Raw genomic sequence first — 56,927 nt, 5'->3', positions numbered from 1 at the left:
GCCTGGATTCGCGAACGTACGGAGAATCAGCGGGGGCGGGGGCAGGTGCGGTGAAGATCAGCCCGCGGCGGATGACGCTGTCCGTGTACCGGGTTTCAGCGGCCGGTGTGCGCACCCCGCTCCGTACAGTCGTCGTGCGGACCGACGATCCGGTCCAGCTCGTCGACGACATGCCGGGCCGCTACCCGCCCTGCGAGTGTCCGGCGTGCCGGCCCACGGGCGGAAAGTCGGTGACGGCGTAGGACGGACGGCTGCCCCGGGTGCGCCCGGAGTATCCGGAAGCGCACCCCGGGGCGGCTCGAAGGCTCACCGCCGCGCCCCGCTCAACACCGCCCCCGCACTGGCCACCACGACCAGGCCGATGGCCAGCAACTCCACCCACCCCAACGCCTGGCCCAGCACCAGGAACCCGGCCGTGGCGGCCGCCGCCGGCTCCAGGCTCATCATCACCGCGAAGCCCGACGCCGGCAGCTTCCGCAGCGCCAGCAGCTCCAGGGTGTACGGCAGCACCGACGACATCAGCGCCACGGCCGCCCCCAGGCCCACCGTCACCGGGTTCAGCAGCGCGCCGCCCGCGCTGGCCACCCCGAGCGGCAGGCTCAGCACCGCAGCGACCGTCATCGCCAGCGCCAAGCCGTCCGCCTGCGGGAACCGCTGCCCGGTCCGCGCCGACAGCAGGATGTACGCGGCCCACAGCCCACCGGCCGCCAGCGCGCACCCGGCGCCGACCAGGTTCAGCCCGTCGAAACCCGCCCGCCCCAGCAGCACCACGCCGCCCAGCGCCAGCGTCGCCCACAGCACGCTCAGCAACCGCCGCGACGTCGCCACCGACAGGATCAGCGGGCCCAGGAATTCCAGGGTGACCGCGGCGCCCAGCGGAATCCGGTCGATCGCCTGGTAGAAGAGCGAGTTCATGCCGGCGAGCGCGACGCCGAAGGCGACGATCGTCGCCCAGTCGCCCCGCCCGTAGCCCCGCACCTTCGGCCGGCACGCGACCAGCAGCACCAGCGCCGCCACCACCAGCCGCAGCGTGACCACGCCCAGCGCCCCGGCCCGCGGGAACAGCAGCACCGCCACCGACGACCCGAACTGCAACGAGACGATCCCGCCGATGACCAGCCCCACCGACACCAGCCGGCTGCGGGCCCGCGCCGCGCCCGGCCCGGCCTCGCCGCGCGCCGCGGCCGCCGCCTCGGCCGACAGCACCTCCGGCGAGGGCGGCACGGGCCGGGGTATCCCACCGCCCGACGCCTCGACGGCGGAGCCGGCGGGCGAGGCGGGGGCCGGGCGGGCGCCGTCGGAACCGGCAGAACCAGCGGAACCAGCGGAACCAGCGGACGAAGGGGAGCCGCCGAAGTCGCCGGAGCCGGCGGGCGACGCGGGAGAAGCATTCACCCTCCCACGCTACGACCCGCGTTCGCGCACGTGAAATGCGATTTCGCCAGTTGTTATGCTCCGCACGCATGAGCATCGAGCTGCGTCATTTCCGCTGCTTCCTCGCCGTCGCCGACACCCTCAGCGTGACCCGCGCCGCCGAACGCCTCCACCTCACCCAACCCGCCGCCTCCCGCACCCTGCGCCAGCTGGAGGACGCGCTCGGCGTCCGCCTCGTCGACCGCTCCACCCACCACGTGGCGCTCACCCCGGACGGCGTCGCCTTCCGCGACCAGGCAGCCCTCGCGGTCGCCGCCTTCGACCGCGCCCTGACCTACGGGCACCACGCCGGCTGGCCGCTCCGCCTGGGCCACGCCTGGTCGGCGGCCGGGGCGGACACCACCACGCTGCTGCGCCGCTGGCACGAGGAGCACCCGGACACCCCGCTCCAGCTCCTGCGCATCGACGACCGCACGGCCGGCCTCGCCCGCGGCGACGTCGACGCGGCCCTCCTGCGGGGCGAGGTGCGCGCCCCCGGCCTGGTCACCGAGCAGCTGACGACCGAGCCCCGGGTGGCCGGCCTGCCCGCCGACGACCCGCTGGCCGACCGCCCCGCCCTCTCCCTCGCCGACCTCGCGCCGCGCACCCTCGCCGTGAACACGGTCTCCGGAACCACCACCCTCGACCTCTGGCCGCCCGAGGCCCGCCCCTCCTCGACGCTCACCATCGGCAACACCGACGACTGGATCGCCGCCATCACCGGCGCCCGCGCGGTCGGCGTCACCACCTCCGCCACCGCCGGCATGCACCCCCACCCGGCGATGGCCTACGTCCCCCTGACCGACGCCCCGCCCGTCCCCGTCGTCATCGCCTGGCGCGACGCCCCGGGCCACCCCCGCATCCCGGACCTGGTGGCGTTGGCCCGGGAGGTGCTGGGCTAGGCGGGGCCGAGCGGCGTTCGCGAACGGAACGGCTCTCCAACTCCCCACCCCACAGAGCCATTTAGCAGCGCAACCCAAATCGGCTTCACCATTCCGTCACTGCTTGTACACTCCTTCCACCCGGGCACCTTCACCCTCCGTGCGCCCCCTCGGGGGCACTGCCCCCAGCGGGCCCGCGTGAGCCGTGCACTCCTGCACCCACCCCGTGAACCGCCCGGTCCTGTCGCTGCTTCCTGTGGGGGGAACCTTGACTTCCGCTGCACCCGTCCGCATCGGCGGGGCGCGCTCCCGGCGCGCCCGCCACCTCGCGGCCTGCACCACGCTCGTCCTCTGCGCCGGCACCCTGCTGTCCGCGCCGGCGTCGGCCGAGGACCGACCGACCGCACCGAACCGGCAGACCACGGCGCACCGCCCGGTCGACGACCGGCAACCGACCCTGCTGCGCCCGCCACGCACCGGGGAGCGGCGGGGCGTCGCGGGCGAGGGGAGGGCGGTGGCCACCGCCAAGGCCCCGCCGCGCTTCGACCTCAACGGGGACGGAGCGAGCGAAGTCCTCTACCGGGCGCAGGACGGTGGAGTGCGCGTCGTCCTGTCCGACGGGTCAGCGGTCGGCGGGTTCAACCTCGGCGGCTCCGCGGGCGAAATGTTCAAGGACATCGTCCCCGTCGGCGACCAAGACGGCAACGGGACCATGGAGATCCTCTCCCTGTCGTCCGACGGAACCCTCGCCATCCGCAGCAGCTACGCCACGTCCGACGCGACGGAGCCGCACTGGTCGGGGAAGGGGTGGAACGAGTACAACAAGATCCTGGCCCCCGGCGACCTGACCGGCGACCACACAACCGATCTGCTGGCCCGGGCGCCCTCCGGCGAGCTGTACCTCTACCGGTCCAACGGCCGTCTGTTCGCCCCGTTCGCCGCCCGCGTCAAGGTCGGCGGCGGTTGGCAGGTCTACGACCAGATCGTCGGCGTGAACGACGCGAACGGCGACGGGTACGGGGACCTCTACGCACGCACCCCGGGCGGCGACCTCTACTTCTACGCGGGCACCGGCGACGCCTCGGTCCCGTTCAAGGCCCGGGTCAAAGTCGGCTACGGCTTCGGGATCTACAACCAGCTCCTCAGCGTCGACGATTACGACGGCGACGGATACGGGGACCTCCTCGCACGCAGCACGGCGGGCGAGTTGTTCCTCTACCGCTCCGACGGCGCCGGGCAACTGCTCGCTCGCGGCCGGCTGGGGTCGGGCTGGGGGGTGGCGTCACTCTTCGCCGGTGCGGGCAGCAACCCGTACCTGGGCAAGTCCGAACTGCTGGGACTCGACACCCGCGGCTCCCTCTTCTACTACCACGCGCTGAACAACGGAATGCTGAGTGTCCGTCAACCACTGAGCAGGGAAGGGGAATTCACCGGGGCACAGCTCTTCTTCGCCTCCTCACTGGACAGGAACGGCCGGGGTGACGTCTTCCAGATCTATGACGGCGGCCTGTACAACTACGAGCACCCCTCAGGCACCGGCCCCGCCTTCCTGGGCTCCGGCTGGGACGTCTACTCGACCGTGTTCGGCCCCGGCGACCTCGACGGCGACGGCAAGGGCGACCTGCTGGCGCGCGACCGTGCGGGCGTCCTCTACCTCTACCCGGGCGACGGCACCGGCTACCGGGTCGGCGGCCGGATCAGGATCGGTGCCGGTTGGAACGCCTACGACGCGCTGGTCGGCGCGGGTGACTTCACGGGCGACGGCCGGTCGGACATCGTCGCCCGGACTCCCGGCGGCGCGCTCTACCTCTACGCGGGCACCGGCGTGGCCGGCGCCCCGTTCAAGGCGCCGGTGAACCTCGGCGGCGGCTGGAACGCGTACGTCCGGCTGGCCGCCCCGGGTGACATCGACGGGGACGGCCGCGCGGACCTGCTCGCCGTCGACTCCCGCGGCGACCTCTACCGCTACCTCGCCGACGGCACCGGCCGGTTCACGCCCCGGGTGAAGATCGGCAACGGCTGGAACACCTACCGCGGCCTGTTCTGATTCCGCTCCGCGTCTCCTCCCGCGTCCAGCGCCTCCGCCAGGACCTCCGCCAGGTGGCGGCCCGGGCGTTCGCCGAGTTGGCTGAGTTGGGTGCGGCAGGAGAAGCCGTCGGCGAGGATCTCGGCGTCCGGGGCGGCCTCCCGCACGGCGGGCAGGAGTTGGTCCTCGGCGCAGGCGACGGAGACGTCGTAGTGGCCGCGCTCGAAGCCGAAGTTGCCGGCCAGTCCGCAGCAGCCGCCGCTCAACGCGCCAATCAGTCCGGCGCGTTCGCGCAGTCGGCGGTCGGCGGCGTCGCCGAGGACCGCGTGCTGGTGGCAGTGGGTCTGGCCGGCGACCGCGCGGTCGAGGCGGGGCGGGGTCCAGTCGGGGGCCAGTTCTTCCAGCGTCTCGGCGAAGGTGCGGACGGACCCGGCGAGCCGGGCGGCCCGGGGGTCGTCGGCGAGCAGTTCCGGCAGGTCGGTGCGGAGCGCCGCGGCGCAGCTCGGTTCCAGGACGACCAGGGGGCGGCCGGACTGCACGAGGGGGTCGAGGACCTCCACGGTGCGGCGCATGACGGCCCGGGCCCGGGTGAGTTGGCCGGTGGAGACGTAGGTCAGGCCACAGCAGAGGCCGGGGCGGGGCAGCGGGCGCACCGGGCGGTCCGCCAGGGGGGCGGTGGGCGGAAGCAGGGGGCGGAGGCCGGCGGCCTCCAGGACGCGGACGGCGGCGCGCCCCACCTCCGGGGAGAGGTGGTCGGTGAAGGTGTCGGGCCACAGGACGACGGTCCGGCCGCCCGTGGGCGCGGCGTGCCGGCGCCACCACCAGCGGCGGAACGTCTCGCGTGCCAGCTCGGGGATCTCCCGCTCGGGGGCGATCCCGGCGAGCCGCTTGGCGACGCCGGCGAGCGGGGTGCGGGCGAGGGCGTTGAGGGCCGGCGCCACGGGGGCGGCGGCGTGCAGCCACTGGGGCAGCCGGCCCATCGCGTAGTGGGCGGCGGGGCGGAGCCGGCCCGCGTAGTGGTGGTGCAGGAACTCCGCCTTGTAGGTGGCCATGTCGACGCCCACCGGGCAGTCGCTGCGGCAGCCCTTGCAGGACAGGCAGAGGTCGAGAGCGTCGCGCACCTCCGGGGAGCGCCAGCCGTCGGTGATCACCTCGCCGGCCAGCATCTCGTGCAGCAGTCGGGCGCGCCCGCGGGTGGAGTGCTGCTCGTCGCCGGTGGCGCGGTACGACGGGCACATCACGTCCGTGGCACCCGAACCCAGCTTCTCCGTACGGCACTTGGCGACGCCGACGCAGCGGCGGACGGCGGCGGTGAAGTCCCCGTCGTCGTGCGGGTAGCCGAACTCCACCGGGACCGGGCCGGGCGGCAGCGGGGCGAAGCGCAGGTTGGCGTCTAGGGGGGCGGGGCGGACCAGCATGCCGGGGTTGAGGCCCGCGGCCGGGTCCCACAGGTCCTTGAACCGGCCGAAGACGCCGACCAGTTCGTCGCCGTACATCGCCGGGAGCAGTTCGGCGCGGGCCTGCCCGTCGCCGTGCTCTCCGGAGAGGGAGCCGCCGTGTGCCACCACCAGGGCGGCCAGGTCGGTGGAGAACTCCCGGAAGCGGCGGATGCCGGGCGGGGTGAGCAGGTCGAAGTCGATCCGGACGTGGATGCAGCCGTCGCCGAAGTGGCCGTAGGGGGTGCCGCGCAGCCCGTGCTGGGCGAGCAGGGACCGGAAGTCCCTGAGATAGGGGCCCAGTTGGGCGGGTGGGACGGCGCAGTCCTCCCAGCCGGGCCACGCCTCACTGCCGTCGGGCATGCGGGTCGCCGTGCCGGAGGCGTCCTCGCGGATCCGCCACAGGGCGCGCTGGCCGGCCGGGTCGGTGACGAGGGCGTGGCCGGTCGCGCCGTCCGCCCGCGCCGCGCGGCACAGCGCCTCGGCCCGGGCGGCGGCCTCCGCGGGGCTCGCCCCGCCCGTCTCGACGAACAGCCAGGCGCCGCCGTCGGGCAGGCCGTTGGCGCCCTTGCCGACCAGGTCGGCTGCCATGCCCTCGACGGTCAGCGGCCCGTGCGGGAGGAGGGTGTGCGCGGCCTCGGCGGCGGCGCCCTCGTCGGGGTAGGCCAGGATCGCCAGCGCGCGGGCCGCGGGCGTCGCCACGAGCCGGACGGTGGCCTCGGTGAGCACACCGAGGGTGCCCTCGCTGCCGGTGAGGGCCCGGGCCAGGTCGGTGCCGGCCTCGGGCAGCAGGGCGTCCAGGGCGTAGCCGGAGATCCGGCGCGGCAGTCCGGTCGGGTAGCCGGTGCGCAACAGCGCCAACTCGCGCTCCACCAGCGCCTGGACGCCGTCGCGCAGGCGCGGCGGGAGGCCGGTGGGGCGGCCTTCGGCGTCGGTGCCGCGGCCGGCCCGGACCGCCTCCCCGCCGTAGGTGAGCAGTTCCAGGGCGTGGATGTTGTCGGCGGTGGTGCCCCAGGCCACCGAGTGCGAGCCGCAGGAGTTGTTGCCGATCATGCCGCCGAGGGTGCAGCGGCTGTGGGTGGAGGGGTCGGGGCCGAAGGTCAGGCCGTGCGGGGCGGCCGCGGCCCGCAGGTCGTCGAGGACGACGCCCGGCTGGACCACGGCGGTGCCGGCCTCGGGGTCCAGTGCGACGATCCGCCGCAGGTGGCGGGTGAAGTCCAGGACGACGCCGGTGCCGGTGGCCTGGCCGGCGATGCTGGTGCCGCCGCCGCGCGGCACCACCGGGACGCCGTGCTCGCGGCAGACCCGCAGCGCCGCGGCGACGTCCTCGGCGTCCCGGGGCGCGACCACCGCGTCCGGGACCCGCCGGTAGTTGGACGCGTCCATCGTCATCAGGGCCCGGTCTGCGGCGGTGGCCGAGACCTCGCCCCGCACCGCCCCGGCCAGGTCGCGGGCCAGCTCCCGGCGGGCGGCGGCCGCCCGCTCGGTCGCCCGCCCCCCGGTGCCCGGTCCGCCGCCGTTCCGCTTGTCCGTCTCCGTGCGCTCAGCCATGCCTCCAGATTGCCCACGGAGGGCGGGGGCGGATCAAGAGCTGCGGACGAAGTCGACCAGAGTGTCGCGCCCAGCATGGAACGCATGAGCGACGGCGCCTCCGCGGCACCCCGCACGACACCGACGCTGTCCGCCGCGTTGGTCGGGTCCGGTCCGGACGGCGGACGCGCGGCAGGCCAACGGACGGCAGGCGTACGGGGACTCACGCCGTGCAGGGGGCTCAGCCCGCGTACGGGTGGAAGCGGAAGACGTTCTCCGGGTCGTGCGCGGCCCTCAGCTCCGCCAGTCGGGCCCGGGTCGCGCTCCCGTGGGTGCTGCCGGCCACCGCCGCCGCGTCCGTCCGTCCCCGGTGCTCGCCGAGGAGGAAGTTGACGCTCCGTCCGATCCGCCAGGGCTCGACCGCCGCCAGCGCCGCCGCGTGCACCTCCCGTACGGTCGCCAGGTCGCCCGCGGGGTCGGCGTCGCCCAGCGGCGACAGCACCCGCAGCGCGAACCGCGCGGCGCGGTGGCCCACCGCGCCGGCGCCCGCACCACCGTTGGGGCCGGTCGCCAGCGCCCCGCCCGGCGGTGGACCTGGACGAGTTGCAAAGGGCCGTCTTCACCGACCGGCGGCTGCGGATCCGCTACCGGCACGGCGGCGAGACGCGGCTGCGCACCTACACCGTCGCCCCCTACGGCCTGGTCGCCAAGGCCGGGACCTGGTACCTGGCCGCCGACCGGCGCGGCCGACCGCAGCTGTTCCGGGCCGACCGGGTGGCGTCGGCGGCCGTCACCGACGCCCCGGTGCGGCGGCGGGCGGGCGTGGAGCTGGCGGAGGTCTGGGCGCAGTTGCGGCGGCAGGTGGAGGAGCGGCCGGCGCCGGTGCGGGTGACCGCCCGGATCCGCCGGGAGCGGCTGGACCTGGCGGTGCGGATCCTGGGCGGCGCGCTGACCGCTCCCCCGCGGTTCGTGGAGCCGACGGAGGCGGAGCAGCGCACGGACGGGCCGGGCGAGGCGAACGGGACGAATGGGACGAATGGGGCCGACGCGACGGGCAAGTCGGGCGGGACGGACAGGGCGACGGGCGGCTGGGCGGTGCTGGAGCTCGGCTACCCGGTGCTGTCCGCCGTCCGCCAGCTGCTCCAGTTCGGCGACTCCCTGGAGGTGCTGGACCCCCCGGAGGCCCGCCGGGTGCTGGCCGACGCCGCGGCGGCGCTCACCACCCTCTACGCGGCGGACCGCACCCCGCACCGGGCCGAGTGATCGCGCAGCTCAGGGGCGCGTGGGACAGGGCATCCGCAACCTGTGAGGCGCCTGTGACGACCCGTGTCCACACTCCGACCGCCCGTCATCTCACCGGCTGGACGCTCCGCCCGACCCCCGCTTGACCCTCTAGGCTTCCTCCGTGGCTGATATCCAGATCCCCGCTGACATCAAGCCCGCCGACGGACGCTTCGGCGCGGGCCCCTCCAAGGTGCGTACGGAGGCGCTCGACGCGCTGGCCGCCACCGGCACCTCACTGCTCGGCACCTCCCACCGCCAGGCCCCGGTCAAGAACCTGGTCGGCTCGGTGCGGCAGGGCGTGCGCGACCTCTTCCAGCTCCCCGAGGGCTACGAGGTCGTCCTCGGCAACGGCGGTTCCACCGCGTTCTGGGACGTCGCGACGCACGGCCTGATCGAGAACAAGTCGCAGCACCTGTCGTTCGGCGAGTTCTCCTCGAAGTTCGCCAAGGCCGCCAAGCTGGCTCCGTGGCTGGCCGAGCCCACCGTCATCTCCGCCGACCCGGGCACCCACCCGGAGCCGGTCGCCGAGGCGGGCGTGGACGTCTACGCCTTCACCCACAACGAGACCTCGACCGGTGTCGCGGCCCCGATCCGGCGGGTGGCCGGCGCCGACGACGGCGCCCTGGTGCTGGTCGACGCGACCTCCGGCGCCGGCGGCCTCCCGGTGGACATCGCCCAGACCGACGTCTACTACTTCGCGCCCCAGAAGTCCTTCGCCTCCGACGGCGGGCTCTGGCTCGGCGTCTTCTCCCCGGCCGCCCTGGAGCGCGCCCGCGCCGTGCACGCCTCCGGCCGGCACGTCCCGGAGTTCTTCTCGCTGCCCACCGCGATCGACAACTCCCTGAAGAACCAGACGTACAACACCCCGTCCCTCGCCACCCTCTTCCTGCTCAACGAGCAGCTGGAGTGGATCAACGGCCAGGGCGGTCTGGACTGGGCGGTCGGCCGCACCGCCGCCTCCTCGCAGGCCCTCTACGGCTGGGCCGAGGACTCCAAGTACGCCACCCCGTTCGTCACCGACCCGGCGAAGCGCTCGCAGGTCATCGGCACGATCGACTTCAACGACGACGTCGACGCGGCGGCGATCGCCAAGGCGCTGCGCGCCAACGGCATCGTCGACACCGAGCCCTACCGCAAGCTCGGCCGCAACCAGCTGCGGATCGCGATGTTCCCGGCGATCGACCCGGCGGACGTCGAGGCGCTGACCGCCTGCATCGAGTACGTGGTCGGCCAGCTCTGACGGCACCCGCGCACCGACGCGGACGGGCCCCGGCACGGCGCACCGCGCCCCGCCGGGGCCCGTCCGCGTGCCGGGGTGCCGCCCGGGTCGGCTAGGACCGCGCGAACGAAGGGCGGGAAGAGCAGGGTCAGGGTGACCCGCCGTGCCGCCGGAGCTGCACCTCCTCGTCCGGATCGTGCTCCGCCTCGTCGTCGTGCACCGGGCCCCCGTGAACATCCGCATCCCTCCTGCTGCCAACGTAACTCCCCCCACTGACAACGCCGTTGGTTGGCGGGCCGGCGGCCATCGGGGAGCGGGAGGTCAGCGGCTCGGACGCCGGGAGCGGCGCACCGCCCGCGCCCCGTCCGAGTCCCCCGGCGGTCGTCGCCGACCGCGCGCCCCACGGCGGCGAACGCGCCCCCGAACGGACGCACCACGACCGGCCGCCACACCGGACGCACCGCGACGAGACGTGACGAAACGGTCCGAATGTGCCTCCATGGAGGGATGCGGACCCCTCCCAGCCCCGGCCTCGCCCCCTTCGAGCGCCAGGGAACGATCCTGCTGACCACCTACAAGAGGGACGGCACCGGCGTCGGCACCCCGGTCAACCTCGCGGTGGACGGCGACCACGCCTACTTCCGCACCTTCGGCAGCGCCTGGAAGGTCAAGCGGATGCGCAACTTCCCCGAGGTGGAGTTCTGCGCCTCGACCTGGCGCGGCAAGCCCACCGGGCCCACCGTCCGCGCCCGGGTCCGGCTGCTGGACCCGGCCACCCGCGAGTACCGGCGCGCCGAGCGGTCGTTGACCCGCAAGTACCCGCTGATCCACGGGCTGGTGGCACCGCTCGTGCACCGGCTGCGGCGGGAGCCCACGCTCCACTACGAGCTGCGGCTGATCGAGGACGGCCCCCAGCCGTAGCGGGGACGGCCCGGACCGGGCCGTCCGCGACCGCTACCGGCGCCCCCGCCGCAGCAGGCTCCGGACCCCCAGCACCAGCGCCGTCGCCCCCGCCAGCACCAGCGCCCCCTTGCCGTAGCTGGGCGCCCCGCCGGACGACGCCCCCGGCCGGCCGTCCGCAGCGCCGTCGCCCGACGTCCCGCCGTCCGCCGCGTCGTCGTCCCGCCGCGCCGCGTCCGGGAGCTGGTCCCCGCTGAGCGCCACCGGCTCGACCTGGCTGTCGCGCCCCTCCGACCCGTACATCAGCGTGCGGCCGTCGGGGGTGAAGGTGACCGACTCGCCCTGCCGTTGGAGCGGCACGGCCACCGGGCCGAGGGACTCGGGGCGGCCGTCGCGCCAGCGGTACGCCTGCGCCCCGAAGTAGCCGCGCAGCACCAACCGGCTGCCGTCCGGGGAGAACGCGCCGTCGGTCACCCACAGGTCGATCGGGGCGACCTTGCGGAAGGTGTTGCTCCCGGAGGCGGACAGCCGGGCCGGGCCCTCGTAGAGCGCGGCCCCGCCGCCCTGCTTCTTGCTCGCGAGGTAGACCCGGCCGGTCTTCGGGTGCACCATCAACGCCTCGGCGTCCCGCGGCCCGTCGGCGTAGCGGACGGTGAACTGCTCGGCGGTGACGGTGGTGTCGCGCAGTTGCGCGGGCTCGGGGAAGCGGTAGATCCAGACGTGGTCCCAGCTCCCCCCGAGGTTGTCGCCGATGTCGCCGACGTAGATCCGCCCGTCCGGGCCGACCGATATCGCCTCGACGTCGCGCGGCGCCCCGATGCCGCGCAGGGTGACGGTGGCGACCGTGCGGCCGGTGGCCGCGTCGACGGCGTAGACGTAGGGGCCGTCGTCGCTGTCGTTGTGGGTCCAGTAGACGCCGGGGTGGGCGCGGCTGGCGGCCAGGCCGCTGGACTCGGTGATCCGGGGGTCGGTGAGCGTGAAGGCGTCCGGCTCCGCGGCGGCGGCCGGCCCGCCGGCCGCCGCCAGCAGGGCGAGCGCCCCGGCCGCCACCCCCGTCGCGTACGGGAGCGGACGGCGGGGGCTCCTGGGGCGACGCGCGGCGGCACACATGGGGCACAGCCTGCCACGGCGCCGGCCTGCCCGGGGCCGCGTGGCCAGCGTCACGTACCCGCAAGTAGCGCCGTCGGTCATCATGGCCGGATGAGGATCATGTGCGTCGGGGACTCCATGACGATCGGCAGCTCCGGCGACCACACGTGGCGCTACCGGATGTGGCAGCACCTCAACGCGACGTACCCCGGCCCGTACCGCATCGTGGGCCCGCGCCGCACGCTCCACGACCCGGCCACCGGCGAGGCGGACTCCTACGCCTACACCGACCCGGCGTTCCCCGAGAAGGCCCGCAACCACCTCGCCGGCTGGGGCGAGGGCTGGCTGCACATGGCGCCGCTGATCGAGGACGCGGTGCGGGAGCACCGGGCCGACACCCTGCTGGTCTCGCTGGGCCTGATCGACCTCGGCTTCTACAGCGACCCGGAGCAGACCGCGCAGAACGTGCGGCTCTTCGTGGACCGGGCGCGGGCCGCCCGGCCGCACGTCCGGGCGGTGGTGATGCCGGTGATACCCAACGTGCGGGCGCTGGTGGACCCGGACTTCGACGCCCAGTGCACGCGCTTCAACGAACTGCTGGCGAAGGCGGTGGCCGACCTGTCCACCCCCGGCTCGCCCCTGCTGCTGGCCTCCGTACCGGAGCGCTGGGACGTCGATCGGTCCACCTACGACGGCACCCACCCGTCGGAGCTGGGCGAGCACCAGATGGCCGGCGCGTTCGCCGACGCGATGCACCAGGCGTGGGACGTCGGCGGCCCCTACACCGCCTGACCCCTTGCTTCGAGCGGACTCCAGGGGCTTGGCTGGACAACCATGAAGTACACGCAGCTGGGACGCACCGGACTCAAGGTCAGCCGCATCGTCCTCGGGACGATGAACTTCGGGCCGCAGACCGACGAGGCGGACAGCCACCACATCATGGACGCCGCGCTGGACGCGGGCGTCAACTTCTTCGACACCGCCAACGCCTACGGCTGGGGCGCGAACAAGGGCCGCACCGAGGAGATCATCGGCTCGTGGTTCGCCCGCGGCGGCGACCGGCGGGACAAGACCGTGCTGGCCACCAAGGCGTACGCCAACATGGGCCCGGACGGCGAGCCGGTCTGGCCCAACCACGACAAGCTCTCCGCGCTCAACATCCGGCGGTCGGTGGACGCCAGCCTGGCGCGCCTGGGCACCGACCACATCGACCTGTTCCAGTTCCACCACGTCGACCGGGCCACGCCCTGGGACGAGATCTGGCAGGCCGTCGACGTCCTGGTCCAGCAGGGCAAGATCCTCTACGTCGGCTCCTCCAACCACGCCGGCTGGCACCTCGCCCGGGCGAACGAGACCGCCGCCCGCCGGGGCTCGTTGGGCCTGGTCAGCGAGCAGTGCCTGTACAACCTCGCGGAGCGGCGCGCCGAGATGGAGGTCATCCCGGCGGCCCGCGAGTACGGCATGGGCGTGATCCCCTGGTCACCGCTGCACGGCGGACTGCTGGGCGGGGTGCTGCGCAAGGAACAGGAAGGCACCGGCGCGGCCCGCTCGACCTCCGGCCGCTCCGCCGACTCCCTGGCCAACTCGACGATCCGGGCGCAGATCCAGTCCTACGAGGACCTGGTCGACGCGCACGGCCTGGCGCCGGGCGAGGTGGCACTGGCGTGGCTGCTCAGCCGGCCGGGGGTGACCGGCCCGATCGTCGGTCCGCGCACCGCCGACCAGCTCGCCTCGGCGCTGCGCGCGGTGGAGCTGGAGCTGTCCGCGGAGCTGCTGGCGGGCCTGGACGAGGTCTTCCCGGGGCCGGGGCCGTCCCCGGAGGCGTTCGCCTGGTGAGCCGGCCGCCCGGCCACCCGGGCTGCCGACGGCGCGCCGCGGCGGGGTCAGCGCAGCGCCGCCGCCACGATGACGACGATCAGCAGCACGGCGAGCAGACCGGACATGATCCGGTTACGGGTCTTGGGATCCACCCTTTGAGCCTAACCGGGGCGGAACCGCGCCCTGCGCCGACCCGGTCCGTTCGCCGTCCGGGCCGCTCCCGGCTCAGCCGCCCAGCGGCCAGCGCGCCACCGGCTCGTAGTGCGGCTGACTGCCGGGGACGCCGGGCGCCGGCGGGTGGCTGCGCATCAAAGCGATCTCCTCGACCCTCCAGACGCCGCTCGCGAAGTCGGCCAGGGCCGCGGTGTACGGGACGAGGTCGAGGCGGCCGGAGCGGTTCCGGGCGAGGGTGAGGTGCGGGGTGTACGGGCGGTGCTCGCCCATCCGCAGGCCCGCCCGGCGGCCGGCCGCCTCGGCCGCGTCCGCGAGGTGGCGCATGGCGGGCCGGTCGCCGTCCGCGCCGGCCCACACCACCCGGTCCCCGAACCGGCCGCCGCCGGCGATCCGCAGCTCGTAGGGGGCGTGCCGGCGGGCTGCGCGGCCGAGGCGTTCGTGCAGTTCGTCGAGGACGTCCGCGGGCACCTCGCCGTAGAAGGCGAGGGTGAAGTGCCAGCCGTCGTGGCCGGTCCAGCGCAGCCGTTCGGCGTCCGGCAACTGCTTCAACCGGCCCACCTCCGCGGCCAGTTGGCCGAGGGAGTGGGCCGGCGGCAGCACGGCGGCGAAGAGTCTCATGGGGTCAGTGTTGCCCCGCGTGGGCCGCCGTGCCCGCCGAACGGCTACGCCGCCGGCGCCAGCTCCTTCTCCGTCGCCTCGCCGGACGCCCCGGCGGCGCCCCGACGCGGGACGAACGCCACATGCGGGTGTCCGCGCCGCAGGTCGACCTTGAGGCGGAGCCCGCCGGAGCGGGCCAGGACCAGGCCGACCAGGGCCGCGGCCGCCACGGAGATCGCCCCGCCGGCGAGGAAGCCGATCCGCGGGCCGTAGGTGTCGGTGACCCAGCCGAGCAGCGGCGCGCCCAGCGGTGTGCCGCCCATGAAGACCATCATGAACAGGCTCATCACCCGGCCGCGCATCGCCGGGTCGGTGGCCATCTGGACGCTGGAGTTGGCCGTGACGTTGATCGTCAGGCCGACCATGCCGATCGGGGCGAGCAGCGCCGCGAAGACCCAGAACCCGGGCGACAGGGCAGCGACGCACTCCAGCAGGCCGAAGACCAGCGCCGCCCCGACGAGCATCCGCAGCCGGGATCCGGACCGGCGGGCCGCGAGCAGCGCACCGATCAGCGAGCCGGCCGCCATCAGGCCGTTGAACAGCGCGTACGTGCCGGCCCCGGCGTGGAAGACCTTGTAGGTGAAGGCGGTCAGCCAGATCGGGAAGTTGAACCCGAAGGTCCCGATGAAGCCGACCAGGACGATGGGCCAGATCAGTTCGGGGTGCTGACGGACGTAGGCCAGGCCCTCCCGCAGCTGCCCCTTGCTCCGCGGGACCCGGTCCACCTTGTGGAGTTCGGCGGTCCGCATCATCAACAGACCGGTGAGCGGGGCGAGGAACGACAGGCCGTTGAAGAGGAACGCCCAGCCGCTGCCGAAGGCGGTGATCAGGACGCCGGCGACGGCCGGGCCGATCAGCCGGGCGGACTGGAAGTTGGCGGAGTTCAGGCTGACCGCGTTGCGCAGGTCGCGCTGGCCGACCATTTCGGAGACGAACGCCTGCCGGGCCGGGTTGTCGACGACCGTCACCAGGCCGAGGAGGAAGGCGCCCGCGTAGACGTGCCAGACCTGGACCTGGCCGCTGAGCGTGAGGCCGGCCAGCGCCAGGCCGGTCAGGCCCATCGCGGACTGGGTGCACAGCAGCAGCTTGCGCTTGGCGAAGCGGTCGGTGAGGACACCGCCGTAGAGGCCGAAGAGCAGCATCGGCAGGAACTGCAGCGCGGTGGTGATGCCGACCGCACCGGACGAGCCGGTGAGGCTGAGCACCAGCCAGTCCTGGGCGATGCGCTGCATCCAGGTGCCGGTGTTGGAGACCACCTGACCGGTGGCGAAGAGACGGTAGTTGCGGATGCGGAGGGAGCTGAACATGCCCGTGCGCGGTGTGGCGGCGGGGCCGGGGGTCGTGCCGGCCGTGGCAGTCCCGTCGGGGGTCGGGGCTGCGGCGTCACCGGGGGCCTCGGTGGGGCCCGGGGTGGTCGCGTTCGCGTCGTCGGTAACCGTGTCGTGGTGGGAGTTCGGTGCGGGGGCGGAGTGTGCTCCGGGTCCCGTACTCAAAGTGGGTTCGCCTCCTCGGGTCAGGGGTCTACAGCTGTGCGAGCTTCTCCAGGACGGGAGCGGCGTCCCGCACCTTGGCCCACTCGTCGTCGTCCAGCCCGGCGGCCAGTTCGGCGAGCCAGGCGTTGCGCTTGCGGCGGCTCTCTTCGAGCATCGCCTCGGCCTGTTCGGTCTGGGTGACCACTTTCTGGCGGCGGTCGTCGGGGTGTGCCTCCAGCCGGACCAGCCCCTTGGCCTCCAGCATCGCGACGATGCGGGTCATCGACGGGGGCTGCACGTGCTCCTTGCGGGCCAGCTCGCCGGGCGTGGCCCGGCCGCACCGGGCGAGGGTGCCGAGCACCGACATCTCGGTGGGGCTGAGCGACTCGTCGACGCGCTGGTGCTTCAGGCGGCGCGAGAGGCGCATCACGGCGGACCGCAGGGAATTCACGGCGTCAGCGTCGACGCCGTTGGACAGTTCCGGCATGGTCTTTAGCATAGCTCATTAGCCTTTCTAAGGAAAGCGGGGTGCCGGGGCCTGCGGCGGAGCACCGTGGGATCACCCATATGAGTGAGGACGTCGCGGAAAGCGACACACCTGACCGCACCGTGCGGGGACCGTGTCGGTATGGGATCGAGAGTGCTCAGCCTGCGCGTCGACGGGGAGCTGCTGGAGCGCCTTGGGCAGCATGCCGCAAAACGCGGAATGAGCGTCCAGGACTACGTGGTCCGGACGCTCATCCGCGAGGACTTCGATGAACGGTTGTCGAGCTCGGTCGACGCGACCGAGCGGCTGCACTGCTGGGGACCGGCGCCCCGCCCGTCGTGACGGGGCCCACCGGAGCACCGCCTACCTGACCCCGAGCACCTGCTCGATCGGGTTGAGCAGGAAGTAGACGAGGAAGCAGACCCCGACCGCGTTCAGCAGCCACGGGACCTCCTTGAAGCGGCCGGTCGCCGTCCGCAGCAGGATGAAGGCGAGCACGCCGATGCCGATGCCGTTGGTGATGCTGTAGGTGAACGGCATCGAGATCACCGTCAGGAACGCCGGGATCGCGACGGTGAAGTCGCTCCAGTCGATGTCCCGGACGTTCGAGGCCATGATCAGGAAGCCGACGACCAGCAGGGCGGGCGTGGCGGCCTGCGAGGGGACGACGGTGGCCAGCGGCGTGAAGATCAGCGACAGCAGGAACAGCCCACCGGTGACCAGGTTGGCCAGGCCGGTGCGGGCGCCCTCGCCGACGCCCGCGGTGGACTCCACGAAGCAGGTGTTGGCGGAGGCCGAACCGAAGCCGCCGGCGGCGACCGCGATGCCGTCCACCATCAGGATCCGCCCCATGTTGGGCAGGTTGCCGGTCTCGTTGTCCAGCAGCTCGGCCTCCTCGCCGACGCCGATGATGGTGCCCATCGCGTCGAAGAAGCCGGACAGCAGGACGGTGAAGACGAACAGGCAGCCGGTCAGCACGCCGACTTCCTTGAAGCCGCCGAAGAGACTGATCTGTCCGATGAGTCCGAAGTCGGGCGCGCCGACGATCCGGTCCGGGACGTTCGGGACGGCCAGCCCCCAGGACGCGTCCGGAATGGTCGCCACCGCGTTGATGACGATCGCGACGACGGCCATGGTGACCATCCCGATCAGGATCGCGCCCTTGGTCTTGCGGACCGTCAGCACGAACATCAGCGCCAGGCCGAGCACGAACACCAGCACCGGCCAGCCCTTGAGCTGACCGCCCTGGCCGAGACTGAGCGGCACGGTGGTGTGCGCGGCGTCCGGGTTGCGGCTGACGAAGCCCGCGTCGACCAGGCCGACCAGCGAGATGAACAGGCCGATGCCGATCGCGATGGCCCGCCGCAGCCCGTTGGGGATGGCGTCCATCACCCGCTGCCGCAGCCCGGAGGCGACCAGGATCATCAGCACCAGACCGGCGAGCACCACCATGCCCATCGCGTCCGGCCAGCTCATCTTGGGCGCGAGCTGGAGCGAGACCACCGCGTTGATGCCCAGGCCGGCCGCGATGGCGATCGGGACGTTGCCCATCACGCCCATCAGGACGGTGCCCAGACCGGCCATCAGGGCGGTGGCGGTGACCAGCTGCCCGTTGTCGAGGTGGTGGCCGTATTTGTCGACGCCGGCGCCGAGGATGATCGGGTTCAGCACGATGATGTAGGCCATCGCGAAGAACGTGGCGAGTCCGCCGCGCAGTTCGCGGCTGACGGTCGAGCCCCGCTCGGAGATCTTGAAGAAGCGGTCGAGTCCGTTCCTGGGCGGCTGGGGGCCAGGACTCTTCAGGGCGTCGACCGGCGTGGGGGTCGAGGGCGACATGCAGGACCTCAGTCGTACGGGCCGGAGCGGGCGCGAGGGCCCGAGGGCCGGACCACGCACGGACGGCGGGACAGCAACCAATGAACTGGAACAGTGTGGAGGGATCAGATTGGAGGAATCAACGATCCGAACCAGTCAGTTCCGGAAAGGTTCAGTATGAATAAACAATTCGTTGATCGCTATCTCCGCGCGTAGACCCGTGAACCGTTCCTCGCCCGCCGCCGTAAAGGGCCCGGACCGTCGCCCCGGCCGGCCCCGTAAGCTGAGCCCCATGTGGAAGAAGTCCGAACTGCGCGCGGCCCCGGCGCCCCTCGAAGGTCCCGTCGTCGGCACGATCACCGGCGGCACCGTCATCTGGTTCGTGCTCTTCCTCGCCCAGCTGCCCTTCTACGGCTGGTACGCCGACCACGGCCACGCCTGGTTCGTGTGGACCTGCCTGGCCGGCGGCGGGCTCGGCCTGCTGGGCGTCTGGTACGTGCGCAAGCGGGACGCCGCGATCAAGCGGGACGCCGCGGCCCGGCAGACGGCGACCGCCGCCGCGGACGGCGCCTGAGCGCGGACCGCCCCGCAGCCCCCTCCCCCTCCCGGCGCCCGCCCCTCGGGCCGCCGCCCCCCGTCACCGGACGCCGTCCGCGCGCCCAGGGTTGCCGCGTAACCGGACAGAACCCCGCACAGTACTTCTGTCGACCGCCAGCGGGTGAGACCGGCATTCCACCCGTAACGTCGAGGGCATGACGGACCCGGCGCAGACCGAAGTCGAGGAACCGGAGCCCGGCGACGGCCGGCCCGCCGGCGGAAACGGCCGGGAGGTGGCCCGGCGCGGGCTGACCACCGCCGAGGTCGCCGAACGCGTGGCCCGGGGCGAGGTCAACGACGTCCCGGTGCGGTCCTCGCGCTCCACGGCGGACATCGTCCGCAGCAACGTCTTCACCCGGTTCAACGCCATCATCGGCGTGCTCTTCGTGATCATCCTGATCGTCGGGCCGATCCAGGACGGCCTGTTCGGCTTCGTCATCCTCGCCAACACCGGCATCGGCATCTTCCAGGAGCTGCGCGCCAAGAAGACCCTGGACAGCCTGGCCCTGATCGGCGAGACCCGGCCGACCGTCCGCCGCGACGGGGCCGCGGTCCAGGTCCCCACCTCCGAGGTGGTCCTCGACGACGTCCTCGAACTCGGCCCCGGCGACAAGGCCATCGTCGACGGCGAGGTGCTGGAGAGCGACGGCCTGGAGATCGACGAGTCGCTGCTGACCGGCGAGGCGGACCCGGTCGTGAAGAAGCCCGGCGACCCGGTGATGTCCGGCAGTTTCGTGGTCGCCGGCAACGGCGCGTTCACCGCGACCAAGGTGGGCCGGGCCGCCTACGCGGCGCAGCTCGCCGAGGAGGCCAGCCGGTTCACCCTGGTCCACTCCGAACTGCGCACCGGCATCAGCCAGATCCTCAAGTACGTGACCTGGATGATGGTCCCGACCGCGCTGGGGCTGATCCTCAGCCACCTGCTGACGCTGGGCCTGCCGGCCGACGCCGCGATCCGGCGGATGGTCGCCGGGATCGTGCCGATGATCCCCGAGGGACTGGTGCTGCTGACGTCGGTCGCGTTCGCCATCGGCGTCGTCCGGCTCGGCCGGAAGCAGTGCCTGGTGCAGGAGCTGCCGGCCATCGAGGGGCTGGCCCGGGTCGACGTGGTCTGCCTGGACAAGACCGGCACCCTCACCGAGGGCGGCATGGACGTCACCGCACTGCGCCCGCTGGCCGACCAGGACCCGGCCCGCGTCCGGCAGGTGCTCGGCGCCTTCGGCGCCTCCGACCCGCGCCCCAACGCCTCCCTGGCGGCCGTCGTCGACGCCTACCCGGCCCCCGACTCCTGGCGGTGCACCGGCACCCTGCCGTTCTCCTCCGCCCGCAAGTACAGCGGCGCGGCCTTCGACGAGCCCGACGGATCGGCCTCCGCCTGGCTGCTCGGCGCACCGGACGTGCTGCTGCCCGACGACGACCCGCTGCTGCCGGAGATCGACCGGCTCAACGCCGAGGGCCTGCGGGTGCTGCTGCTGGCCCGCGCCGCCCGGCCGCTGGACCACCCCGACGTCGCGCGCGAGGGGCAGCCGGCCGCGCTGGTCGTCCTGGAGCAGCGGCTGCGCCCGGACGCCCCCGACACCCTGCGCTACTTCGCCGAGCAGGGCGTCCAGGCCAAGGTGATCTCCGGTGACAACGCGGTGTCGGTGGGCGCGGTCGCCGGCAAGCTGGGGCTGGCCGGCGCGGACTCCCCCGTGGACGCCCGGCGGCTGCCGCACGACGACCCCGAGGCGCTGGCCCGGGCCCTGGAGGACGGCGCCGTCTTCGGCCGGGTCACGCCCCAGCAGAAGCGGGACATGGTCGGTGCGCTCCAGGCCCGCGGCCACCACGTCGCGATGACCGGCGACGGCGTCAACGACGTGCTGGCCCTCAAGGACGCCGACATCGGCGTCGCCATGGGCTCCGGCTCCGAGGCGACCCGGGCGGTGGCCCAGATCGTGCTGCTCAACAACAGCTTCGCGACGCTGCCGTCGGTGGTGGCCGAGGGCCGCCGGGTGATCGGCAACATCACCCGGGTCGCCACCCTCTTCCTCACCAAGACCGTCTACTCGGTGCTGCTGGCCGTCCTGGTGGCCTGCTGCCAGATCCCGTACCCGTACCTGCCCCGGCACCTGACGCTGCTGTCCACGCTGACCATCGGCGTGCCCGCCTTCTTCCTGGCGCTGGCGCCCAACAAGGAACGTGCGCGCCCCCACTTCGTACGGCGGGTGATGCGCTACGCCGTGCCCTCCGGCGTGATCACCGGTCTCGCGGCGTTCGCCACCTATCTGCTGGCCCGCGTCTACTACACCGGCCCGGACGCCTTGAGCGCGCAGACCAGCGCCGCGACCCTGACGCTCTTCCTCACCGCCCTGTACGTCCTGGCGATCATCGCCCGCCCGTACACCTGGTGGCGGATCGGGCTGGTCCTGCTCATGGGGTTGGGCTTCCTGGTCGTGCTGGTGACGCCGTGGCTCCAACGCTTCTTCGACCTGCGGCTGGTGGGGACGACGATGCCGTGGACGGCGGTGGCCATCGCGGCGGTGGCGGCGGTGCTGCTGGAGCTGGCCTGGCGGTGGGTGGGGCGCCGGTTCCCGGCGTGAGCGGCACCGGTCGGACCGACCCGGCCGGTGGGCGGCGCCCCGGCGCGGCGCGCGGATCGTCGTGGACCGGGTCCCGCTCCACCCCGCCCCTTCTCCTGACGGCTCCTGCCCGTTCTCCCGGCGTCGTCGAACCGTAGCGTCGGCGGTCTTGATAACGGCCCGCTCCAGCAACGATCTTGGGAGGGACGGACGGCCCGCGCTCGCCGCGGCCCCGTACCGCATCCCGACCGAGGAGAGCAGTGCCCGTGAACCGAGAAGCACCGGACATCCTGTCGCCGGAGTTCGCCGCGGATCCGTATTCCGCCTACCGCGTGCTGCGTGACGACTTCCCCCTGCTGCATCACGAGGCCACCCAGAGCTACGTCATCTCGCGGCACGAGGACATCGAACGGGCCTTCAAGGACCCGGTGTTCACCACGGACAACTACGACTGGCAGCTGGAGCCGGTGCACGGCCGGACCATCTTGCAGATGAGCGGCCGGGAGCACGCGGTGCGGCGGGCCCTGGTCGCCCCGGCCTTCCGCGGCAACACCCTGGAGCAGTCCTTCCTGCCCGTGATCGAGCGCAACGCGCGGGAGTTGATCGACGCGTTCCGCGGGACCGGCAGCGCGGACCTGGTGGCCGACTTCGCCACCCGCTTCCCGGTCAACGTCATCGCCGACATGCTGGGGCTGGACCGGGCCGACCACGACCGCTTCCACCGCTGGTACACCGCGATCATCGGTTTCCTCGGCAACCTCGCCCAGGACCCCGACGTCACCGAGGCCGGGCTGCGCACCCGGGACGAATTCGCCGCCTACCTGCTGCCGATCATCCGCGAACGCCGCACCGCCCCAGGCGACGACCTGCTCTCCACGCTCTGCGCCGCGGAGATCGACGGCACCCGGATGAGCGACGAGGACATCAAGGCGTTCTGCAGCCTGTTACTGACGGCCGGCGGCGAGACCACCGACAAGGCCATCTCCAGCCTGGTGCACAACCTGCTGCGTCACCCGGAGCAGTTGGCCGCGGTCCGCGCGGACCACGCGCTGATCCCGCGGGCGTTCGCGGAGACGCTGCGCCACACCCCACCGGTGCACATGATCATGCGGCAGGCCGCCGAGGACGTCACCATCGGCGGCGGCCTGGTACCCAAGGGCGCCACCCTCACCTGCCTGATCGGGGCGGCCGGCCGCGACGAACGGCGCTACGCCGACCCGGACGTGTTCGACATCCACCGCACCGACCTGTCCGCCACCACGGCGTTCTCGGCCGCCGCGGACCATCTCGCGTTCGCGCTCGGGCGGCACTTCTGCGTCGGCGCGCTGCTGGCCAAGGCCGAAGTGGAGGTGGGCGTGGGTCAGTTGCTGGACGCCCTGCCGGACCTGACGCTGGCACCGGGCGCGCACCCCCGGGAGCAGGGGGTCTACACCCGTGGCCTGACCGCGCTGCCGGTGCGGTTCACCCCGGCCGGTTAGCGGCGTGCGTGCGGCGGGTCACGTTTCACGTGAAACGTGACCCGCCGCACGGGAGTTGCCGACGCCTCACACGAACCCGGCCGCACCACAGCGGAGTTGGGGACCGTCAGCTGCGCGGTGCGGGTGCCGTCCCCATCGCGGGAATCGGGGTGTAGGCGGGCGTGAACTCCACCGGCAGGCTGACCAGTCCGCGCATCCACAGCGACGGGTGCCACACCAGGTCCTCGGTCGGCACCGCCAGCATCACGTCCGGCAGCCGGTCGAGCAGCACCTCCACCGCGGCCTTGGCGATCACCTCGGCGATCTCCGGGGCGGGGTAGGGGCAGGAGTGCTCGCCGTGGCTGAAGGACATGTGGGCCTGGTTGCCGTCGGAGCCGGCGTCGCTGAAGTCCGGCCGCACCTGTGGGTCGGTGTTGGCGGCGGCCAGGCCGAGGATCACCAGGTCCCCGGCGCGGATCCGGCGCCCGCCGAGCTGGGTGTCGCGGACCGCCCAGCGCCCGATGAAGTTCTGCGTCGGGGTGTCGTGCCAGAGCACCTCGTTGAGCGCCTGGCCGACGCTGCGCCGGCCGCCGGAGAGGCTGAGCGCGAACCGGTCGTCGGTCAGCATCAGCCGCAGGGTGTTGCCGATCCAGTTGGCGGTCGGCTGCTGGGCGGCGGCCATCACCACCAGCAGGTCGATCACCACCTCCCCCTCGGCCAACCCGGCCGGATGCGCGAGCAGTCGGGACGGCACGTCGGCGCCGGGCGCGGACCGCTTGGCCTTGACCAGGCGCTGCATCCGCTCGGCGACCCGCTGGTGCGCGGCGATCGCGCCCTCGTCCTCGTTGAGCGACGCGGCGATGTCGGCGGCGAGTTCGGGCACCTCGGTGTGCGGGAAGCCGAACAGCTCCGCGATGACCAGCAGCGGCAGCCGGGCGGCGTAGCGGGCCATCAGGTCCGCCTCGCCGGAGCCGGCGAACGCGTCGATCAGCCCGTCCGCCAGCCGCTCGCAGATCTGCCGCAGCTCGAACTGGTCGATCGCGGTGAGCGCGTCGCTGATCGCCCCCGCCCGGCGGCGGTGCTCGGGGCCCTCGGCGAACATCACCGACGGCTGGTGGCCGACGAACGGCAGCAGCGGCCAGTCCGCGGGGATCTGGTCCCAGGCGTGCCAGCGGCGGGAGTCCCGGGCGAACAGCTCCGGGTTGCTGGTGACCTGGTGCAGCTCGCGGTAGCCGAGCACGAACCAGCCCGGGACGTCGCCGTCCAGGAGGATCGGCGCGACCGTCCCGTGCCGGGCGCGCATCTCGCGGTAGAGCCGCGCCGGGTCGCCGCTGAGGCCGGCGCCGTAGAGCGGCACGGCGTCCGTGCCGGAGGCGCCGGCGCTCAGCGGGCAGCCGCCGGTGGTGGAGTGCTGCGGGTCGTTCACGGTGCGGTCTCCGCGGTTTCCTGAACGGGTACGGCGTCCTGGGTGGACAGGGCGTAGAGGTGGTCGACCAGCGCGATCAGCACGGCCTTGCTGGACTCCCGGTCGCGGGCGTCGCAGGCGATCAGCGGCACGTCCTCGGAGAGGTCCAGCGCGTCGCGGATCTGCTGGAGGGTGTGCCGGTCCCCGCCGAAGTCGTTGTGCGCGACGATGAACGGCATCCCGTGCGCCTCCAGCCGGTCGATGGCGTACCAGGAGTCGTCCAGCCGGCGGGTGTCGACGAGCACCACCGCGCCCAGCGTGCCGGAGAACAGCCGGTCCCACAGGAACCAGAAGCGTTCCTGCCCGGGCGCACCGAACAGGTACAGCACCGCACTGTCGTTGACGGTGATCCGGCCGAAGTCGAAGGCGACGGTGGTGGTCGTCTTGCCCTCGACGCCACGCGGGTCGTCGACGCCGACCCCCGCCCGGGTCATCGTCTCCTCGGTGTTCAGCGGTCGGATCTCGCTCACCGAGCGGACGATGGTGGTCTTGCCGACGCCGAAGCCACCGACGATGACGATCTTCAGGCCGTTGTCGGCGGTGGCGCGCAGCGGCACACGGTCGGCGTCGGTCGCTCCGTCCGGGTGCGCGGGCTCAGAGGCGGTGGAGTGCATCGAGCACCTCCTTCAGCAGGTCGGCATCGGGTAGTTGGGCGGTGGCGGGGACCCGCGGGTGGCGGGCGGTGACCTGGCCGCGGTCCAGCAGGTCGGACAGCAGGATCCGGACCACGCTGACCGGCATCCGCAGCTCCGCCGAGATCTCGACCACGGCCGTCGGGCGGCGGCACGTGGTCAGGATCCGGGCGTGCTCGGACTGCATGCCCGCGCTCGGGTCGGACTCGCTGACGATGAGGGTGACCAGGTCGAGCGCGTGGTCGTCGGCGGACCGGCTGCGGCCGCCGGTGACGGTGTAGAGCCGGTCCGGATCGTCGTCAGGACCGAGCCGCTTCATGCCGTCGGCCCGCCCTCGCCGCGCGGAGCGGCCTGGAGGTACTCGCCGATCTGCTCCACCAGTTCGTTCATGTTGAAGCCGATCAGGCCGACGTCGGCGTCCTCGACGGCGATCAGGGCCAGGTGGGCGCCGTTGCCGGCCTCGACGATGAACAGCAGTCCGCCGTGGAACTCCGTCATCGCCTGCCGCACGCCGCCGGTGCCGTCCCCGAACTCCACGGACGCGCCGTGCGACAGGCTCTGGATCCCGGAGGCGATCGCGGCGAGCTGGTCGGCCTGGTCGACGGTCAGGTCCTTGGAGTGGCAGAGCTTGAGCCCGTCCCGCGACAGGACCAGGGCGTGCCGGGCCCCCGGGGTCTTCTGGAGGAGGTTCTCCAGCATCCAGTCGAGGCTGTGGTCAGTGGTGTTCATCGGGTCTCGTCCTCCGGGCGTGCTGGCGAGGGGGCTGGGGGTGACGCGGGCGTGCCGCTCGTTCGGGGGCCGTCGGCACCGTCCGGGGCGGGATTGCCCTGGACGGCCTGACGGAAGGCGCGGAACCGGGCCGCCGACTCCGCACGGGAACGCGCGGGCCGCGCGTCGTCGCGCACCGGTTCCGTCCCCATGGGGGCGGCGGCCAGGGTCTGGCCACGACGGCGCTTGGGGAGCCCGCTCTCGCCGAACTCGGGCGCCGGGGCGGCGTCCGCTCCGGTCCCGCCGCCGCTGCGGGCGGTGCGTCGCGGCAGCGGCGCCGGGGCGTCGGCCGGCGTCCCGGACCGGTCCGCCGCCCCGGGCGTCTCCCGGGGCGTCTGCCGCGGCTGCGGACGGGCCGCGGGCAGTTCCTCGGGCGCGGCTTCGGGGGTGCGTCGGGGGGCCGGTACGACGGGCCGCGGCGCGCCCGCGATCGGGGCGGCGACCGGCTGTTCGGCCGCAGACCGGGTCTCGGTGACCAGCTGCTGCGGGATGAGGACGACCACGCCCGTGCCGCCGCGCGCCGACGGCCGGAAGGAGACGTTCAGCCCGTGCTTGCGGGCCAGGCAGCCGACCACGGCGAGCCCCAGTCGCGTCCCGGACAGCGACATCAGGTCCAGGGTGTCCGCGGACACCGTCTCCTGGGCGCGCTGCAACGCGGCCTCGCCCATCACCAGCCCGCTGTCCTCGACGCTCACCACCACGCCGGCCTGCGCCTCCTCGACGTAGACGTGGACCGGCGAGGACGGCGGGGAGAACGAGGCGGCGTTGTCCATGATCTCGGCGAGCGCGTGCATGATGCCCTCGGCCGCGTGGCCGGCGATCGCGATGTCGCTGCTGCTGTGCAGCTGGATCCGGCGGTAGGCGCTGATCCGCCCCATGGCGCCGCGCAGGATGCTCTCCATGGCGATCGGCTTGTTCCACCGGCGTCCGGAGCGGGCACCGGTCAGCACCGCGATGCTGTCCGCCAGCCGCCCGGCCTGCGCCGTCGTGTGGTCCAGCTTCAGCAGGTCGCCCAGCACCTCCTCGCCGTGCCGGTTCTCCATCTCGCGCAGGTCGGCGAGCATCCCGGTGGCGAGCGCCTGCACCCGGCCGGCGGCGTTGGCGCACGCGGACATCGCCGCGGCCCGCATCCGTTCGCCGCGCCCGACCTCCTCGGCCAGCGTGCGCACGATCCGCTGGTGTGCGGCGATCGCCGGCAGGTCGGTGCGGCCCAGCGCGGTGTCCACCGAGGCCCCGTCGCGCAGCTGCGCGACCAGTGCCGGCATCGTGACGTTCGCCAGCCGCTCGGCCTCGGTCTTGATGGTGCCGATCCGCTCCCGGTAGTGCCGGGCCAGCCGTTCCTGGTAGACCGCGGTCGCCACGGCGGCGCTCAGCAGCACCGCGCAGGTCCCCCCGGACCAGGCGAGCGGCGTGCGCACGGACTCCGGGACGAGCAGGACCGCCCCGAGGCACAGCGCGCCGGTCACCACGAGGACGACCGCCAGCGTGCGCAGTGCGGCGCCCAGCGGCGTGGGCGCTGCCCCGGGGCGGGAGGGTATCCGTGCTGGCATCAAACAGGTCCTCGTGAGCGGCGGGACGGCGGGCGGGACGGATGGGCGATCGGCAGGAACGGGGCCCGGGAATCGGGATGCCGATCCGCGGCGGGCACCGACCCATGACGGGTCTCGGTGTGCGACGAGAGAATGATCGAAGATCGCCCTGGCACTCTAGCCTGTTGGCGGCGTCCGGCAAGTTCCGCATCGAGGTCCGTTCTTGACGGCCCGTGCGCCCCGTGGACCCCGCCGTTCCGAAAATCGCGCGGGTCCTGGGGCGGGACGCCGCAAGGACCGGAAACCAGGCCGCGACCCGCCGGAAGAACGACGGCGGCCGCCGGACCCGTACGTCCGCCGACCGCCGTCGAATCCGCTTCCGGTCACGCCCCGCGGCGCACCGCGCTCAGTCGAACCACCGGGCCCGGGCCAGCTCCTCGACCCGCTCCGGGTCCTCCAGCAGCGCCGCGACCTCGAACCGGCGCGGCCACTGCCCGCTGGCCCAGGCCAGACCGGCCGCCACGCCCTCCAGGGTCGCGGCGTGCAGGGTGCCGTCCGGGGCCCACCGCCAGTCCAGTTCCAGGTCCCCGTCGGGGCCCTCGACCAGCAGTTCCTCGTGCTCGACGTACGCCTCGGGGGTGGCCGGGCCGAGCAGGGCGCGGACCGCCTCCGGTACGTCGTGCGTCGCCCCGTCGGAGCGGACCTCCGCGACGACCGCCTCGCTCAGCCGCCGCACCTGGAAGAGTTCGGCCAACTCCGTGGCGCGGGCCGGCCGCACCGGCAGCAGCGCGCGGTCGCCGGCCAGCGGCATCAGGTCCGGCGCGTCGGCGACCAGCGCGTCGGCGGCGTCCACCACCCGCACCGTCCCGTCGACGACCGCCCGCAGATCCTCGGGCAGCGTCACCTGGTCCGGGTCGAGGTCGGCCAACAGGCCGTACAGGGAGTGCAGTTGCCCGGCGCCCGCCCGGAGGTCCGGGTCGGCGAGCCGGCCCAGCAGTTCGGCCGCGCCGCCCGGTTCGTCGAGCAGCGCACCGACCGAGGTGCGGACCCCGAGGGCACGCAGCACCTGGGCGTCGACCTGCCCCGCGTCGGCCGCCTCGTACAGTCCGGCCAGCAGCGGATCGCCGCCGGCGGCGCGCAGTCCGGCCGGCCGTCGGCCGTCCAGCACCGGGTGGCCGCGCAGCCACCAGGCGGTGTACGGCCGCACCGACTCCGTGGTGCCGTCGGGCAGCAGCACCCGCACCGGCGCGGTCAGGGCGTCCCGCAGCGGCGGCTGGGAGAGCATCTCCAGGACCCGCGGCCAGGCGTCGTCGGCGACCAGGTCGAGGTCGCGGACCGCGACCAGTTCGGTGACGACCGGGGGGACCGGCGTCTCCGGCAGCGTGTCGAGGACGTCCTCGCACCACACGTCGACGGCGTCCAGCAGTCCGGCGTCGTCGGGCTCGGGGAACTCACTGTCCCGCGGCTCCAGTTCGTCCGGGTCGAGCACCACGTCGGTGGCCCGGACCAGCGCGAAGGTGGCCAGCACCCCCACCGCGGTGAGCGGCTGCTCACCCCACCGCTCCGCCAACTCCGCCTCACATGCGGCGAGTTCGCCTTCCCTGATGACCTGCTCGAAGTCACTCCCGGGGAAGACCAGTTCGCCCGCCGGCGCCAGTTCGCCGTCCTCGTCCGGCAGGGCCAGCGCGGCCAGCCACGGCTCGTCCCCGGGCGCCAGGTTGGCGTCCCGGACCAGCCCGAGGACCGCCTCGGCCAGCTCCTCCGCCCCCAGCGGCACCCCGGCGCCCGGCGCCAACTCGTCCTCGAAGACGTCGTAGGCGTCCTCGTCGGCGTCCAACGAGTGCGCGACCGCCGCCCGCACCTGAGGGGTCGTCAGTACGGCGCGGGGTGCGGCGGGAGTGGCCCCGAGCTTCTCCAGGAGCGGGTGGACCGCGTCCGGGTGGGCGACCTTGAGCCCCAGCCGGGCCAGGGTGCGGTGCCGGTCGGCGGCCTCGCCCTCGACGTCCGGGCCGCCGTCGGGCAGCGGCAGCAGCACCTGGCGCGGCCCGATGGCGGTCCGCCCGGCGCCCGCCAGCGGCACCGGCAGCCCGCTGAGCCGGTCCGGGTCGGTGCCGGCCAGCGCGTCGTAGAGCCGCCACCACCACTGCGGCGACCGGTCCACGCCGGCCAGCCGGTCGATCATCTCGGTGAGCGGCACCCGGGCCACGCCCAGCGCCCGCAGCTCCGGGCGCCGTTCGAGGCCGGCCGGCAGCAGGCTGGGGAAGAGTTCCGCCAGCACCCCGACGGTCGCCGCACCGGCGCCCTCCACCAACTCCGCGTCCACCGGCCGCAGCACGTACCGCTCTGCGTCCTCGGCGTCCTCGTCCCCCGCGGCGGCCCGCTCCGCCCCGGCCGCCGCCGCGCTCGGCAGGAACCGCACCCGCGGCAGCGACTCCACGATCTGCCGACGGAGTTCACCGTCCAACCAGCCCTTGCCCAACGGTCCCGGTACGAGGTCCAGGGTGCCGGCCGACACCGGCTGCCAGTCGCCGAGCAGCCCCGCGTAGGCGGTGGCCGCCCGGCCCACCAGGAAGTCGGCGAGCGGGCCCGGGGCGACGTGCCGCCGGGTCGGCTCCAACGGGAACGAGGCGATGAGCAACGCGGGCAGGCCCAGGGGCTCGTCGGTCGGGGTCGGCGCGTGCAACACCGGTGCGGTGCCCGGCCGCACCGGCGCACCCGTCTCGTCCACCGGCACCGCCCAGGTCACCGACCAGGACGGCCGCAGCCGCTCCTCCACCGGGCGGTCCGCCAGCAGCGCCGCGTCCAACGGACCGCCGTCGGTGGTCACCCGCCACCGGGTCGCCCCCCGCTCGCTGTCCTCGATGCGGACGTACCGCTCGTCCTGACGGCGGGTCAACGTCCGCACGCCCTCCGGCGTCTCCACCACGACCTCGGCCAGCCCGGGCAGGGTCAGCAGCAGCGCCGCGTCGATCCCGGCCACCAGCCGCTCGGCGAGGTCCTGCGCCGCCCCGTCGCGCAGCGGCAGCACCACCGAGGTGTCGTACCCCTCGGGCGCGGTGCCCTCCGCGGGCAACGGCAGCCGCAGCAGCGGTACGTGGCCCTCGCGGCGACGGAGTTCGCCGCCCAGGCCGGGGCTGTGCGCGGCCACCGCCTCGGCCAGCTCCCGGGCCTCGGCGAGCGACCAGCGGACGCCGCCGGTGCGGCCCACCAGCGCCGGCTCGTCGCTGACCGCCAGCACCGCGGCGAACCCGACGCCGAACCGGCCGACCGCGCCGACCGCCACGCTGCTCTCCCGCTTCGCGGAGGCGCGCAACGTGGAGAGCGATTCGACGCCAGTGGCGTCCAGCGGGGCACCGGTGTTGGAGGCGACGAGCACCGCGGGCGCGTCACCGTCGGCGGGGTGCAGGGTCAGCCGCAGCCGGCCGGGGACACCGGCCCGGCCCGCCGCGTCCGCCGCGTTCTGCGCCAGCTCCACGGCGAGCCGGTCGCGATAGCCGCCGAGCGCGAGGTCCTCCTCGGCGTTGGCGTCCTCCCGGAACCGGGCCGGCGAGGCGGCCCAGGCATCCAGCACGCCGCGCCGCAACCGGGCCGTACCGAACGGGTCGGCGCCGTCGTCCGCGCCCCGCACCCACGGCATACCTGCCACGTTTCTCGTCTCCCTCGTCAGACCGTTCTGTCCCGACGGTACCCCCACGTTGTCGGCTTTCCCGCCGTACGGCGTCCGCGCTGCGGGCGGGGGCCCTCCGTGCGTCGTCGGCTGCTCCGCCGCGGGGGTGCCCGCCTTCGGCGGAGGGGGTGTTGGGGCGGGGGCGCCAGGTGGGTGGTGGGTGACGGCTGTGGGGTCGGGGGGGGGGGGGGGGGGGGGGGGGGGGGGGGGTTGGGGGGCCCCCCCCCCCCCCCCCCCCCCCCCCCCCCCCCCCCCACCCCCGGCACCGCACCCAACAGCCCCGCGCAGCGGACAACCAGCCCGCGCCGCAGGCGCAAAAGAAACCCCCACGGCGGGACGGCCGGAGACGTACGACGACGCCCCGCGCAGCGGCCCCGCGCCGCAGGCGCAAAAGAAACCCCCATGGCGGGACAGCCGGAGACGTACGACGACGCCCCGCGCAGCGGCCCCGCGCCGCAGGCGCAAAACGGCAACCCCCACGGCGGGGAACCCCACAACGTGGGAAGAGGCCCGCGCCGCCAGGCGCAAACGGCAACCCCCCACGGCGGGACGGCCGACAACGTGGGAAGCCCACCCCGCGCGGCGGCATGTCGGGTCGTGACGCGGGCACCCGAAACCTTGGCGCGCGGTGCGTCGAACGTGTGAGGCCCCCCGGGGAAGCGCCGGGACCCCGCATGCGGCATCGTGTGCATGACCGGTCGGCAGGAGGCGTAGGGACGAGGAGCGGAGAGACGTGGCGTCGGATCCACCACGCGGCAGCAGTAACGGCGGCAGCGGTCGGAGCAACGGCAACGGCACCTCGGAGCAGGCCGGTCCCGCCGACGAGCGCAAACCGTCGGACGAGGCGCGCAGCGCCTTCACCCCGCCGTTGGGCGTGCCGTTGCCGCCGCCGCCCGACGAGGAGCACCCCACTTCCGAGTTTTCGTTGCCTGACGGGCTGCGGCCGGACGCGTCGACCGAGCCGGAGGGGTCGGCGTTCGCCCCGCCGGGGAGCACCACGGGGCAGACCCGGCTGCCGACGTTCACGCCGCCGCACGGCATACCGGTGCTCAGCCTGACCAAGGAAGCGCCGTGGCAGGACCGGATGCGGACCATGCTGCGGATGCCGGTCCACGAGCGGCCGGTGCCCGAGCGGGCGGAGCGGACGGAGGAGGAGGGCGGCGGCCCCGCCGTGCCCCGTGTCCTGGACCTGACGCTGCGCATCGGCGAGATCCTGTTGGCGGGCGGCGAGGGCGCCGAGGACGTCGAGGCGGCGATGTTCGGTGTGGCGCACGCCTACGGCCTGGAGCGGGTCGAGCCGACCGTCACCTTCACCCTGTTGTCGATCTCGTACCAGCCGTCGTTGGTCGACGACCCGGTCACCGCGAGCCGGACGGTGCGGCGGCGCGGCGTCGACTACAACCGGCTGTCCGCGGTCTTCGGGCTGGTCGACGAGATCACCTCGGAGGGGATCAGCCTCGAAGAGGCGTACCGCGGCCTGGCGGAGATCCGACGCAACCGGCACCCGTACCCGAGTTGGGCGCTGACGCTGTCCTCCGGGCTGCTGTCCGGCGCGGCGAGCATGTTGGTCGGCGGCGGGACGCTGGTGTTCGTCGCGGCGGCGATCGGCTCGATGCTCGGCGACCGGATCGCCTGGTTGGCGTCGGCGCGCGGGTTGCCGGAGTTCTACCAGTTCGTGGTCGCGGCGATGCCGCCGGCGGCGATAGGTCTGGTCTTCGCCCTGGCGCATTCCAACGTGCAGTCGTCCGCGGTGATCACCGGTGGGCTGTTCGCGCTGATCCCGGGGCGGGCGCTGGTCGCCAGCGTGCAGGACGGGCTGACCGGCTACTACATCACCGCCGCCGCCCGGTTGTTGGAGGTCGGCTACCTGATCGTCGGCATCGTCGTCGGTGTGCTGTCCGTGCTCTACATCGGGCTCCAGCTCGATCCCGGCCTCAAGCGGCTCAACCCGGAGCAGGCGCTGCAGCTCTACAACGAGCCCGGGGTGCAGATCGTGGCGTCGATGCTGCTGGCGCTGGCGTTCTGCGTCCTGCTCCAACAGGAGCGGCACACGGTGGCGTTTGCGACCATAAACGGCGGGGTTGCGTGGGTGGTCTACGGGGCGCTGACCGTCACCGCCGGATTCAACGCGGTGCCCTCCACCGCGATCGCCGCCGGGCTCGTCGGCCTCTTCGGCCAACTGCTCTCCCGGTACCGCTACGCCTCGGCGCTGCCGTACGTGACCGCGGCGATCGGGCCGCTGCTGCCCGGTAGTGCGACCTACTTCGGACTGCTCAACTTCGCCCAGGGCAACCTGCTGGAAGGTTTCTCCTCCCTGATCAAGGCCGCCTCGCTGGCGCTGGCGATCGCCGTCGGGGTCAACCTCGGTGGCGAGGTCGCCCGGCTGTTCCTGCGGGCGCCGGGCCTCACCGAGGCGGGCGCCGGCCGCCGCGCGGCGAAGCGGACCCGCGGCTTCTAGGCGACGGACCCGCGACACGGACGACGGGCGGCCCCCAGATGGGTGCCGCCCGTTCGCGTACGAAAATCAGAGCGGGCCGGCGGGCGTGCGGGGCTCCGGAGAACCCCGCCCCGCCCACCGGCCCGGCTCCGGTCGGGTCAGTGCCCGCCCTGCGCCTCGAAGCGCTTGTACGAGCGCTCGATCTCGGCCTCGGCGTCGGTGCGGCCGACCCAGTTGGCGCCCTCGACGGACTTGCCGGGCTCCAGGTCCTTGTAGACCTCGAAGAAGTGCTGGATCTCCAGGCGGTCGAACTCCGAGACGTGGTGGATGTCGCGGAGGTGCTCAACGCGCGGGTCGGAGGCGGGGACGCACAGCAGCTTGTCGTCGCCGCCGGCCTCGTCCGTCATCCGGAACATGCCGATGGCACGGCACTTGATGAGGCAACCGGGGAAGGTCGGCTCGTCAAGGATGACCAGGGCGTCCAGCGGGTCGCCGTCCTCGCCCAGGGTGTCCTCGACGAAGCCGTAGTCGGCCGGGTAGCTGGTCGAGGTGAAGAGTCGACGGTCCAGGCGGATCCGACCGGTCTCGTGGTCCACCTCGTACTTGTTCCGCGAACCCTTCGGGATCTCGATGGTGACGTCGAACTCCACGGGTGGCTCCTCCATGATCAACACATACGTCTGGTGATTAAGTGTCCCCCACGCAGGTGTGTGGTGGCGAAAGGGGCTGGTCCGAAGTGCCCGAGACCCGAACATGGCAGGTCAGATGGCAATCGGCACAGCGTTCCGCGCGGGTGGTGGCACGCCGGGCCGGGCGCTGCGCACGCACCGCGGCACGCGGTGCACAGCGCGCTGCACACGTGACGTCGGACGCTGCCCAGCAGGCGTGGCAGGCCGCACCCCGGCACACGCGGCAGACCTGGCAACTGACCGCGCTGTCCGCCGCCACCGGTCTGTCGGTCGCGGTCGTCGCGGTCGCGGCGGCCGGGCCGTGGGACTCCGGTCAGCGTACGGCCGAGCGGGCGGCGGCGGTCCCCGCTCCGACGACAGGTGGCGAGCATCACGATGACGGCCGGGCGCCCGGCCCGGCGCCCAGCGCGCCGGCCGTGCTGACCGCGCTCGGCGGGCCCGCGCGCGGTGCGGTGGGCCGGGGGGCCGCGCCGGTGCCCACCGGCGCCGGGCTGGCCGACGCCCTGGCGCCGCTGCTGGCCGATCCGGCACTGGGCCCGCTGCGCACCGCCTCCGTCGTGGACGTGACGAACGGCCGGCAGGTCTTCGGCGCGAAGCAGGACGAGGCGGCCACCCCCGCCTCCACGGTCAAGCTGGCCACCGCGGTGGCCGCGCTCTCCCGGCTCGGCGCCGACCACCGCATCGACACCGGCGTCGTGCTGGCCGGCAAGGACCGGATCGTCCTGGTGGGGGGCGGCGACCCGACGCTCACCGCCCGGGCGCCCGGGGCCGGCGCCGGCGACCGGCCGGCCAGCCTGGCGGACCTCGCCGACGCCACCGCCCGCGCCCTGAAGCAGCGCGGGCGCACCACCGTCGGCCTCGACTACGACGCCTCCGCCTACACGGGGCCGGTCGAGCACCCCATCGGTCCCAACGAGAACATCGCCCCGGTCACCGCCCTGATGACCGACGAGGCCCGCCTCGACGACAGCGACCACGGGACCGCGCCGCGCTCCACCGACCCCGCGGGTGACGCCGCCCGCACGTTCGCCGGCCTCCTCAAGGAGCGCGGGATCACGGTCAAGGGGGAGCCCGGTGCGGCCCGCGCCCCCAAGTCCCCGGAGCGGATCGCCGTCGTCCACTCGCTGCCGCTGTCCGACCTCGTCGAGCGGATGCTGACCTACAGCGACAACGACATCGCCGAGGCGCTGGCCCGCCAGACCGCGCTCGCCTCCCATCGGCCCGCCAGCTTCGACGGCGCCGCCGCGGCCGTGCGGGACGCGCTGGCCGCCCAGCACCTGCCGCTGGCCGGCGCGGTCTTCGAGGACGGCAGCGGCCTGGACCGGGACGACAAGGTCTCCGCGAACCTGCTCTCGCACCTGCTGCTGGCCGCCGCCGCGCCCAACCAGCCCGACCTGCGGCCGATCGTCACCGGCCTCCCGGTCGCCGCCTTCACCGGGACCCTCAGCGGCCGTTACGTGGGCGACACCGCCGGCGCCGGCACCGTGCGCGCCAAGACCGGCACCCTCACCGGCGTGAACACCCTCGCCGGCACCGTCGTCGACGCCGACGGGCGGCTGCTGGCCTTCGCCTTCATGACCACCGGCACCACCGACCCCCAGGCCGCCCAGAAGGCCCTGGACCGGATGGCCTCCACGGTCGCCAACTGCGGCTGCCGCTAGCGGGCGTCCGGTGGCCGCAGGGCGGGCGGCGCCCCGGCCCGACGGGCACCGGACACCCGGCAACCTGCGCCGACCGTCCCGGTCGGCTACCCCACGGCGGACCGGGCCCGTACGGTGAACCCATGACGAGCATCGGTGGTGCGGAGATGGTCGACTGGAATCTCGCGGTGGCGACCGCGACCCGGTTCGTACGGCCCGGACCGGAGGTGAGCCGGGACGAGGCGCGGGCGATCGTCGCCGAGCTGCGCAAGCACGCCAAGGCGTCCGAGACCCACGTCCGCGCGTTCACCCGGATGGCTCAGCCCGGCGCGGAGGGCGAGCCGGCGCCGCACGACACACCGGTCCTGGTGGTGGACCGGCCCGGCTGGATCCGGGCCAACGTCGCGGGGTTCCGGGCGGTGCTGAAGCCGTTGCTCGCCAAGATGGAGGACCGGCGGTCCTCGACGCCCGGCGGTGCGGTGCTCGGGGCGGTCGGCGGCAAGGTGACCGGGGTCGAGCTCGGCATGCTGCTGTCGTTCCTGGCCTCGCGGGTGCTGGGCCAGTACGAGACGTTCGCCCCGGCCTCGCGCGAGCTGCCGGCGGGGACGCAGGGCGGCCGGCTGCTGCTGGTGGCGCCGAACATCGTCCACGTGGAGCGGGAGCTCGACGTGGCGCCGCACGACTTCCGGCTCTGGGTGTGCCTGCACGAGGAGACCCACCGGACCCAGTTCAGCGCCGTGCCCTGGTTGCGGGACCACATCGAGGGCGAGGTCCAGTCCTTCCTCGCGGAGACCGACATCGACCCGGGGGCGCTGCTGGAGCGGCTGCGGGAGGCCGCGCAGTCGCTGGCCGGTGCCAAGCCGGAGGGCGAGGAGGGCGACGAGGGCCGGTCGCTGGTGGACCTGGTGCAGACGCCCGCGCAGCGGGAGATCCTCGGGCGGCTGACCGCGGTGATGTCGCTGCTGGAGGGGCACGCCGACTTCGTCATGGACGGGGTGGGCCCCGAGGTGGTGCCCTCGGTGGCGGAGATCCGGGAGAAGTTCCAGAAGCGGCGGGCCAGCGGCGCGGGCCGACTGGACGTGGCGCTGCGGAAGCTGCTGGGACTGGACGCGAAGCTCCGGCAGTACCGTGACGGCGAGCGGTTCGTGCGGTCCGTCGTCGAGGAGGTCGGCATGGACGGCTTCAACCGCATCTGGACGTCGCCGAACACCCTCCCCACCAAACTGGAGATCGCCAAACCGGCGGACTGGGTCGCGCGGGTGCACCGGAAGGCGGAGGGAGCACCGTAAGCACGGATCGTGAGCTGGGCACGCCGTGCGGCAGAAGAGCGCCCCTCCAATCACCCGTCTGAGGGACCGTGACCGATGGATAGGCGTGCAATGCTCGGGGAACTGCTCGCCTCTGTCACCATCTAGGCACTCTGTGTGACGAAGTGTCGTCCACGGCCCGAGGCTCACCCCCAGCTGAACGATTGGAAACGGACATGGGTCCCCATCCAGCGGTCGCCGCGATACGCCTGGCGGTCCGCCGCGTACTCCACGACGTGCTCAACCACCACTGCGCGCAGGACCAGCACGGTGCCCCGCTCGTGCTCGTCGCCTGCTCCGGCGGCGCCGATTCGATGGCGCTCGCCTCCGCCCTCGCCTTCGAGGCCCCCAAGCTGGGCGTCCGCGCCGGGGGCGTGACCATCGACCACGGCCTCCAGGAAGGCTCCGACCTCCGCGCCGCCGAGGTCGCGCTGCGCCTGCGGGCCCTCAAACTCGACCCCGTCGACGTGGTCAGCGTCGAGGTGGGCCGGGCCGGCGGCCCGGAAGCGGCCGCCCGGGACGCCCGCTACGCCGCCCTGGACGCCACCGCCGACCGCCACGGCGCCAGTGCGGTCCTCCTCGGGCACACCCGCGACGACCAGGCGGAGACCGTCCTGCTCGGGCTGGCCCGCGGTTCCGGGATCCGCTCGCTCTCCGGGATGGCCGCCGCAGCCGGGACGAACGGCCGCTACCGCCGCCCCTTCCTGGACGTGGACCGGCAGACCGCCCGCACGGCCTGCCTCATCCAGGCGCTGCCCGTCTGGGACGACCCCCACAACACCGATCCCGCCTACACCCGCTCGCGACTGCGCCACGAGGGGCTGCCCGCCCTGGAGAAGTGCCTGGGCAAGGGCGTCGTGGAGGCCCTGGCGCGGACCGCGCAGCTGTCCCGTGACGACGCCGACGCACTGGACGCCTGGGCCGCCGAGGCCGAGACGGCGGTCGTCGACGAGGCCGGCACCCTCGACGTCGCGGGGCTCTTCGGGCTGCCGCCCGCGGTGCGCCGCCGGGTGCTGCGCCGGGCGGTCATCGCCGCGGGTTCGCCGGCCGGTTCGCTCTTCGCCCGGCACATCGAGGAAGTGGACCGACTGATCACGGCCTGGCGGGGGCAGGGGGCCATCAACCTCCCCGGGCGGGTGGGTGTGCGACGGCAGGGTGGCAGACTGGTCATTCGGCAGGGCTGAGCCGCAGGAGACCGCGCCCTGTTTCGTGAGCTCACGTCCGGTTCCCGCCGTGAGCTCCACGACTGACCTGCACACCGAACCGAGCGAGAGTGGCACGGGTGGACGACAAGGACATGGGCTCCGACCTTCAGTCGGTGCTCATCACTAAGGAAGAGATCGACGCGAAGCTGGCGGAGCTGGCTGCGAAGATCGACGCGGAGTACGCGGGCAAGGACCTGCTCATCGTCGGTGTCCTCAAGGGCGCGGTGATGGTGATGGCGGACCTGGCGCGTGCCCTGTCCACTCCCGTCACGATGGACTGGATGGCCGTGTCCTCCTACGGCGCGGGCACCCAGTCCTCCGGCGTGGTCCGCATCCTCAAGGACCTGGACACCGACATCAAGGGCAAGCACGTCCTGATCGTCGAGGACATCATCGACTCGGGCCTGACGCTGTCGTGGCTGCTGTCCAACCTCGGCTCGCGCGAGCCCGCCTCGCTGGAGGTCTGCACGCTGCTGCGGAAGCCCGACGCGGCCAAGGTGGCGATCGACGTGAAGTGGATCGGCTTCGACATTCCCAACGAATTCGTCGTGGGCTATGGCCTGGACTTTGCGGAGAAGTACCGCAACCTGCCGTTCGTCGGTACCCTCTCGCCCCACGTGTACGGCGGCTGAGAGCGTTCCTGCGCTCGCCGGTCACCGTGCCGGACGGGTGCTCGGACAGCCCGTGCTGCCCGGCGGGAACCCTTCGGGGTTTCCCGCCGTTGGAGCAGGGAGAGGGGAATCCCCGGCTTCGTTGTTCACTGTCGGCGCAGGCGCCGGGTGACAATGCTGGGGTACCGTCCGAAGGCAATCTGTTTTCGGGCGAGTAATACGACACCGTACGCACGACCAGCCCTCCCGAGGGCGTTGTGCCTCACTGTGGCAGGAGGGACGGGGCCTTAGGCGGCTCCGTATGGATGGACGTGAAGCGATACTTCCGTGGGCCGGTCATGTGGATCGTGCTGGCCGTCCTCGCCGTGGTCGTGTTGATGCAGGTCGTCGGCTCGTCCGGCGGCTTTAAGACGGTGGACACCGGTCAGGTCGTCAAGGCGATCGCTGACAACAAGGTGAAATCCGCCGAGCTGACCACCGGCGACGAGAACAAGATCAAGGTCGAGCTGTCCGGCGACTACAAGGTCTCCGGCTCCAACAAGATTCAGGCCAGCTACATCGGCGACCAGGGCGTTGACCTGGCGAAGAACCTGCAGGCCAAGTACCAGACCGGCGAGATCAAGGACGGCTACACCGTCTCGCCGTCGAAGCAGAACCCGTTCGTCGGCGTGCTGCTCTCGCTGCTGCCGTTCGTGCTCATCGTGGTCGTCTTCCTGTTCCTGATGAATCAGATGCAGGGCGGCGGCTCCCGGGTGATGAACTTCGGCAAGTCGAAGGCGAAGCTGATCACCAAGGACACCCCCAAGACGACCTTCTCGGACGTCGCGGGTGCCGACGAGGCCGTCGAGGAGCTCCACGAGATCAAGGAGTTCCTCCAGGAGCCGGCGAAGTTCCAGGCCGTCGGCGCCAAGATCCCGAAGGGCGTGCTGCTCTACGGCCCGCCCGGTACGGGCAAGACGCTCCTCGCGCGCGCCGTCGCGGGCGAGGCGGGCGTGCCGTTCTACTCGATCTCCGGTTCCGACTTCGTCGAGATGTTCGTCGGTGTCGGTGCCTCCCGGGTCCGTGACCTCTTCGAGCAGGCCAAGGCGAACGCCCCGGCGATCGTCTTCGTCGACGAGATCGACGCCGTCGGCCGGCACCGCGGTGCGGGTCTCGGCGGCGGTCACGACGAGCGCGAGCAGACCCTCAACCAGCTCCTCGTCGAGATGGACGGCTTCGACGTGAAGGGCGGCGTGATCCTGATCGCCGCCACCAACCGGCCAGACATCCTCGACCCGGCGCTGCTGCGCCCCGGGCGTTTCGACCGGCAGATCGCCGTCGACCGCCCGGACCTGCAGGGCCGGCTGGAGATCCTCAAGGTCCACCAGAAGGGCAAGCCGGTCGCGCCGGACGTCGACCTCTCGGCCGTCGCCAAGCGCACCCCCGGCTTCACCGGTGCCGATCTGTCCAACGTCCTGAACGAGGCCGCCCTGCTGACGGCCCGCAGCGACGCGAAGCTGATCGACAACCACTTCCTGGACGAGGCGATCGACCGCGTCGTGGCCGGTCCGCAGAAGCGGACCCGGATCATGTCCGAGAAGGAGAAGAAGATCACCGCGTACCACGAGGGCGGGCACGCCCTGGTCGCGGCGGCTTCGCCGAACTCCGACCCGGTCCACAAGATCACGATCCTGTCCCGCGGCCGGGCACTGGGCTACACCATGGTCCTGCCCGACGAGGACAAGTACTCCACCACCCGCAACGAGATGCTCGACCAGCTGGCGTACATGCTGGGCGGGCGCGCGGCGGAGGAGCTGGTCTTCCACGACCCGACCACCGGTGCCGCCAACGACATCGAGAAGGCGACCGCCACCGCCCGCGCGATGGTCACGCAGTACGGCATGACCGAGCGGCTCGGCGCGATCAAGTTCGGCTCGGACAACTCCGAGCCGTTCCTGGGCCGCGAGATGGCGCACCAGCGCGACTACTCGGAAGAGGTCGCCGCGCTGGTCGACGAGGAAGTCAAGAAGCTCATCGAGACCGCGCACAACGAGGCGTGGGAGATCCTGGTCGAGAACCGCGACGTGCTCGACAACCTCGTTCTGGAGCTCCTGGAGAAGGAGACCCTGAACAAGGAGCAGATCGCCGAGGTCTTCAAGCACATCGTGAAGCGTCCGGCCCGCCCGGCGTGGACCGGCTCCTCGCGCCGTACGCCCTCGACCCGTCCGCCGGTGCTGACGCCCAAGGAGCTGGCCCCGGCCAACGGCTCCGCGGCACCGTCGGTCTCCATGGACAAGGCGGAGAGCACCGAGGAACCGCGTCCGGAGAGCTGATCGACGGCCGTCCGGCCCCGGAATACCCGCCGCGCCCCCCAAGGTTTTAGCCTGGGGGGCGCGGCATTCCGCGTTTTCGAGCGGGCCCAGAAGGAACGAGGCACCAATGACGGACCCTGTGACGCTGGACGTCGAGGGCGGCGCGATCGGCACGTTTGACGAGAAGCGTGCCGCGGACGCCGTGCGCGAGTTGCTCATCGCAGTGGGTGAGGACCCGGACCGTGAGGGCCTCCTGGAGACGCCGGCGCGGGTGGCCCGGGCGTACAGGGAGATCTTCGCCGGTCTGTGGCAGAAGCCCGAGGACGTGCTGACCACCACCTTCGACCTCGGCCACGACGAGATGGTGCTGGTCAAGGACATCGAGGTGGTCTCGAACTGCGAGCACCACCTGGTCCCGTTCGTCGGGGTGGCCCACGTGGGCTACATCCCGTCCACCGACGGGAAGATCACCGGACTGTCGAAGCTGGCCCGGCTGGTCGACGTGTTCGCGCGGCGCCCCCAGGTCCAGGAACGGCTGACCACCCAGATCGCCGACTCGCTGATGAAGATCCTGGAGCCGCGCGGGGTGATCGTGGTCATCGAGTGCGAGCACATGTGCATGACCATGCGCGGGGTGCGCAAGCCGGGCGCGAAGACGACGACGTCCGCGGTGCGGGGGCAGCTGCGCGATCCCGCGACGCGGGCCGAGGCGATGAGCCTGATACTGGCCCGCTGAGGCCGGTGCGCGCCGGCCGTCGCCGCGCCCTGCGGCGCGGCAGCCGGAAGAACGGAGCGCGGCCCGGGGCCCGCGGCTGACGCCGGGGCCCCGGGCCGCGCCCGGGTGCGTGGGGCCTGGTCAGGCCTTGAGGCGGCCGCCCATCCATTCCAGGGCGGCCGGGATCTCCCGGCGCCAGGTGTTGAAGTTGTGGCCGCCGCTGTCGAGGATGATCGACGCGACCTTGGACGGCGACTTGGTGCCCTCGATGAACCTCAGCGTGGGCTTGTAGTTGCTCTCGCCGTGCTTGCTGCTGGTGACCAGCAGGTTCACCGGAGGAGCGGGCAGGTGCTGCTGGCGCCAGTGCAGGTCGTTCTCCCGCTCCAGCTGCTTGCTGCCGCCGAACAGGGCGCCGGTGGTGGCGTCGATCGGTGCCTTGTAGTCGCCGGAGAGCGAGACCGCGGTGGAGTACGCGTGGGGGTTCCGCATGGTCAGCTTCAGGGCGCAGTAGCCGCCCGTGGAGTCGCCCATGATGCCCCAGCTCTTGGCGTCCTTGCCGACGCGGTACTCGCCGCTGATGTCGTGGCGCAGGTCGTGCGCGAAGAACGTCTCGGTCTGGGGGCCGTCGGGTATGTCCACGCACTCCGTGTCCCGCGGCGGGGCCACGGTCGGGCGCATCATCACCAGGACGGTCGGCTGGACGCGGTTGTCCTTGAGCAGGGCGTACTGGGTCTGCGGGTAGTGCAGCTTCTTGTACAGCGCCTCGGCGGTGCCCGGGTAGCCGGTGAGGATCACCGCCGCCGGGAACTTCTTGTGCGCGTACTGCGGCTGGAAGTACTGCGGCGGCAGGTAGACGTACGCCGGGCTGGCGATCTTGGACTTATCGCCGCGGATCAGGACCTTGTCCAGCCGGCCGGCGGTCGCCGGGACGGAGGCGCCCTGGATGCTCAGGCGCTCGGTGCCCAGCATCTTGAGGCTGGTGCCGTTCGTGCCCGATTTGTAGTTGGTGACCACGCCCGGCTCCTGCTCCTGGCCGAAGAGGTCGGCCCAGGAGGCGTAGAAGCCGAAGGTGTTGTTGGCGAAGAGGCCGATGGCCGCGAAGAGCGAGAGCTGCGTGGCGAAGAGCAGTCCGATGCGGCCGAGCACGGCGCGCCAGTTGCCCTTGGAGAGCCGCGGCCAGAGCCAGATCGTCAGGACGAACAGTGCCACCGCGACGAGAACGGCAAGAAGCAGCACTTTCTTGCTGGTGAGACCCATGTGGTGCTTTCTTCCGGGCGGCCGGGCCATCCGGACCGCAAGTGGAACCCCGAGCCCTGAGACGCCGTCATACAGGGCGCAAAAGTCCAGATGCTGCGACTAAGGCTCGCACGTTCTCTCGACCGGGGCGACGGGAAAGTGATGTCTGACAGGCTAGATGGCGAAAAGTCGGAGAAGGTTGCGTGGTCTGCGCCACGCTGGCTCCGCGGCCCACGGCCCGCATCGGTACCGCGGCTGGTGGGCACGGCCGGAGTCGTGGTCGGTCTGCTCAACGTGATGTCCGGGATCTTCCCGCGCTTCCGGCACAGCCGGGTGCACGCGGTGGCCGAGGTGCTGCCGGGCGCGGTGAGCCCGCTGGCGGCCTCCGCCTCCCTCGTGGTCGGGATCCTGCTGCTGCTCCTGGCCCACGGGCTCAAGCGGCGCAAGCGGCGGGCCTGGGGGGCGGCGGTGGTGCTGCTGCCGGTGGGTATCGCCGCCCAGCTGGTCTACCGGCACTCGGTCTTCGGGGCGGTGCTGTCGTTGGTGCTGCTGGGGTTCCTGATCCGGCACCGACGGGAGTTCGCGGCGCTGCCCGATCCGCGCAGCCGCTGGAAGGCGGTGGCCAACCTCGTCGTCCTGGGCGGGGTCAGCTTCGCCCTCGGCATGGTGATCGTCAGCTCCCACCCGCACAAGATCGTCGGCTCGCCGTCCTTCGGGGAGCGCGCCGAGCACGTGCTGTGGGGGCTCTTCGGCTTCGAGGGGCCGATCGCCTACACCAACGGCGTGGACTACACCGTGGGCTACTCGCTCGGCGCGCTGGGCCTGCTGACCGTGGCGACCACCGCGTACCTGGCCCTCCGCCCGGAGCACCCGGCGTCGCGGCTGACGGACGAGGACGAGCAGCGGCTGCGGGAGCTGCTGGACCGGCACGGCAGCCGGGACTCGCTGGGTTACTTCGCGCTGCGCCGCGACAAGGGCGCGGTGTTCTCGCCGTCCGGCAAGGCGGCGGTCTGCTATCGGGTGATCTCCGGCGTGATGCTGGCCAGCGGCGACCCGATCGGGGACGTAGAGGCGTGGCCGGGCGCCATCGAGCGGTTCATGGAGGAGGCGCGGGCGCACTCCTGGACACCGGCGGTCACCGGGTGCAGCGAGACCGGTGGCCAGGTGTGGACCCGGGAGACCGGGATGGACGCGCTGGAGCTGGGCGACGAGGCGATCGTGGACGTCGCCGACTTCACCCTGAGCGGCCGGGCGATGCGCAACGTGCGGCAGATGGTCAAGCGGATCGAGCGCAACGGCTACACCACCCGGGTGCGGCGCGTCGGCGACCTGGAGCCGGAGGAGCTGGCGCGGGTCCAGAAGGCCGCGGACGCCTGGCGGGACACCGACACCGAGCGCGGCTTCTCCATGGCGCTCGGCCGGATCGACGCGGAGCTGGACGGCGACGCGGTGATCGCCACCGCGCACCAGGCGCCGGCCGAGGGCGAGGAGCCGGGCCCGTTCGGGGACCTGAAGGCGATGCAGCACTTCGTCCCGTGGGGCGGCGACGGCATCTCGCTGGAGCTGATGCGGCGGGACCGCAGCGCCGACCCGGGGATGAACGAGCTGCTGATCGTGGCGGCGCTGCAGGCGGCGCCGGAGCTGCGGATCGCGCAGGTGTCACTGAACTTCGCGGTGTTCCGCTCCTCCTTGGAGCGCGGCGAGAAGCTGGGCGCGGGGCCGGTGCTGCGGGTCTGGCGCGGGATGTTGATCTTCCTGTCGCGCTGGTACCAGATCGAGTCGCTCTACAAGTTCAACGACAAGTTCCGGCCACGCTGGGAGCCGCGGTTCGTGGTGTTCCGCAACAGCCGGGACATCCCGCGGATCGGGTTGGCCGCCTTGCAGGCCGAGGGGTACCTGGAGCTGCCCCGGGTGCTGCGCCGCAGGAAGGCCGCCGAGCCGCGGCCGTGCGGGCACCTGGAGGAGACGGTGGTGGCCGCCGGGGCGATGGAGAAGGTGGCGTGAGGTCCGGGCCGGGCCGGCCGCGACCGGGCCGGCCCGACGCCCCGCGGGGGCCCGCGGAGGGGCGATCTGCGCAGCCGGCGGCGGCAATCCGGCCGGTCGGCACACGGCCTACGCTGGTGCCATGAGTACCTTGCGCGGCCGGGTGGCCGGACTGCCGGACTGGGACCGCTGCGCGGTGATGGGCGTCGTGAACGTGACGCCCGATTCGTTCTCCGACGGCGGCGAGTGGTTCGACACCGAGCTCGCCGTCAAACACGGTCTGGACCTGGTGGCCCAGGGTGCCGACATCGTGGACGTCGGCGGCGAGTCGACGCGCCCCGGCGCGGCCCGGGTGGACGAGGCCGAGGAACTGCGCCGGGTCGTCCCGGTGGTCCGGGAGTTGGCCGCGGCGGGGGTCGTGGTGTCCGTCGACACCATGCGCGCCGCGGTGGCCGAACGGGCCGTGGAAGCGGGGGCGCGGTTGGTCAACGACGTGAGCGGGGGGCTGGCCGATCCCGCCATGGTGCCGACGGTCGCCGCCCACCACGTCGCGTTCGTGGTGATGCACTGGCGCGGCCAGTCGATCGACATGAACAACCGGGCGGTCTACGCGGACGTGGTCGGCGAGGTGGTCGACGAGTTGGCGGCGAGCGTGGAGCGGGCGGTCGCCGGCGGGGTGGACCCGGAACGGATCATCATCGACCCCGGACTGGGCTTCGCGAAGGAGGCCGGCCACGATCTGGCGCTGGTCGCGGAGTTGGGCCGGCTGCGCGCGCTTGGCCGGCCGCTGCTCGTGGCGGCATCGAGGAAACGGTTCCTGGGCAGGGTGCTGGCAGGCGGCGAGGGTGCCGCCCCACCGCCGGCCCGGGAGCGGGACGCCGCGACGGCGGCGGTGTCGGCGATCGTGGCGCGAGAGGGGGCCTGGTCGGTGCGGGTGCATGAGGTCAGGGCGAGCGCGGACGCGGTGCGGGTGGCCCGTGCCGTCGAGGGCGCGGCGCGGGCGGCCAAGGGCGCCGGGGCAACCGGTGCGGTGCGGGTGGGCGGTACGGCGACGACGACGGGGACGAAGTGAGCGGCTTGGGCCCACGGACGGACATCGAGCTGGTCGAGCAGGCGAACACCACGCTGTACGAGACCATCGAGCGCGGCGACCATGAGGCGCTGTCCGAGCTGTGGCTGGACGGTCAGGTGAGCGTGGTCCACCCGGGGTGGCCGGTGCTGCGCGGGCGGGGGGAGGTGCTCCGGTCGTACGCGCTGATCATGGCGAACACCGAGTACATCCAGTTCTTCCTGACCGATGTGGAGATCGACGTCGTCGGCGACACCGCGCTGGTCACCTGCACGGAGAACATCCTCAGCGGCGGCCCGGCCGAGGACGACGGCTCCGTGGGGCCGCTCATCGGCCAGTTGGTCGTGGCGACCAACGTCTTCAAGCGGACCGAGGACGGCTGGCGGGTCTGGTCGCACCACGGTTCGCCGGTGCTGGCGGACCGCGAGGACGACGAGGGGGACGACGACGGGGACGACGACGCCGACGACGAGAACGGGCTGCCCGGGCGGCTGTGATTCCCGGTCGCATCCCAGTCCGCGGACATGTGAGTGGCTTCACAAGCGTCGCGGTGCCGGGGGCGCGGGCGGGTGCGCCCGGCGTCAGCGTCCCGGGTGGGGCGCACCCGTTCGAGCCAAGTGCGGCACGGGTAGGGGTGGGGCGGGCGGACGCGGGTAAGAGGCCGCGCGGACGATCTCCCGTGCTGGGCAAGGCTGCCCACGCGACACCGCCTAGCAGCAGGACGGGGCCTTGTCCATAGCCCCCATGGGCGAGCGCTGTCGGTGCTCGCAGGTAGATTCGAATGGGGCAGTGTCGCCGGCCAACTCTGGTGCCTGCCCGAATCCGACGAACAGTGGCGCCAGTGGCGCCGCCGGACCAGTGGGAGTGATTCGCGTGGATCGTGTCGCGCTGCGTGGGCTGAAGGCCCGAGGGCACCACGGGGTGTTCCCCCGGGAACGCGAGGAAGGTCAGACCTTCATCGTCGACCTGGTCCTCGGCCTGGACACCCGCCCGGCGGCAGCCTCCGACGATCTCGCGAAGACCGTCCACTACGGCATCGTCGCCGAGGAGGTGGTGGCCGTCGTCGAAGGCGAGCCCGTCGACCTCATCGAGACCTTGGCGGAGCGCATCGCCGACCAGTGCCTGAAGCACGAGGGGGTGCAGGAGGTGGAAGTGGTGGTCCACAAGCCGGACGCACCGATCACCGTCCCCTTCGATGACGTGACCATCACCATCACTCGGAGCCGAGTATGAAAACCACCCAGCAGCCGGCCCCCGCCACCGCCCGCCTCCCGCACGCCGCCTCCGCCAACGACCCGACCGTCCAGCCGGTGCCCGCCTCGGTGGTGGAGCAGGTGGACGCGGCGGACGTCACGCTGTCCAACCCCAAGCGCGCAGTGATCTCGCTGGGCAGCAACCTCGGCAACCGTCTGGAGACGCTCCAGGGCGCCATCGACGCGCTGGAGGACACCCCGGGCGTCCGGGTCAAGGCGGTCTCCCCGGTGTACGAGACCGAGCCGTGGGGCGTCGCCACCGACTCGCAGCCCTCGTACTTCAACGCCGTGGTGCTGATCAAGACGACGCTGCCGCCGGACTCCCTCCTGGAGCGCGGGCACGCCATCGAGGAAGCCTTCGATCGGGTGCGGGACGAGCGGTGGGGTCCGCGCACCATCGACGTCGACATCCTCGCCTACCAGGACGTGGTCTCCGACGACCCGCGGCTGACGCTGCCGCACCCGCGCGCCCACGAGCGGGCGTTCGTCCTGGTGCCGTGGCACGACGTCGACCCGGAGGCGGAGGTCCCGGGCCGGGGCGCGGTGGCCGCCCTGCTGGCCGCGGTCGGCAACGAGGGCGTGAACCACCGGGCGGACCTGGAACTGCGGCTGCCGGAGTAGTCGTTAGGGTTGCGGGCCGGCCGCGTACGGCGACGATGCGCCCGCGACGCCCGTCGCGCTGATGTACTGGCGCCTGGACGTCGCGGCGGTGTGCTCGTGCGCGCGCGAGGCGGCCGGACGGATACGGCGGTCGCACCGAGGGGTGCGGCCATGAGGCGGACACGGTCATCGCGGTAGGGGTGGCCGGGACGGTGCGAGGGGCGATCGCTCGGTGAAGCAGCTACGGATCAAGGTCCTGGTCGGGCTGTTCGTGGTGGCCGGAATCCTGGCCTGGGCGGGCGCCCGGCTATGGGACGCGTTCGGCTCCCTGCCCGGCGTCCCGGTGGCGGCGCCGATCGTGCTGGCGCTGATCGCCGTGGTGCTCGCCGCCACCGCGCTCTCCCTGCGGTCCCGACTGCGCGCGCAGCGCGAGCGGCAGCCCGAGGCGAAGGGCGTCGACCCGTTGGTGGCCGCCCGCGCGGTGGTCTTCGGCCAGGCCAGTGCCCTGGTGGCGGCGTTGGTCGCCGGGCTCTACGGCGGCGTCGGCGTCTTCCTGCTGCTGTCGGGCGTGGACGACGCGCGCCGTACCCAGGCCGTGTACGCCGGGTTCTCGGTACTCGCCGGTGCGGCTGTGGTGGCCGCGGCGATCTTCTTGGAGCGGGTCTGCAAGCTGCCGGAGGGCGAGGACGGGGACGACGACGGTCCCGGGCCGGCGCGGGCCTGACGCGGCCCCGGCCCGAGCCGCCCCGTCGTCTCAGGTGCCCGGGACGGTGTCCAGGGCGACCTCGGTGCGCGGCAGGTCCGTCGCGTCCGCGGTGGTGGCGCGGCGCAGGGCGCCGTGCAGCCGGGCGGGCGTGAGGACGCCCCGGTAGCGGTCGCCGTCGAGGACCGCGAGCCAGCCCGCGTCGTGTTGGAGCAGGGTGCTGAGCGCCTGCCGGAGCGGGGTGCCGAGCGGCACGCTGGCGGCCATCGGGCGGGCCAGGTCGCGGACGGTCGCGGACCGGTCCGCGGCGGGGCCCTCGGGGGCGACGAGTGCGTCGGCCGCCACCCAGCCGTACGGCGCGCCATCGGCGTCCAGGACGACGGCCCAGGGGGCGCCGGCGGCGGTGAGCGCGTCGGCGGCCCGGGCGGCCGGGTCGTCCAGGCGGACCACCGGCGGCTCGTCGAGGTCGGCGGCCTCGACGGGGGTGACGGCGAGCCGCTTCAGGCCGCGGTCGGCACCCACGAACTCCGCGGTGTACGGGGTCGCCGGGGCACCCAGGACGGTCGCCGGGGTGTCCAACTGCTCTATGCGGCCGCTGCCGTAGACGGCGATGCGGTCGCCGAGCCGGACCGCCTCCTCGATGTCGTGGGTGACGAAGAGCACCGTCTTGTGGAGCGTGGACTGCAGCCGCAGGAACTCGTTCTGGAGGTGCTCGCGGACGACCGGGTCGACGGCGCCGAACGGTTCGTCCATCAGCAGCACGGGTGGGTCGGCGGCGAGCGCGCGGGCCACGCCGACGCGTTGCCGCTGGCCGCCGGAGAGTTGGTCGGGGTAGCGGTCGCCGTAGACGGCCGGGTCGAGGCCGACCAGGTCGAGGAGTTCGGCGGCGCGGGCCCGGGCCGCCTTGCGCGGCCGGCCGAGGAGGTGCGGGACGGTGGCGGTGTTGTCCAGCACGGTCTTGTGGGGGAAGAGCCCGACCTGCTGGATGACGTAGCCGATGCGACGGCGGAGTTCGACCGGATCGGCGTCGGCGACGTCCTCGCCGTCGAGGAGGATCCGGCCGTCGGTGGGTTCGATGAGCCGGTTCACCATCTTCATCGTGGTCGTCTTGCCGCAGCCCGACGGGCCGACGAGGGTGATGAGTTCGCCCTCGGCGACCTCGAAGGAGAGGTCGTCGACGGCGGTGGTGCCGTCGACGTAGCGCTTGGTGACGTGCTCGAAGCGGATCATGAATTCCCCCTGTGTGGACGGGCCCCATTGTGTACGCGTCGTGCGCGGGTGCCGTGAACGCGGTGTTGCGAGTGGATGCCGGGCCGCGGTGATTGTCAGTGGTGGGGGTTAGGGTCGCAGACAGTCACCACGTTATCGGCGAGCGGGGGAGGTGACGGCGGTGGAGGTACCGGCGCGTGCGGCGCAGGCATTGATGGGCGCCCAGTCCATGGCGCAGGGCGGCGGGTCCGGCTGCCTGGAGCGGAACGACTGGATCTGCGGGGAGTACCTCCGCACCCGGAGCCAGGAGTTGCTGGACGCCACGCTCCAGCACGTCGGCATCACGGTGGTGTCGGTGGTGCTCGGGCTGCTGATCGCGTTTCCGCTGGCGTTGTTGGCGCGGCACCGGCGGGGCGTCGCGGGGCCGGTCCTGGGGCTGACGACGGTGCTGTACACGGTGCCGTCGCTGGCGATGTTCGCGTTGCTGACACCGGTCTTCGGGGTGTCGCCCTCGGTGGTCGTCACGGGCCTGGTGCTCTATTCGCTGACGATCCTGGTGCGCAACGTCCTCGCCGGTCTCGACGCGGTGCCGGCCGAGGTGCGGGAGGCCGCCCGCGGGATGGGGTACGGCCCGGCGCGGCTGCTGTTCGAGGTGGAGCTTCCGCTCGCCCTGCCGGCGTTGGTCGCCGGCGTGCGGATCGCCACGGTCTCGACGGTGGCGATGACGACGATCGGTTCGGTCGTCGGCTACGGCGGGTTGGGCAATCTCATAGCCAGCGGCATGGAGGGCTTCTTCAAGGCGGAGGTGCTGACCGCTTCGGTGCTGTGCGTGCTGTTGGCGCTGGTGGCGGACCTGCTCCTGTTGGGGCTCCAGCGGTTGTTGACGCCGTGGACGCGGTCGCGGTCCGCGGGCCGCCGGACGCGGCGCGGGGCGACCGTGGCGAAGGCGGTGGGGTGAGCGTGGACGCGATCACGGGGGCCTGGCAGTGGCTGGGCACGGCCGCCAACTGGGCCGGGGAGAAGGGGGTGTGGCACCGCCTCGGTGAGCACCTCTGGTTGACCGGGATCTGCCTGGTGCTGTCCTGCCTGATAGCCCTGCCGGTGGCGCTGTGGCTGGGCCACATCGGCAAGGGCGGGGCCTTGGCGATCAACATCTCCAACGTGGGGCGCGCGGTGCCGACGTTCGCGGTGCTGGTGCTGCTGACGCTGAGTCCGTTGGGGTCGCACGGCGACTGGCCGACGGTCATCGCGCTGGTGCTGTTCGCGGTGCCGCCCCTGCTGACCAACGTCTATCTGGGCATACGCGAGGCGGACCGCGACGTGGTCGAGGCGGCCCGCGGGATGGGTATGTCGGGGCCGCAGCTGTTGCGACGCGTGGAGATACCGCTCGCCTACCCGCTGATCATGACCGGGCTGCGTTCGGCCGCGGTCCAGGTGGTGGCCACGGCGACGCTGGCCGCGCTGGCCGGCGGCGGGGGCCTGGGCCGGATCATCACGGCCGGGTTCGGCAATTACGACACCGCGCAGGTGGTCGCCGGGGCGGTGCTGGTGGCGGTGCTGGCGCTGCTGGTGGAGGGGGTGTTGGTCGTGGTGGACCGGGCCTTCGACCCGATGCGGGGACGGCGGCGCGGGCCGTCCGGGAAGACGCCGGCCCCGGCGCCGGCCGGGGCCCGACCCGAACCGTCCCGATCGACCTGAGCGACGAGCTGATCCGACGACCTGATCCGAACGGACGGAGTGCAATTCCATGAGCAGCACAGCACGAGCGGTGCGTACCGCGTTGGCCACCGGGACCGTGGTGGCGCTGGCGGCCGGACTCGCCGCGTGCGGCGGGCAGAGCCTGGAGGAGAAGGGCGGGCGGGCCAAGGGCGGCGGGAAGGGCGAGATCGTCATCGGCTCGGCCGGTTTCACCGAGTCGAAGGTGCTCGCCGAGATCTATTCGCGGGTGCTCGCCGATGCCGGATACCAGCCGCGGGTGCAGACGCTGACCAATCGCGAGCTGTATGAGCCGGCCCTGGAGAAGGGCCAGATCGACGTCGTTCCGGAATACGCCTCCACCCTCGCGGAATTCCTCAACGCGAAGAAGAACGGCCCCAAGGCGAAGCCGGTGGCATCCAGCGACATCGACAAGACGGTGGCCGAGCTCAAGAAGCTCGCCGAGCCGCGCGGTCTGAAGGTGCTGCCGGCGGGCGCGGCCACCGATCAGAACGCGTTCGCGGTCACCAAGGAATTCGCCGCCAAGCACAGGCTGAAGACGCTCTCCGACCTGGGCCGTTCGCACGAGAAGATCAAACTCGCCGCGGGCGAGGAGTGCGAGACGCGGGTGTTCTGCAAGCCCGGCCTGGAGAGCACCTACGGCATCGGCGTCGAGGCCATCGATCCCAAGGGCGTGGGGACCCCGCAGGCCAAGCAGGCGGTCAAGGACGGCACCGACCAACTGGTGCTCACCACGACCACGGACGCCACTCTCGACAACTTCGGTCTGGTGCTCCTGCAGGACGACAAGAAGCTGCAGAACGCCGACAACGTGCTGCCCGTGCTGAATGCGAAGAAGGCCGCCGACAAGGAGATCGAGACCGCGCTCAACAAGATCACCAAGGTGCTGACGACCGAGGACTTGATCAACTTGAACCGCAAGGTCGATGCCGAGCGCTTGAAGCCCGCCGATGTGGCAACGGCCTATTTGGAGTCCAAGGGACTGGCCAAGAAGTAACCAGCGCGAAACGGATGCGTATGCGGGGCCCCATAGGTCTCGCACGCACGGTAAGTTTCTGGCCATGCCACGAGGACGCCACCGCCATTCCCCACCCCTCCACCGGCTGCTTCCTCCCGCGACGGTCGCCGGTGCGTCAATTGCCTGTGCCACGAGTGCGTGGTTCGTCGGCGACGACCTCGTGCAACGGGTGCTCGCCGCCGGTGCCGCGGCTGCCGCGGTCACCGGCGCCGTCCTCCTGCGCACCTGGGACCGCAAGGCCGGCAAGCGGGTCGCCGAGCTGACCCGGGCCCGGGCGCGCGACGAGTGGCGCACCGAGGAACGCGTCGCCGAACTGGAGACGGACGTCGAGGAAGCGCGCGAGATCCGCGCCGGCCTGGACGCCAAGCTCCGCGCCAAGCGCGCCGAACTCGCCCGCCTGCGCAGCGAGCACGCCGCCCTGCTGCGCCGCTACGCCACCGCCGAGACCGAGCGGGCCAGCGCCCTGGAGGGCCGCCGGCTGCTCGCCATCGAGGCCGGGCAACCGTCCGCTAGCGGCGCACTCGTCCCGGCCCGGCGCGAGCCCGGGACCGGCGGCGGACGCCACGCCTCCGCCGCCCGGCGCCCGGACGGCCCGCCCGCGGCCCGTCCGACCGCCACGTTCGCCGAGGCGGACCGCGCCCTGCGCGCGCTGCCCCGCAACGCCGCCCGGCAGCGCGCCGCCGGCGAGGACGGCACCGGCACCCAGCAGAAGCCCGGGGCCGACGACCAGGGGAAGCCCGAGGCGGCCGCCGCCCAGGGGGTGGGCGGACCGGAGCTCCGCCCGGTGCCGGCCGCCGCCGCGATCGCCCCGCCGCGCCCGTCCGTGTCCCGCACGCTGGGCGGCTTCGACTTCTTCGGCAACGCCACCGTCGCGCACGACCAGCCGACCGCCCCCCTGGAGGAGGACCTCGCGGACGTCGTCGGCGACGAGGCGGTCGCCGAGCAGTCGGCGCGCGCGCAGGCCCGCGTACCGGCCCGGGCGGCGCTCCCGCAGGCCGCCGACGAGGCCGCCGCGGCGACCGAGAAGTCCGCGGACGCCGGCACCGACGGCGCGCACCAGGCGACCGACGGCGCGACCGCCGACGGGGAGACCACGCACGGCGCCGGTGAGGTCATCGACCTGACCGCCCACGACGAGACCGAGCAGCTCGACCTCGCCGAACTGCGCAGCGCCATCTCCTGAGCGCCGCAGACCCGTAGACGCACCGAGCGGCGGGGAGTTCGTCCACAGCCTGTGGACGAACTCCCCGCCGCCGTGTCGTGCGCGCGGGCGCAGCCAGCGGCGGCCAGCCGCCCGCCCCGCCGCTCGGCTACTTGTCGATGTCGCCGACCACGAAGAACATCGACCCCAAGATGGCGACCATGTCGGCCACCAGGGTCCCCGGCAGCAACTCGGTCAGCACCTGGATGTTGTTGTACGACGCGGAGCGCAACTTCAGGCGGTACGGGGTCTTCTCGCCCTTGGAGACGAGGTAGTAGCCGTTGATGCCGAGCGGATTCTCGGTCCACGCGTAGGTCGTGCCCTCGGGGGCCTTGAGGACCTTGGGCAGCCGCTGGTTGATCGGACCGGGCGCCAACTCCGCGATCCGGTCCAGGCACGCGTCGGCCAGGTCCAGGGAGTTGTGGGTCTGCGCCAGCAGGCACTCGAACCGGGCCAGGCAGTCGCCCTCGTCCCGGGTGACCACCTGGAGCGTCGACCCGAGGTCGCCGTACGCGAGGTAGGGCTCGTCACGCCGCAGGTCGAAGTCGACGCCGGACGCGCGGGCGATCGGCCCGGAGACGCCGTAGGCGTGCACCGCCTCGCGGGACAGCACACCGACGCCCCGGGTGCGACCGCGGAAGATCTCGTTGCCGAGGACGAGGTCGTCGAAGACGTCCATCCGGGAGCGGACGTCGGCGACGGCCTGCCGGGCCCGGCCCAGCCAGCCGGCGGGCAGGTCCTCCTTGAGGCCGCCGACGCGGTTGAACATGTAGTGCATCCGGCCGCCGGAGACCTCCTCCATGACGGTCTGGAGCTCCTCGCGCTCGCGGAAGGCGTAGAAGACGGGGGTGATGCCGCCGAGTTCCAGCGGGTACGAGCCGAGGAACATCAGGTGGTTCAGCACGCGGTTCAGCTCGGCGAGCAGCGTCCGGGTCCACACTGCGCGCTCGGGGACCTCCATACCGAGCATCCGCTCGACGCCGAGCACCACGCCCAACTCGTTGGAGAACGCCGACAGCCAGTCGTGGCGGTTGGCGAGCATGATGATCTGGCGGTAGTCGCGGGCCTCGAAGAGCTTCTCGGCGCCGCGGTGCATGTACCCGATCACCGGCTCGGCGTGCCGGATGCGCTCGCCGTCCAGGACGAGGCGCAGCCGCAGCACGCCGTGCGTGGAGGGGTGCTGCGGGCCGATGTTCAGCACCATGTCGGTGCTTTCCGCCGCGCCGCCGATGCCGACCGTCGTCTCCGTCATGGGGACAGTGTCGCAGGGCGCGACGCCGCGGAGCGGGGCGGTCCGTGGTGTGGACCGGCTAGTCCGAGGGCCGAGCCGGACGCTCGGGCCGGACGGCCGGCGCGCCCGGTCAGCCCGCGTCGTCGGCGGCGAGCAGGCCGGCGCAGGCGGGGCCGCCGACCGGTTCCAGCAGCCAGCCGAAGCCGCCCAGGCCGGCCGGGTCGGTCAGTTCCGCGGCGGCACCGGCGGCGCCGAGCGCCCGGAGGTAGCCCGCCGGGTCGGTGGTCGCCAAGGACAGCGGCGGGCGCCGGCCGGTCACGCCGAGGGCGTGCAGCGCGGCCCGCTGGGTCAGCCGCTCGGCGGCCGGCCCGGCACACGCGTCGAGCGCCACGTGTGCCGTGACGTCGCAGCTGCCGTCCGGGACGGGACGGACCTCGCGGCCCGCCCGGAAGCCGGTGAGGGTGCCGAAGGGCGGCCGGTCGGCGCGGTCGTGGGCGTAGTCGACGGCAACCGCGAGCCCGGTGCGCAGGGCGCGGACGGCACGCGCCCAGGCGGCGTCCCGAGGGCGACCGATCTCGGCGCGCAGCCCGGGGGCGGGGCCGGCGGCGTCCGGTGCGGCCCGCGGCCACCAGCGGGTCAGCCACTGCGCGTCCGGGCCGTCCACGGGGGCGCCCAGCCGTTCCGTGCCGTCGGCGCGCACCTCGACGCGGCGCGGCACCCCGTCGGCGTCCGTCTCGACGACGTCCACCGGGACGTTGTCCAGCCACTCGTTGGCGAAGAGCAGGCCGGTGAGCGAGCCCGGCGCGGGCAGGTCGGCGAGCCAGGCGATCCGAGGGTCGAGGCCCTCGGGGCGCGCGGCGCGTTCGACGGCATACGGGCGGGTCCGCGCGGCCACGTCCTCGGGGAGCGCGGCCAGGACGCCGCCCAACAGCTCGCCGCGGCCCGCGCCGACATCGACCAGGGCCAGCTCGCCGGGGTGCCCGAGCGCGGCGTCGACCCGGCACAGGAGCGCGGCGACGGCACCGGCGTACAGCGGAGAGGCGTGGACGGAGGTGCGGAAGTGGCCGCCGGGACCGGGGCCGCCGGGGCGGGTGTAGAACCCGTCGGGACCGTAGAGCGCCTGCTCGGTTGCCGCCCGCCAGCCGCGCCAGGTGGCGTCGGCTCCGGCGCGGGGCGCGGGCCCGAGGCCGTCGGCCGGGGCCTCGGGGGCGGGCGGGAGGCCGTCGTCGCCGGGCCGCCGGGCGCGCCGGTGCTCGTTCGCCACGCGTTCGCGTCCTTCGTTCGGCGCGTGCCCGCGTCCCCTGTTCGTCACACGGACCACGGTACGGGGGGCGACGGAAGCCGCGGGGCGTCGACCCGTGGTGTGGTGGTCGGCCCACGGTATGAGTCCGCGCGCTGAGAAGAAGTGCCCTGCTCGGGGCCGTGTTCCGGCGCCCGGCAGGCGAGCGGCCGCGCCACGCGAGCACGGTTCCACCCCGCAGATGATCATGGGCCAACCCCAGCGGCGACACAATTGGCGCATGTGGCCTCCACCTAGGGGAGTAGGCCCGATGGAAGAGGATCGCTCCTCCGGTTGACTCCGCAGCCTGTCGGCGCTGCCTACGCTGGGTTACGTGCAGCGCCTCTATGACTTCTTCCGCAGGCACCCGACGGGGGTGGACAGCTTCTGGGCTTTCCTCCTCTTCGGGTTCTGCGGGCTGTGGGTCATCTCCCGGTCGGGCCTTGAGGGCAAGATCATCGCCCTGCTCTTCAGCGCCGGCCTGTGCCTGGTCATCGCCCTGCGCCGGAAGTACCCGGTCAAGATGCTGCTACTGGCCACCGCCCTCGGCCTCGGCCAGCTGATCTTGAACGTGCCGCCCAACATGGGCGACTTCGCGATGATGGTGATCATCTACACCGTCGCCTCCGAGACCTCGGCCAGCCGCTGGGCCTCACGCTT

The 56,927-nt window shown here is 73.1% G+C and carries 48 protein-coding genes and 1 pseudogene (2 of these 49 cut by a window edge); 30 read left to right on the top strand and 19 right to left on the bottom strand.

Annotated features, from left to right (window positions below; genetic code table 11):
- A protein-coding gene (locus ACLJT4_RS34070) for a hypothetical protein (protein WP_411128351.1) crosses the window boundary here: on the top strand, nt 1–54 show its 3' end. Its footprint begins 189 nt before the window's first position; 54 of the gene's 243 nt are visible here — the last part of the coding sequence; its start codon lies beyond the left edge, outside the window; it ends in the stop codon at nt 52–54.
- A 252-nt stretch (nt 55–306) separates the two neighbouring features.
- Here the strand turns inward: ACLJT4_RS34070 and ACLJT4_RS34065 are convergent, their stop codons facing one another.
- Nucleotides 307–1,224, bottom strand: a complete 918-nt coding sequence (locus ACLJT4_RS34065; protein WP_078487296.1) for an EamA family transporter — start codon at nt 1,222–1,224, stop codon at nt 307–309.
- A 239-nt stretch (nt 1,225–1,463) separates the two neighbouring features.
- On the opposite strand from ACLJT4_RS34065, the gene ACLJT4_RS34060 reads away from it, so the two are divergent.
- Together ACLJT4_RS34060 and ACLJT4_RS34055 are read left to right on the top strand one after the other, a co-directional pair.
- Nucleotides 1,464–2,315, top strand: a complete 852-nt coding sequence (locus tag ACLJT4_RS34060) for a LysR family transcriptional regulator (protein WP_411128349.1) — start codon at nt 1,464–1,466, stop codon at nt 2,313–2,315.
- A 247-nt stretch (nt 2,316–2,562) separates the two neighbouring features.
- Nucleotides 2,563–4,341 (top strand): FG-GAP repeat domain-containing protein, encoded by a 1,779-nt coding sequence (locus tag ACLJT4_RS34055; RefSeq protein ID WP_411128347.1) that lies wholly within the window; start codon nt 2,563–2,565, stop codon nt 4,339–4,341.
- Here ACLJT4_RS34055 and ACLJT4_RS34050 read toward each other — a convergent pair.
- A complete protein-coding gene (locus ACLJT4_RS34050; protein ID WP_411128345.1) occupies nt 4,323–7,307 on the bottom strand; it encodes an FAD-binding and (Fe-S)-binding domain-containing protein in 2,985 nt (994 codons plus the stop codon). The two genes, ACLJT4_RS34055 and ACLJT4_RS34050, sit on opposite strands and share 19 nt — an antisense overlap.
- 220 nt (nt 7,308–7,527) lie before the next feature.
- Entirely contained in the window at nt 7,528–7,821 is a 294-nt protein-coding gene (locus ACLJT4_RS34045) for a hypothetical protein (protein WP_411128343.1), read from the bottom strand.
- A 41-nt stretch (nt 7,822–7,862) separates the two neighbouring features.
- Between ACLJT4_RS34045 and ACLJT4_RS34040 the strand changes: the two are divergent.
- The 3 genes and pseudogenes from ACLJT4_RS34040 to ACLJT4_RS34030 all read left to right on the top strand — a co-directional run.
- Nucleotides 7,863–8,549, top strand: a pseudogene (locus tag ACLJT4_RS34040) (helix-turn-helix transcriptional regulator); the annotation flags it as partial.
- Between the two features lie 142 nt (nt 8,550–8,691).
- Nucleotides 8,692–9,810: a phosphoserine transaminase gene (gene serC / locus ACLJT4_RS34035; RefSeq protein WP_411128341.1), complete on the top strand. Its 1,119-nt coding sequence runs from the start codon at nt 8,692–8,694 to the stop codon at nt 9,808–9,810.
- A 486-nt stretch (nt 9,811–10,296) separates the two neighbouring features.
- On the top strand, nt 10,297–10,710 hold the full coding sequence (locus tag ACLJT4_RS34030) for a PPOX class F420-dependent oxidoreductase (protein WP_411128339.1): 414 nt from the start codon (nt 10,297–10,299) through the stop codon (nt 10,708–10,710).
- Nucleotides 10,711–10,743: 33 nt separating this feature from the next.
- Here the strand turns inward: ACLJT4_RS34030 and ACLJT4_RS34025 are convergent, their stop codons facing one another.
- Nucleotides 10,744–11,799, bottom strand: coding sequence for a hypothetical protein (locus tag ACLJT4_RS34025; RefSeq protein ID WP_411128337.1), 1,056 nt, complete (start codon nt 11,797–11,799; stop codon nt 10,744–10,746).
- Nucleotides 11,800–11,898: 99 nt separating this feature from the next.
- On the opposite strand from ACLJT4_RS34025, the gene ACLJT4_RS34020 reads away from it, so the two are divergent.
- Both ACLJT4_RS34020 and ACLJT4_RS34015 read left to right on the top strand, forming a co-directional pair.
- Nucleotides 11,899–12,570 (top strand): GDSL-type esterase/lipase family protein, encoded by a 672-nt coding sequence (locus ACLJT4_RS34020; protein ID WP_411128382.1) that lies wholly within the window; start codon nt 11,899–11,901, stop codon nt 12,568–12,570.
- Nucleotides 12,571–12,612: 42 nt separating this feature from the next.
- Complete coding sequence (locus ACLJT4_RS34015) at nt 12,613–13,614, top strand: aldo/keto reductase (RefSeq protein ID WP_411128335.1); 1,002 nt, start codon at nt 12,613–12,615, stop codon at nt 13,612–13,614.
- Between the two features lie 207 nt (nt 13,615–13,821).
- On the opposite strand, the gene thpR is transcribed toward ACLJT4_RS34015, so the two are convergent.
- From thpR to ACLJT4_RS34000, 3 genes are read right to left on the bottom strand one after another with little or no spacing between them, the layout of a single operon-like run.
- Nucleotides 13,822–14,388, bottom strand: a complete 567-nt coding sequence (thpR, locus tag ACLJT4_RS34010) for an RNA 2',3'-cyclic phosphodiesterase (RefSeq protein ID WP_411128333.1) — start codon at nt 14,386–14,388, stop codon at nt 13,822–13,824.
- Between the two features lie 44 nt (nt 14,389–14,432).
- Nucleotides 14,433–15,920 (bottom strand): MFS transporter, encoded by a 1,488-nt coding sequence (locus ACLJT4_RS34005; RefSeq protein ID WP_411128331.1) that lies wholly within the window; start codon nt 15,918–15,920, stop codon nt 14,433–14,435.
- A gap of 28 nt (nt 15,921–15,948) precedes the next feature.
- On the bottom strand, nt 15,949–16,386 hold the full coding sequence (locus tag ACLJT4_RS34000; protein ID WP_016572425.1) for a MarR family winged helix-turn-helix transcriptional regulator: 438 nt from the start codon (nt 16,384–16,386) through the stop codon (nt 15,949–15,951).
- A gap of 141 nt (nt 16,387–16,527) precedes the next feature.
- On the opposite strand from ACLJT4_RS34000, the gene ACLJT4_RS33995 reads away from it, so the two are divergent.
- On the top strand, nt 16,528–16,728 hold the full coding sequence (locus ACLJT4_RS33995) for a hypothetical protein (RefSeq protein WP_275463410.1): 201 nt from the start codon (nt 16,528–16,530) through the stop codon (nt 16,726–16,728).
- Nucleotides 16,729–16,749: 21 nt separating this feature from the next.
- Here ACLJT4_RS33995 and ACLJT4_RS33990 read toward each other — a convergent pair whose 3' ends face one another.
- Complete coding sequence (locus ACLJT4_RS33990) at nt 16,750–18,222, bottom strand: NCS2 family permease (RefSeq protein WP_411128328.1); 1,473 nt, start codon at nt 18,220–18,222, stop codon at nt 16,750–16,752.
- 271 nt (nt 18,223–18,493) lie between these two features.
- Between ACLJT4_RS33990 and ACLJT4_RS33985 the strand changes: the two genes are divergently transcribed.
- The 3 genes from ACLJT4_RS33985 to ACLJT4_RS33975 all read left to right on the top strand — a co-directional run bounded on the left by ACLJT4_RS33985 (nt 18,494) and on the right by ACLJT4_RS33975 (nt 22,834).
- A complete protein-coding gene (locus tag ACLJT4_RS33985) occupies nt 18,494–18,775 on the top strand; it encodes a DUF2530 domain-containing protein (RefSeq protein WP_016572422.1) in 282 nt (93 codons plus the stop codon).
- Between the two features lie 178 nt (nt 18,776–18,953).
- Nucleotides 18,954–21,377 (top strand): HAD-IC family P-type ATPase, encoded by a 2,424-nt coding sequence (locus tag ACLJT4_RS33980; protein WP_411128326.1) that lies wholly within the window; start codon nt 18,954–18,956, stop codon nt 21,375–21,377.
- A 245-nt stretch (nt 21,378–21,622) separates the two neighbouring features.
- Nucleotides 21,623–22,834, top strand: coding sequence for a cytochrome P450 (locus tag ACLJT4_RS33975; protein WP_411128324.1), 1,212 nt, complete (start codon nt 21,623–21,625; stop codon nt 22,832–22,834).
- Nucleotides 22,835–22,940: 106 nt separating this feature from the next.
- On the opposite strand, the gene ACLJT4_RS33970 is transcribed toward ACLJT4_RS33975, so the two are convergent.
- The 6 genes from ACLJT4_RS33970 to ACLJT4_RS33945 form a co-directional block, all read right to left on the bottom strand.
- Nucleotides 22,941–24,239, bottom strand: coding sequence for a cytochrome P450 (locus ACLJT4_RS33970; RefSeq protein ID WP_411128322.1), 1,299 nt, complete (start codon nt 24,237–24,239; stop codon nt 22,941–22,943).
- Nucleotides 24,236–24,892 carry a GTP-binding protein gene (locus ACLJT4_RS33965; RefSeq protein WP_411128320.1) on the bottom strand — a complete coding sequence of 219 codons (657 nt, stop codon included), beginning with the start codon at nt 24,890–24,892 and terminating at the stop codon, nt 24,236–24,238. Before ACLJT4_RS33965 ends, ACLJT4_RS33970 begins: the two co-directional genes overlap by 4 nt.
- Nucleotides 24,873–25,229: a DUF742 domain-containing protein gene (locus ACLJT4_RS33960; protein ID WP_038521057.1), complete on the bottom strand. Its 357-nt coding sequence runs from the start codon at nt 25,227–25,229 to the stop codon at nt 24,873–24,875. Before ACLJT4_RS33960 ends, ACLJT4_RS33965 begins: the two co-directional genes overlap by 20 nt.
- Complete coding sequence (locus ACLJT4_RS33955) at nt 25,226–25,639, bottom strand: roadblock/LC7 domain-containing protein (protein WP_016572416.1); 414 nt, start codon at nt 25,637–25,639, stop codon at nt 25,226–25,228. Before ACLJT4_RS33955 ends, ACLJT4_RS33960 begins: the two co-directional genes overlap by 4 nt.
- Nucleotides 25,636–27,228 (bottom strand): ATP-binding protein, encoded by a 1,593-nt coding sequence (locus ACLJT4_RS33950; protein ID WP_411128318.1) that lies wholly within the window; start codon nt 27,226–27,228, stop codon nt 25,636–25,638. Before ACLJT4_RS33950 ends, ACLJT4_RS33955 begins: the two co-directional genes overlap by 4 nt.
- A gap of 385 nt (nt 27,229–27,613) precedes the next feature.
- Nucleotides 27,614–30,844 (bottom strand): sacsin N-terminal ATP-binding-like domain-containing protein, encoded by a 3,231-nt coding sequence (locus ACLJT4_RS33945; protein ID WP_411128380.1) that lies wholly within the window; start codon nt 30,842–30,844, stop codon nt 27,614–27,616.
- A gap of 763 nt (nt 30,845–31,607) precedes the next feature.
- Here ACLJT4_RS33945 and ACLJT4_RS33940 point away from each other — a divergent pair.
- Nucleotides 31,608–33,332: a threonine/serine exporter ThrE family protein gene (locus ACLJT4_RS33940; RefSeq protein WP_411128316.1), complete on the top strand. Its 1,725-nt coding sequence runs from the start codon at nt 31,608–31,610 to the stop codon at nt 33,330–33,332.
- 137 nt (nt 33,333–33,469) lie between these two features.
- On the opposite strand, the gene ACLJT4_RS33935 is transcribed toward ACLJT4_RS33940, so the two are convergent.
- A complete protein-coding gene (locus ACLJT4_RS33935; RefSeq protein WP_016570635.1) occupies nt 33,470–33,961 on the bottom strand; it encodes an inorganic diphosphatase in 492 nt (163 codons plus the stop codon).
- A gap of 86 nt (nt 33,962–34,047) precedes the next feature.
- On the opposite strand from ACLJT4_RS33935, the gene dacB reads away from it, so the two are divergent.
- The 6 genes from dacB to folE all read left to right on the top strand — a co-directional run bounded on the left by dacB (nt 34,048) and on the right by folE (nt 41,790).
- Entirely contained in the window at nt 34,048–35,661 is a 1,614-nt protein-coding gene (gene dacB / locus ACLJT4_RS33930) for a D-alanyl-D-alanine carboxypeptidase/D-alanyl-D-alanine-endopeptidase (RefSeq protein ID WP_411128314.1), read from the top strand.
- A 122-nt stretch (nt 35,662–35,783) separates the two neighbouring features.
- Nucleotides 35,784–36,929, top strand: coding sequence for a zinc-dependent metalloprotease (locus tag ACLJT4_RS33925; protein ID WP_411128312.1), 1,146 nt, complete (start codon nt 35,784–35,786; stop codon nt 36,927–36,929).
- Between the two features lie 194 nt (nt 36,930–37,123).
- On the top strand, nt 37,124–38,131 hold the full coding sequence (tilS, locus tag ACLJT4_RS33920) for a tRNA lysidine(34) synthetase TilS (RefSeq protein ID WP_016570638.1): 1,008 nt from the start codon (nt 37,124–37,126) through the stop codon (nt 38,129–38,131).
- Between the two features lie 113 nt (nt 38,132–38,244).
- Nucleotides 38,245–38,784, top strand: coding sequence for a hypoxanthine phosphoribosyltransferase (hpt, locus tag ACLJT4_RS33915; RefSeq protein WP_016570639.1), 540 nt, complete (start codon nt 38,245–38,247; stop codon nt 38,782–38,784).
- 284 nt (nt 38,785–39,068) lie between these two features.
- A complete protein-coding gene (gene ftsH, locus ACLJT4_RS33910; protein ID WP_233661410.1) occupies nt 39,069–41,075 on the top strand; it encodes an ATP-dependent zinc metalloprotease FtsH in 2,007 nt (668 codons plus the stop codon).
- A gap of 106 nt (nt 41,076–41,181) precedes the next feature.
- Nucleotides 41,182–41,790 (top strand): GTP cyclohydrolase I FolE, encoded by a 609-nt coding sequence (gene folE / locus ACLJT4_RS33905; RefSeq protein ID WP_016570641.1) that lies wholly within the window; start codon nt 41,182–41,184, stop codon nt 41,788–41,790.
- A gap of 120 nt (nt 41,791–41,910) precedes the next feature.
- Here folE and ACLJT4_RS33900 read toward each other — a convergent pair whose 3' ends face one another.
- Entirely contained in the window at nt 41,911–43,026 is a 1,116-nt protein-coding gene (locus ACLJT4_RS33900) for an alpha/beta hydrolase (protein ID WP_411128309.1), read from the bottom strand.
- A gap of 141 nt (nt 43,027–43,167) precedes the next feature.
- On the opposite strand from ACLJT4_RS33900, the gene ACLJT4_RS33895 reads away from it, so the two are divergent.
- From ACLJT4_RS33895 to ACLJT4_RS33870, 6 genes are all read left to right on the top strand, one after another.
- Nucleotides 43,168–45,009, top strand: a complete 1,842-nt coding sequence (locus ACLJT4_RS33895; protein ID WP_411128307.1) for a phosphatidylglycerol lysyltransferase domain-containing protein — start codon at nt 43,168–43,170, stop codon at nt 45,007–45,009.
- A 121-nt stretch (nt 45,010–45,130) separates the two neighbouring features.
- Entirely contained in the window at nt 45,131–46,060 is a 930-nt protein-coding gene (folP, locus tag ACLJT4_RS33890) for a dihydropteroate synthase (protein ID WP_411128305.1), read from the top strand.
- Nucleotides 46,061–46,065: 5 nt separating this feature from the next.
- Entirely contained in the window at nt 46,066–46,554 is a 489-nt protein-coding gene (locus ACLJT4_RS33885; RefSeq protein ID WP_411128303.1) for a nuclear transport factor 2 family protein, read from the top strand.
- A 376-nt stretch (nt 46,555–46,930) separates the two neighbouring features.
- Nucleotides 46,931–47,290, top strand: coding sequence for a dihydroneopterin aldolase (gene folB, locus ACLJT4_RS33880; protein ID WP_016574864.1), 360 nt, complete (start codon nt 46,931–46,933; stop codon nt 47,288–47,290).
- Entirely contained in the window at nt 47,287–47,931 is a 645-nt protein-coding gene (gene folK, locus ACLJT4_RS33875) for a 2-amino-4-hydroxy-6-hydroxymethyldihydropteridine diphosphokinase (protein WP_411128301.1), read from the top strand. Before folB ends, folK begins: the two co-directional genes overlap by 4 nt.
- A gap of 211 nt (nt 47,932–48,142) precedes the next feature.
- Nucleotides 48,143–48,634 carry a DUF3180 domain-containing protein gene (locus tag ACLJT4_RS33870; RefSeq protein ID WP_411128299.1) on the top strand — a complete coding sequence of 164 codons (492 nt, stop codon included), beginning with the start codon at nt 48,143–48,145 and terminating at the stop codon, nt 48,632–48,634.
- A 30-nt stretch (nt 48,635–48,664) separates the two neighbouring features.
- Here ACLJT4_RS33870 and ACLJT4_RS33865 read toward each other — a convergent pair whose 3' ends face one another.
- Entirely contained in the window at nt 48,665–49,843 is a 1,179-nt protein-coding gene (locus ACLJT4_RS33865) for an ABC transporter ATP-binding protein (RefSeq protein ID WP_411128297.1), read from the bottom strand.
- Between the two features lie 208 nt (nt 49,844–50,051).
- Here ACLJT4_RS33865 and ACLJT4_RS33860 point away from each other — a divergent pair, with 208 nt between their 5' ends.
- The 4 genes from ACLJT4_RS33860 (at nt 50,052) to ACLJT4_RS33845 (ending at nt 53,739) form a co-directional block, all read left to right on the top strand.
- Complete coding sequence (locus ACLJT4_RS33860) at nt 50,052–50,780, top strand: ABC transporter permease (RefSeq protein WP_411128377.1); 729 nt, start codon at nt 50,052–50,054, stop codon at nt 50,778–50,780.
- A 2-nt stretch (nt 50,781–50,782) separates the two neighbouring features.
- On the top strand, nt 50,783–51,520 hold the full coding sequence (locus tag ACLJT4_RS33855; RefSeq protein WP_411128295.1) for an ABC transporter permease: 738 nt from the start codon (nt 50,783–50,785) through the stop codon (nt 51,518–51,520).
- Nucleotides 51,521–51,569: 49 nt separating this feature from the next.
- The gene (locus ACLJT4_RS33850; protein WP_411128293.1) at nt 51,570–52,535 is read left to right on the top strand and encodes an ABC transporter substrate-binding protein; all 966 of its coding nucleotides are present in this window, start codon (nt 51,570–51,572) and stop codon (nt 52,533–52,535) included.
- Between the two features lie 64 nt (nt 52,536–52,599).
- Nucleotides 52,600–53,739, top strand: coding sequence for a hypothetical protein (locus ACLJT4_RS33845; protein ID WP_411128291.1), 1,140 nt, complete (start codon nt 52,600–52,602; stop codon nt 53,737–53,739).
- Nucleotides 53,740–53,866: 127 nt separating this feature from the next.
- On the opposite strand, the gene ACLJT4_RS33840 is transcribed toward ACLJT4_RS33845, so the two are convergent.
- Together ACLJT4_RS33840 and ACLJT4_RS33835 are read right to left on the bottom strand one after the other, a co-directional pair.
- A complete protein-coding gene (locus tag ACLJT4_RS33840; RefSeq protein ID WP_411128289.1) occupies nt 53,867–55,009 on the bottom strand; it encodes an NADH-quinone oxidoreductase subunit D in 1,143 nt (380 codons plus the stop codon).
- A 109-nt stretch (nt 55,010–55,118) separates the two neighbouring features.
- Complete coding sequence (locus ACLJT4_RS33835) at nt 55,119–56,252, bottom strand: SAM-dependent methyltransferase (RefSeq protein ID WP_411128287.1); 1,134 nt, start codon at nt 56,250–56,252, stop codon at nt 55,119–55,121.
- 349 nt (nt 56,253–56,601) lie between these two features.
- Here ACLJT4_RS33835 and ACLJT4_RS33830 point away from each other — a divergent pair, with 349 nt between their 5' ends.
- Nucleotides 56,602–56,927 carry the beginning of a sensor histidine kinase gene (locus ACLJT4_RS33830; protein WP_411128285.1) on the top strand. The gene runs 880 nt beyond the window's last position, so 326 of the gene's 1,206 nt are visible here — the first part of the coding sequence; the start codon lies at nt 56,602–56,604; the stop codon falls past the right edge of the window.

Source organism: Streptomyces sp. x-19 (assembly GCF_046549115.1).
Classification (GTDB): domain Bacteria; phylum Actinomycetota; class Actinomycetes; order Streptomycetales; family Streptomycetaceae; genus Streptomyces; species Streptomyces albulus_C.
Note: the sequence above shows the minus strand (reverse complement) of the source record. Positions and strands in the feature narration are given on the sequence as shown.

Coding starts and splice junctions, on each gene's coding strand:
- ACLJT4_RS34020 (WP_411128382.1), top strand. CDS start 11,899: ATGTGCGTCGGGGACTCCATGACGATCGGCAGCTCCGGCGACCACACG.
- ftsH (WP_233661410.1), top strand. CDS start 39,069: ATGGACGTGAAGCGATACTTCCGTGGGCCGGTCATGTGGATCGTGCTG.
- ACLJT4_RS34060 (WP_411128349.1), top strand. CDS start 1,464: ATGAGCATCGAGCTGCGTCATTTCCGCTGCTTCCTCGCCGTCGCCGAC.
- tilS (WP_016570638.1), top strand. CDS start 37,124: ATGGGTCCCCATCCAGCGGTCGCCGCGATACGCCTGGCGGTCCGCCGC.
- ACLJT4_RS33950 (WP_411128318.1), bottom strand. CDS start 27,228: ATGCCAGCACGGATACCCTCCCGCCCCGGGGCAGCGCCCACGCCGCTG.
- ACLJT4_RS34025 (WP_411128337.1), bottom strand. CDS start 11,799: ATGTGTGCCGCCGCGCGTCGCCCCAGGAGCCCCCGCCGTCCGCTCCCG.
- ACLJT4_RS34015 (WP_411128335.1), top strand. CDS start 12,613: ATGAAGTACACGCAGCTGGGACGCACCGGACTCAAGGTCAGCCGCATC.
- thpR (WP_411128333.1), bottom strand. CDS start 14,388: ATGAGACTCTTCGCCGCCGTGCTGCCGCCGGCCCACTCCCTCGGCCAA.
- ACLJT4_RS33995 (WP_275463410.1), top strand. CDS start 16,528: ATGGGATCGAGAGTGCTCAGCCTGCGCGTCGACGGGGAGCTGCTGGAG.
- ACLJT4_RS33960 (WP_038521057.1), bottom strand. CDS start 25,229: ATGAAGCGGCTCGGTCCTGACGACGATCCGGACCGGCTCTACACCGTC.
- ACLJT4_RS34050 (WP_411128345.1), bottom strand. CDS start 7,307: ATGGCTGAGCGCACGGAGACGGACAAGCGGAACGGCGGCGGACCGGGC.
- folE (WP_016570641.1), top strand. CDS start 41,182: ATGACGGACCCTGTGACGCTGGACGTCGAGGGCGGCGCGATCGGCACG.
- ACLJT4_RS33990 (WP_411128328.1), bottom strand. CDS start 18,222: ATGTCGCCCTCGACCCCCACGCCGGTCGACGCCCTGAAGAGTCCTGGC.
- folK (WP_411128301.1), top strand. CDS start 47,287: ATGAAAACCACCCAGCAGCCGGCCCCCGCCACCGCCCGCCTCCCGCAC.
- ACLJT4_RS33900 (WP_411128309.1), bottom strand. CDS start 43,026: ATGGGTCTCACCAGCAAGAAAGTGCTGCTTCTTGCCGTTCTCGTCGCG.
- folP (WP_411128305.1), top strand. CDS start 45,131: ATGAGTACCTTGCGCGGCCGGGTGGCCGGACTGCCGGACTGGGACCGC.
- ACLJT4_RS33850 (WP_411128293.1), top strand. CDS start 51,570: ATGAGCAGCACAGCACGAGCGGTGCGTACCGCGTTGGCCACCGGGACC.
- ACLJT4_RS33955 (WP_016572416.1), bottom strand. CDS start 25,639: ATGAACACCACTGACCACAGCCTCGACTGGATGCTGGAGAACCTCCTC.
- hpt (WP_016570639.1), top strand. CDS start 38,245: ATGGGCTCCGACCTTCAGTCGGTGCTCATCACTAAGGAAGAGATCGAC.
- ACLJT4_RS33895 (WP_411128307.1), top strand. CDS start 43,168: ATGTCTGACAGGCTAGATGGCGAAAAGTCGGAGAAGGTTGCGTGGTCT.
- ACLJT4_RS33860 (WP_411128377.1), top strand. CDS start 50,052: ATGGCGCAGGGCGGCGGGTCCGGCTGCCTGGAGCGGAACGACTGGATC.
- ACLJT4_RS33865 (WP_411128297.1), bottom strand. CDS start 49,843: ATGATCCGCTTCGAGCACGTCACCAAGCGCTACGTCGACGGCACCACC.
- ACLJT4_RS33845 (WP_411128291.1), top strand. CDS start 52,600: ATGCCACGAGGACGCCACCGCCATTCCCCACCCCTCCACCGGCTGCTT.
- ACLJT4_RS34000 (WP_016572425.1), bottom strand. CDS start 16,386: ATGCCGGAACTGTCCAACGGCGTCGACGCTGACGCCGTGAATTCCCTG.
- ACLJT4_RS34030 (WP_411128339.1), top strand. CDS start 10,297: ATGCGGACCCCTCCCAGCCCCGGCCTCGCCCCCTTCGAGCGCCAGGGA.
- ACLJT4_RS33840 (WP_411128289.1), bottom strand. CDS start 55,009: ATGACGGAGACGACGGTCGGCATCGGCGGCGCGGCGGAAAGCACCGAC.
- ACLJT4_RS33980 (WP_411128326.1), top strand. CDS start 18,954: ATGACGGACCCGGCGCAGACCGAAGTCGAGGAACCGGAGCCCGGCGAC.
- ACLJT4_RS33965 (WP_411128320.1), bottom strand. CDS start 24,892: ATGCACTCCACCGCCTCTGAGCCCGCGCACCCGGACGGAGCGACCGAC.
- ACLJT4_RS33985 (WP_016572422.1), top strand. CDS start 18,494: ATGTGGAAGAAGTCCGAACTGCGCGCGGCCCCGGCGCCCCTCGAAGGT.
- ACLJT4_RS33945 (WP_411128380.1), bottom strand. CDS start 30,844: ATGCCGTGGGTGCGGGGCGCGGACGACGGCGCCGACCCGTTCGGTACG.
- ACLJT4_RS33925 (WP_411128312.1), top strand. CDS start 35,784: ATGACGAGCATCGGTGGTGCGGAGATGGTCGACTGGAATCTCGCGGTG.